General features: G+C 59.5%; 54 protein-coding genes, 1 other RNA gene and 1 other annotated feature (1 of these 56 cut by a window edge). Of the genes, 22 read left to right on the top strand and 33 right to left on the bottom strand.

The features are described from left to right. Positions 1-41, top strand: an RNA gene (gene rprA, locus REA38_RS11125) — antisense sRNA RprA; it begins 71 nt to the left of the window's first position. Between the two features lie 109 nt (positions 42-150). On the opposite strand, the gene ppsA is transcribed toward rprA, so the two are convergent. Further along, a complete protein-coding gene (ppsA, locus tag REA38_RS11120) occupies positions 151-2,529 on the bottom strand; it encodes a phosphoenolpyruvate synthase (protein ID WP_041034881.1) in 2,379 nt (792 codons plus the stop codon). A gap of 459 nt (positions 2,530-2,988) precedes the next feature. On the opposite strand from ppsA, the gene REA38_RS11115 reads away from it, so the two are divergent. The 9 genes from REA38_RS11115 to REA38_RS11075 all read left to right on the top strand — a co-directional run bounded on the left by REA38_RS11115 (position 2,989) and on the right by REA38_RS11075 (position 11,888). Continuing rightward, positions 2,989-3,849: a pyruvate, water dikinase regulatory protein gene (locus REA38_RS11115; protein WP_049234269.1), complete on the top strand. Its 861-nt coding sequence runs from the start codon at positions 2,989-2,991 to the stop codon at positions 3,847-3,849. Positions 3,850-4,046: 197 nt separating this feature from the next. Beyond that, positions 4,047-5,093, top strand: coding sequence for a 3-deoxy-7-phosphoheptulonate synthase (locus REA38_RS11110; RefSeq protein WP_004931381.1), 1,047 nt, complete (start codon positions 4,047-4,049; stop codon positions 5,091-5,093). A 105-nt stretch (positions 5,094-5,198) separates the two neighbouring features. After that, complete coding sequence (locus REA38_RS11105; RefSeq protein ID WP_033646302.1) at positions 5,199-5,684, top strand: glutathione peroxidase; 486 nt, start codon at positions 5,199-5,201, stop codon at positions 5,682-5,684. Positions 5,685-5,855: 171 nt separating this feature from the next. After that, entirely contained in the window at positions 5,856-6,038 is a 183-nt protein-coding gene (gene hemP / locus REA38_RS11100) for a hemin uptake protein HemP (protein WP_016927944.1), read from the top strand. 94 nt (positions 6,039-6,132) lie between these two features. Further along, entirely contained in the window at positions 6,133-8,175 is a 2,043-nt protein-coding gene (locus tag REA38_RS11095) for a TonB-dependent hemoglobin/transferrin/lactoferrin family receptor (RefSeq protein ID WP_060427740.1), read from the top strand. A gap of 66 nt (positions 8,176-8,241) precedes the next feature. After that, positions 8,242-9,279, top strand: coding sequence for a hemin-degrading factor (locus REA38_RS11090; protein ID WP_049196148.1), 1,038 nt, complete (start codon positions 8,242-8,244; stop codon positions 9,277-9,279). Further along, positions 9,276-10,106, top strand: a complete 831-nt coding sequence (locus REA38_RS11085) for a hemin ABC transporter substrate-binding protein (RefSeq protein ID WP_033638352.1) — start codon at positions 9,276-9,278, stop codon at positions 10,104-10,106. The genes REA38_RS11090 and REA38_RS11085 overlap by 4 nt, the downstream gene beginning before the upstream one ends. After that, positions 10,106-11,110, top strand: coding sequence for an iron ABC transporter permease (locus tag REA38_RS11080; protein WP_033638351.1), 1,005 nt, complete (start codon positions 10,106-10,108; stop codon positions 11,108-11,110). The genes REA38_RS11085 and REA38_RS11080 overlap by 1 nt, the downstream gene beginning before the upstream one ends. Next, positions 11,103-11,888: a heme ABC transporter ATP-binding protein gene (locus REA38_RS11075; RefSeq protein WP_033646306.1), complete on the top strand. Its 786-nt coding sequence runs from the start codon at positions 11,103-11,105 to the stop codon at positions 11,886-11,888. The genes REA38_RS11080 and REA38_RS11075 overlap by 8 nt, the downstream gene beginning before the upstream one ends. A gap of 37 nt (positions 11,889-11,925) precedes the next feature. Here the strand turns inward: REA38_RS11075 and REA38_RS11070 are convergent, their stop codons facing one another. The 15 genes from REA38_RS11070 to REA38_RS11000 form a co-directional block, all read right to left on the bottom strand. Further along, a complete protein-coding gene (locus tag REA38_RS11070; RefSeq protein WP_308885862.1) occupies positions 11,926-13,368 on the bottom strand; it encodes a protein adenylyltransferase SelO family protein in 1,443 nt (480 codons plus the stop codon). 257 nt (positions 13,369-13,625) lie between these two features. Further along, positions 13,626-14,357 (bottom strand): EAL domain-containing protein, encoded by a 732-nt coding sequence (locus tag REA38_RS11065; RefSeq protein WP_033646308.1) that lies wholly within the window; start codon positions 14,355-14,357, stop codon positions 13,626-13,628. Between the two features lie 510 nt (positions 14,358-14,867). Next, positions 14,868-15,881, bottom strand: a complete 1,014-nt coding sequence (locus tag REA38_RS11060; protein ID WP_164134290.1) for a lipoate--protein ligase A — start codon at positions 15,879-15,881, stop codon at positions 14,868-14,870. A gap of 59 nt (positions 15,882-15,940) precedes the next feature. After that, positions 15,941-16,405, bottom strand: coding sequence for an NlpC/P60 family protein (locus REA38_RS11055; protein ID WP_016927954.1), 465 nt, complete (start codon positions 16,403-16,405; stop codon positions 15,941-15,943). Positions 16,406-16,581: 176 nt separating this feature from the next. Further along, complete coding sequence (gene arnF / locus REA38_RS11050) at positions 16,582-16,974, bottom strand: 4-amino-4-deoxy-L-arabinose-phosphoundecaprenol flippase subunit ArnF (RefSeq protein WP_049234262.1); 393 nt, start codon at positions 16,972-16,974, stop codon at positions 16,582-16,584. After that, positions 16,971-17,315: a 4-amino-4-deoxy-L-arabinose-phosphoundecaprenol flippase subunit ArnE gene (arnE, locus tag REA38_RS11045; RefSeq protein WP_033653923.1), complete on the bottom strand. Its 345-nt coding sequence runs from the start codon at positions 17,313-17,315 to the stop codon at positions 16,971-16,973. The genes arnF and arnE overlap by 4 nt, the downstream gene beginning before the upstream one ends. Next, positions 17,312-18,976 (bottom strand): lipid IV(A) 4-amino-4-deoxy-L-arabinosyltransferase, encoded by a 1,665-nt coding sequence (arnT, locus tag REA38_RS11040; RefSeq protein WP_086579722.1) that lies wholly within the window; start codon positions 18,974-18,976, stop codon positions 17,312-17,314. Before arnT ends, arnE begins: the two co-directional genes overlap by 4 nt. Then, positions 18,973-19,878: a 4-deoxy-4-formamido-L-arabinose-phosphoundecaprenol deformylase gene (arnD, locus tag REA38_RS11035; protein WP_033646311.1), complete on the bottom strand. Its 906-nt coding sequence runs from the start codon at positions 19,876-19,878 to the stop codon at positions 18,973-18,975. Before arnD ends, arnT begins: the two co-directional genes overlap by 4 nt. Further along, positions 19,875-21,857, bottom strand: coding sequence for a bifunctional UDP-4-amino-4-deoxy-L-arabinose formyltransferase/UDP-glucuronic acid oxidase ArnA (arnA, locus tag REA38_RS11030; protein WP_308885883.1), 1,983 nt, complete (start codon positions 21,855-21,857; stop codon positions 19,875-19,877). The genes arnD and arnA overlap by 4 nt, the downstream gene beginning before the upstream one ends. Then, positions 21,857-22,867, bottom strand: coding sequence for an undecaprenyl-phosphate 4-deoxy-4-formamido-L-arabinose transferase (gene arnC / locus REA38_RS11025; protein ID WP_374213785.1), 1,011 nt, complete (start codon positions 22,865-22,867; stop codon positions 21,857-21,859). Before arnC ends, arnA begins: the two co-directional genes overlap by 1 nt. After that, the gene (arnB, locus tag REA38_RS11020; protein ID WP_308885860.1) at positions 22,824-23,978 is read right to left on the bottom strand and encodes a UDP-4-amino-4-deoxy-L-arabinose aminotransferase; all 1,155 of its coding nucleotides are present in this window, start codon (positions 23,976-23,978) and stop codon (positions 22,824-22,826) included. Before arnB ends, arnC begins: the two co-directional genes overlap by 44 nt. 396 nt (positions 23,979-24,374) lie before the next feature. Then, a complete protein-coding gene (gene btuD / locus REA38_RS11015; RefSeq protein WP_039566410.1) occupies positions 24,375-25,130 on the bottom strand; it encodes a vitamin B12 ABC transporter ATP-binding protein BtuD in 756 nt (251 codons plus the stop codon). A 5-nt stretch (positions 25,131-25,135) separates the two neighbouring features. Then, the gene (locus REA38_RS11010) at positions 25,136-25,687 is read right to left on the bottom strand and encodes a glutathione peroxidase (protein WP_308885859.1); all 552 of its coding nucleotides are present in this window, start codon (positions 25,685-25,687) and stop codon (positions 25,136-25,138) included. Positions 25,688-25,732: 45 nt separating this feature from the next. Beyond that, the gene (gene btuC / locus REA38_RS11005; RefSeq protein ID WP_049196143.1) at positions 25,733-26,740 is read right to left on the bottom strand and encodes a vitamin B12 ABC transporter permease BtuC; all 1,008 of its coding nucleotides are present in this window, start codon (positions 26,738-26,740) and stop codon (positions 25,733-25,735) included. Positions 26,741-26,918: 178 nt separating this feature from the next. Further along, positions 26,919-27,335, bottom strand: a complete 417-nt coding sequence (locus REA38_RS11000; RefSeq protein ID WP_039566415.1) for a DUF2502 domain-containing protein — start codon at positions 27,333-27,335, stop codon at positions 26,919-26,921. A gap of 232 nt (positions 27,336-27,567) precedes the next feature. On the opposite strand from REA38_RS11000, the gene REA38_RS10995 reads away from it, so the two are divergent. Continuing rightward, positions 27,568-27,699 carry a hypothetical protein gene (locus REA38_RS10995; RefSeq protein ID WP_033653919.1) on the top strand — a complete coding sequence of 44 codons (132 nt, stop codon included), beginning with the start codon at positions 27,568-27,570 and terminating at the stop codon, positions 27,697-27,699. Positions 27,700-27,882: 183 nt separating this feature from the next. On the opposite strand, the gene ihfA is transcribed toward REA38_RS10995, so the two are convergent. The 10 genes from ihfA to REA38_RS10945 form a co-directional block, all read right to left on the bottom strand. Then, positions 27,883-28,179, bottom strand: coding sequence for an integration host factor subunit alpha (gene ihfA, locus REA38_RS10990; protein ID WP_004931414.1), 297 nt, complete (start codon positions 28,177-28,179; stop codon positions 27,883-27,885). A gap of 4 nt (positions 28,180-28,183) precedes the next feature. Next, the gene (gene pheT / locus REA38_RS10985; protein WP_033653918.1) at positions 28,184-30,571 is read right to left on the bottom strand and encodes a phenylalanine--tRNA ligase subunit beta; all 2,388 of its coding nucleotides are present in this window, start codon (positions 30,569-30,571) and stop codon (positions 28,184-28,186) included. Positions 30,572-30,585: 14 nt separating this feature from the next. Next, a complete protein-coding gene (gene pheS, locus REA38_RS10980) occupies positions 30,586-31,569 on the bottom strand; it encodes a phenylalanine--tRNA ligase subunit alpha (protein ID WP_004931416.1) in 984 nt (327 codons plus the stop codon). 172 nt (positions 31,570-31,741) lie between these two features. Further along, positions 31,742-31,864 (bottom strand) — a sequence feature (Phe leader region). Then, positions 31,816-31,860 carry a pheST operon leader peptide PheM gene (pheM, locus tag REA38_RS10975; RefSeq protein WP_121626058.1) on the bottom strand — a complete coding sequence of 15 codons (45 nt, stop codon included), beginning with the start codon at positions 31,858-31,860 and terminating at the stop codon, positions 31,816-31,818. (Overlaps the previous feature by 45 nt.) 113 nt (positions 31,865-31,977) lie before the next feature. Further along, a complete protein-coding gene (gene rplT, locus REA38_RS10970; RefSeq protein ID WP_004931417.1) occupies positions 31,978-32,334 on the bottom strand; it encodes a 50S ribosomal protein L20 in 357 nt (118 codons plus the stop codon). A 43-nt stretch (positions 32,335-32,377) separates the two neighbouring features. Then, a complete protein-coding gene (gene rpmI / locus REA38_RS10965) occupies positions 32,378-32,575 on the bottom strand; it encodes a 50S ribosomal protein L35 (protein ID WP_004931418.1) in 198 nt (65 codons plus the stop codon). Between the two features lie 98 nt (positions 32,576-32,673). Then, entirely contained in the window at positions 32,674-33,225 is a 552-nt protein-coding gene (infC, locus tag REA38_RS10960; protein WP_048233542.1) for a translation initiation factor IF-3, read from the bottom strand. Between the two features lie 3 nt (positions 33,226-33,228). Then, a complete protein-coding gene (thrS, locus tag REA38_RS10955; protein WP_025159696.1) occupies positions 33,229-35,157 on the bottom strand; it encodes a threonine--tRNA ligase in 1,929 nt (642 codons plus the stop codon). A 215-nt stretch (positions 35,158-35,372) separates the two neighbouring features. Continuing rightward, entirely contained in the window at positions 35,373-35,996 is a 624-nt protein-coding gene (locus tag REA38_RS10950; protein ID WP_041034849.1) for a hypothetical protein, read from the bottom strand. Between the two features lie 238 nt (positions 35,997-36,234). After that, positions 36,235-37,284 (bottom strand): hypothetical protein, encoded by a 1,050-nt coding sequence (locus REA38_RS10945; RefSeq protein ID WP_039566428.1) that lies wholly within the window; start codon positions 37,282-37,284, stop codon positions 36,235-36,237. Positions 37,285-37,668: 384 nt separating this feature from the next. On the opposite strand from REA38_RS10945, the gene REA38_RS10940 reads away from it, so the two are divergent. After that, positions 37,669-38,358 carry a MarC family NAAT transporter gene (locus REA38_RS10940; protein ID WP_033653915.1) on the top strand — a complete coding sequence of 230 codons (690 nt, stop codon included), beginning with the start codon at positions 37,669-37,671 and terminating at the stop codon, positions 38,356-38,358. A gap of 36 nt (positions 38,359-38,394) precedes the next feature. Here REA38_RS10940 and REA38_RS10935 read toward each other — a convergent pair whose 3' ends face one another. From REA38_RS10935 to REA38_RS10910, 6 genes are all read right to left on the bottom strand, one after another. Continuing rightward, positions 38,395-39,528 carry an ABC transporter substrate-binding protein gene (locus tag REA38_RS10935; RefSeq protein WP_049196140.1) on the bottom strand — a complete coding sequence of 378 codons (1,134 nt, stop codon included), beginning with the start codon at positions 39,526-39,528 and terminating at the stop codon, positions 38,395-38,397. A 150-nt stretch (positions 39,529-39,678) separates the two neighbouring features. Beyond that, complete coding sequence (locus REA38_RS10930; RefSeq protein ID WP_033638320.1) at positions 39,679-40,962, bottom strand: serine/threonine protein kinase; 1,284 nt, start codon at positions 40,960-40,962, stop codon at positions 39,679-39,681. 257 nt (positions 40,963-41,219) lie between these two features. Then, the gene (locus REA38_RS10925) at positions 41,220-42,557 is read right to left on the bottom strand and encodes a cytochrome c (protein WP_308885858.1); all 1,338 of its coding nucleotides are present in this window, start codon (positions 42,555-42,557) and stop codon (positions 41,220-41,222) included. Positions 42,558-42,569: 12 nt separating this feature from the next. Then, positions 42,570-44,351 carry a GMC family oxidoreductase gene (locus tag REA38_RS10920; RefSeq protein ID WP_004931432.1) on the bottom strand — a complete coding sequence of 594 codons (1,782 nt, stop codon included), beginning with the start codon at positions 44,349-44,351 and terminating at the stop codon, positions 42,570-42,572. 2 nt (positions 44,352-44,353) lie between these two features. After that, the gene (locus tag REA38_RS10915; protein WP_033638317.1) at positions 44,354-45,079 is read right to left on the bottom strand and encodes a gluconate 2-dehydrogenase subunit 3 family protein; all 726 of its coding nucleotides are present in this window, start codon (positions 45,077-45,079) and stop codon (positions 44,354-44,356) included. 307 nt (positions 45,080-45,386) lie between these two features. After that, on the bottom strand, positions 45,387-46,052 hold the full coding sequence (locus tag REA38_RS10910; RefSeq protein ID WP_004931439.1) for a transglycosylase SLT domain-containing protein: 666 nt from the start codon (positions 46,050-46,052) through the stop codon (positions 45,387-45,389). A 109-nt stretch (positions 46,053-46,161) separates the two neighbouring features. On the opposite strand from REA38_RS10910, the gene ghoS reads away from it, so the two are divergent. From ghoS to REA38_RS10880, 6 genes are all read left to right on the top strand, one after another. Then, positions 46,162-46,461, top strand: coding sequence for a type V toxin-antitoxin system endoribonuclease antitoxin GhoS (gene ghoS / locus REA38_RS10905; RefSeq protein WP_033646321.1), 300 nt, complete (start codon positions 46,162-46,164; stop codon positions 46,459-46,461). Between the two features lie 131 nt (positions 46,462-46,592). Then, positions 46,593-47,537 carry a metal ABC transporter substrate-binding protein gene (locus REA38_RS10900; RefSeq protein ID WP_308885857.1) on the top strand — a complete coding sequence of 315 codons (945 nt, stop codon included), beginning with the start codon at positions 46,593-46,595 and terminating at the stop codon, positions 47,535-47,537. Further along, positions 47,534-48,424 (top strand): manganese/iron ABC transporter ATP-binding protein, encoded by an 891-nt coding sequence (locus tag REA38_RS10895; RefSeq protein ID WP_033638312.1) that lies wholly within the window; start codon positions 47,534-47,536, stop codon positions 48,422-48,424. The genes REA38_RS10900 and REA38_RS10895 overlap by 4 nt, the downstream gene beginning before the upstream one ends. Continuing rightward, positions 48,424-49,284 carry an iron/manganese ABC transporter permease subunit YfeC gene (gene yfeC / locus REA38_RS10890; protein WP_033638311.1) on the top strand — a complete coding sequence of 287 codons (861 nt, stop codon included), beginning with the start codon at positions 48,424-48,426 and terminating at the stop codon, positions 49,282-49,284. Before REA38_RS10895 ends, yfeC begins: the two co-directional genes overlap by 1 nt. Continuing rightward, entirely contained in the window at positions 49,284-50,138 is an 855-nt protein-coding gene (locus REA38_RS10885) for a metal ABC transporter permease (protein WP_033646322.1), read from the top strand. Before yfeC ends, REA38_RS10885 begins: the two co-directional genes overlap by 1 nt. A 240-nt stretch (positions 50,139-50,378) precedes the next feature. Beyond that, positions 50,379-51,248 carry a fructosamine kinase family protein gene (locus tag REA38_RS10880; protein WP_033642864.1) on the top strand — a complete coding sequence of 290 codons (870 nt, stop codon included), beginning with the start codon at positions 50,379-50,381 and terminating at the stop codon, positions 51,246-51,248. A gap of 35 nt (positions 51,249-51,283) precedes the next feature. On the opposite strand, the gene REA38_RS10875 is transcribed toward REA38_RS10880, so the two are convergent. Next, positions 51,284-51,844 (bottom strand): YniB family protein, encoded by a 561-nt coding sequence (locus REA38_RS10875; RefSeq protein WP_033638308.1) that lies wholly within the window; start codon positions 51,842-51,844, stop codon positions 51,284-51,286. 185 nt (positions 51,845-52,029) lie between these two features. Between REA38_RS10875 and REA38_RS10870 the strand changes: the two genes are divergently transcribed. From REA38_RS10870 to REA38_RS10855, 4 genes are all read left to right on the top strand, one after another. Next, on the top strand, positions 52,030-53,310 hold the full coding sequence (locus REA38_RS10870) for a protease (RefSeq protein WP_308885856.1): 1,281 nt from the start codon (positions 52,030-52,032) through the stop codon (positions 53,308-53,310). Between the two features lie 64 nt (positions 53,311-53,374). Next, positions 53,375-54,040 carry a hexitol phosphatase HxpB gene (gene hxpB, locus REA38_RS10865; RefSeq protein WP_033638306.1) on the top strand — a complete coding sequence of 222 codons (666 nt, stop codon included), beginning with the start codon at positions 53,375-53,377 and terminating at the stop codon, positions 54,038-54,040. A gap of 424 nt (positions 54,041-54,464) precedes the next feature. After that, a complete protein-coding gene (locus REA38_RS10860) occupies positions 54,465-55,013 on the top strand; it encodes a metal-dependent hydrolase (RefSeq protein ID WP_049212644.1) in 549 nt (182 codons plus the stop codon). Between the two features lie 181 nt (positions 55,014-55,194). Continuing rightward, positions 55,195-56,586 (top strand): L-cystine transporter, encoded by a 1,392-nt coding sequence (locus tag REA38_RS10855; RefSeq protein ID WP_308885855.1) that lies wholly within the window; start codon positions 55,195-55,197, stop codon positions 56,584-56,586. Positions 56,587-56,761: the final 175 nt, after the last annotated feature.

Genomic DNA, 56,761 nt, shown 5'->3' with positions numbered 1-56,761 from the left:
GTGTAGTCTTTGCCCATCTCCTACGGTGGGCTTTTTTTTATTCTTTTTTCGTCGAATTGATTATTTTACGCACCGTTATTTACATTCAGAAATAAAAAGGCCGCAGCGTTAACTGCGGCCCGGCGTTAATGCCTCAGCGATGCCGAGACATTATTTCTTTTTCGACAAATTGATCCAGGTCTGCACCACGGTGTCCGGATTAAGCGACAGGCTGTCGATGCCCTGCTCCATCAGCCACTCGGCGAAGTCTTCGTGGTCGGACGGGCCCTGGCCGCAGATGCCGACGTATTTGCCGTGGCGCTTGGCCGCCTGAATCGCCATCGACAGCAGCGCTTTCACCGCGTCGTTGCGTTCGTCGAACAGCTCCGACACCACGCCGGAGTCGCGATCCAGCCCCAGCGCCAACTGGGTCATGTCGTTGGAGCCGATGGAGAAGCCGTCGAAGTGTTCGAGGAACTGATCCGCCAACAGCGCATTGGACGGGATCTCGCACATCATGATCACTTTCAGCCCGTTTTCGCCGCGCTTCAGCCCCTGACGCGCCAGCTCGGCCACCACCGCTTCCGCCTGCGCCACGGTGCGCACGAACGGCACCATGATTTCGACGTTGGTCAGCCCCATTTCGTTACGCACGCGTTTCACCGCCTCGCACTCCAGCGCGAAGCAATCGCGGAAGCTGTCGGCCACGTAGCGGCCGGCGCCGCGGAAGCCCAGCATCGGGTTCTCTTCGTGCGGTTCATACTTGTCGCCACCCACCAGGTTGGCGTACTCGTTGGATTTGAAGTCGGACAGGCGCACGATCACGCGCTTCGGCCAGAAGGCGGCGCCCAGCGTCGCGATGCCCTCGGTCAGGCGGCCGACGTAGAACTCGACCGGATGATCGTAACCCTGCATCAGCGCGCGAATCTCGTTTTGCAGCGCCGGCGTCTGCTGATCGAACTCCAGCAGCGCACGCGGGTGCACGCCGATCATGCGGTTGATGATAAATTCCAGCCGCGCCAGGCCCACGCCTTCGTTCGGCAAACGCGCAAAGTCGAAGGCGCGATCCGGGTTACCGACGTTCATCATGATCTTCAGCGGCAGATCCGGCAGCTCGGTCACTTCGGAGCTCTGCACGCTGAAATCCAGCATATCGCTGTAAACGAAGCCGGTGTCGCCTTCCGCGCAGGACACGGTGACTTTCTGGCCGTCTTTCAGCACGTCGGTGGCGTGACCGCAGCCCACCACCGCCGGGATCCCCAGCTCACGGGCGATGATCGCCGCGTGACAGGTACGCCCGCCGCGGTTGGTGACGATCGCGGCGGCCTTCTTCATGATCGGTTCCCAGTCCGGGTCGGTCATGTCGGTGACCAGCACGTCGCCCGGCTGGATGCGATCCATTTCGCTGATGTCGTGGATCACTTTCACCGGACCGGCGCCGATGCGGTGGCCGATGGCGCGGCCTTCCACCAGCACCGGGCTGGAGCCGTTCAGCTGGTAGCGCTCCATGGTCTGTTCGTTGGAGCGCACGGTTTCCGGGCGCGCCTGCACGATCAGCAGCTTGCCGGTATGGCCGTCTTTCGCCCACTCGATATCCATCGGGCGGCCGTAATGTTTTTCGATCAGGATCGCCTGCTGCGCCAGCGCCTGCACTTCGTCATCCGTCAGCGAGAAACGGCTGCGCTGCGCTTCCGGCACGTCTTCGATGCGCACCTGCTTGCCGTGATCCTGCGACGGCGCGTACACCATGCGGATCTTTTTCGAACCCAGGTTGCGGCGCACGATCGCCGGCTTGCCGTTTTGCAGCGTCGGTTTGTGCACATAGAACTCATCCGGGTTCACTGCGCCCTGCACCACCATTTCACCCAGGCCGAAGGCGGAGGTGATAAACACCACCTGATCAAAGCCGGACTCGGTATCGATGGTGAACATCACGCCCGAAGAGGCCAAATCCGAGCGCACCATGCGCTGTACGCCCGCCGACAGCGCCACGCCGCGGTGGTCATAGCCCTGATGCACGCGATAAGAGATGGCGCGGTCGTTGAACAGCGATGCGAACACGTGCTTGATCGCCACCATTACGGCGTCGATGCCCTGCACGTTGAGGAAGGTTTCCTGCTGGCCGGCGAAGGACGCGTCCGGCATGTCTTCCGCCGTGGCGGAGGAGCGCACCGCGAAGGAAGCTTCCGGTTCGCCGTCGGCGAGCTGTTGGTAAGCCTGATGAATTTCGCGTTCGAACTCGGCGTGGAACGGCGTGTCGATCACCCATTGGCGGATCTGGGCGCCGGCCTTGGCCAGTTGTGCAACGTCGTCAACGTCGGTCTGATCCAGTAGCTGATAGATGCGCTGGTTAACACCGCTTTGTTCGAGGAAATCGTTAAACGCCTGTGCGGTGGTGGCAAAACCGTTCGGCACGGCCACGCCCAAATCGGAAAGATTGGTGATCATTTCACCGAGGGAGGCGTTTTTACCGCCGACACGGTCAACGTCGTGCATGCCAAGCTGGTTGTACCAAAGCACATTACGCAAGTCTGGGCCATTGTTGGACATCGAGACAATCCTTATTGCTATCAGTAGGGTAAAGACGGATTTAATTCGCTTGCTTTACGGCGCCGCTAACACGGAGCCGAATCAGACTAGCACACTGATCCGGGGAAAATGGAAAGGTGAATCGATCAACCCACTGAAGAAAGTGGTTTTTAAGAGAATGTCCTAACCGGCTGATTTGCCTGGGAACCGTTCCCAATCGCACGAAAAGCTTAGTTCTCAACAAATTACGCTCTTTTTAAACTTCTGTTTTAATGACCACGCAAACGCTACCGTTTTAGGTGAAAATAGCGGCAAATTTACGTTTCGGATCGAAAAGCGTCGCCGCGCCGCGATTTTTACCGCCGGCAAAACGCGCTTTTCTTCACGCGCCGCCGCAAGGCGCTTTACCGCCCCGCCGTCACAATTTTTCCCCTCGCCCCTTTACCGGTGGATCGTCTGCGGCTCATGATATTGACAGTGATGACAGCAGTAACACCGTTTTCAGGTAAGGAGCCTCGGGTGGAAAGAAGCGTTTTTTATATTTCGGATGGTACGGCGATCACCGCCGAAGTGCTGGGACACGCGGTGCTGTCGCAGTTCCCGGTCACGGCGACCACCTATACCCTGCCGTTTGTCGAAACCGAGGCGCGCGCTCGCGCAGTTCGCCAACAAATCGATGATATCTATAATGAAACCGGCGTGCGGCCGCTGGTGTTTTACTCCATCATCTCGCCGGAAGTGCGCGATGTGATCGTGCAGAGCCAGGGCTTCTGCCAGGATATCGTGCAGGCGCTGGTCGGCCCGCTGCAGGGCGAGCTGGAAGTGGAGCCGACGCCGGTGCCGAACCGCACCCACGGTCTGACCGCCAGCAACCTCGGCAAGTACGACGCGCGCATTGCCGCCATCGACTATACGCTGGCGCACGACGACGGCATTTCGCTGCGCAACCTCGATCAGGCGCAGGTGATCCTGCTCGGCGTGTCGCGCTGCGGCAAAACCCCCACCAGCCTTTATCTGGCGATGCAGTTCGGCATCCGCGCCGCCAACTACCCGTTTATCGCCGACGATATGGACAATTTGCACCTGCCGGCCTCGCTGAAACCGTTTCAGCATAAATTATTCGGCCTGACCATCGATCCGGAACGCCTGGCGGCGATCCGCGAGGAACGGCGTGAAAACAGCCGTTACGCTTCATTGCGCCAGTGCCGTATGGAGATCGCCGAAGTCGAGGCGCTGTTCCGCAAAAATCAGATCCGCTACCTCAATACCACCAACTATTCGGTCGAAGAGATCTCCACCAAAATCCTCGACATCCTCGGCATGAGCCGCCGCATGTTCTGACCTTTTCCTCGCGGGGCCGCCGCGCCCCGCCACCTGCCGTTTATTTCAGCAGCCGCTGATTTTTTTGTGCTTTTTTTCGCGGCTTTGATCAACAGAACACAATCTCTACGGTTGAATTCAGCGCTTTTTGCGTTATTGTGATCGCCATCACTTCCCGGCACTCCTGCCGCAGAGAAGAACAGTTTCCAGGGAACAACATGCACAAAACAGATGAACTGCGGACCGCGCGCATCGACAGCCTCGTCACGCCGCAAGCGTTGGCGGACAAGCTGCCGATCTCGGCGGCCGTCGCCGACAACGTGACCGCGTCACGAAAACGCATTGAAAAAATCCTCACCGGTGAAGACCGCCGCCTGCTGGTGGTGATCGGCCCCTGCTCCATCCACGATCTCGACGCCGCCGTCGATTACGCCGGCCGGTTGAACGCCCTGCGCGAACGCTACCAGGATCGCCTGGAGATCGTGATGCGCACCTATTTCGAAAAACCGCGCACCGTCGTCGGCTGGAAAGGCCTGATCTCCGATCCGGCGCTGGACGGCACCTTCCAGGTCAACCGTGGCATCGAAATGGCGCGCCGCCTGCTGCTGGAAGTGAACCAGCTCGGCCTGCCGACCGCCACCGAATTCCTGGACATGGTGGTCGGCCAATACATCGCCGATCTGATCAGCTGGGGCGCCATCGGCGCGCGCACCACCGAAAGCCAGATCCACCGTGAAATGGCCTCGGCGCTCTCCTGCCCGGTCGGCTTCAAAAACGGCACCGACGGCAACACCCGCATCGCCATCGACGCCATTCGCGCGGCGCGCGCCGGGCACATGTTCCTGTCGCCGGACAAACATGGCCAAATGACCATCTACCAGACCAGCGGCAACCCGTACGGCCACATCATCATGCGCGGCGGCAAAACGCCGAACTATCACGCCAGCGACATCGCCGCCGCCTGCGACAGCCTGCGCGAGTTCGATCTGCCGGAACACCTGGTGATCGACTTCAGCCACGGCAACTGCCAGAAAATGCACCGCCGCCAGCTGGAAGTGGCCGACAACGTCTGCCAACAGATCCGCGCCGGCTCCGCCGCCATCACCGGCGTGATGGCGGAAAGCTTCCTGGTGGAAGGCACGCAGAAGATCGTCGCCGGCCAGCCGCTGACCTATGGCCAGTCAATCACCGATCCTTGCCTGAGCTGGTCCGACAGCGAACAGTTGCTGGCGATGCTGGCGGATGCGGTCGATAGCCGTTTCTGACGCAACGCAGGCCGGGGCCTCGCCCCGGCTTTATCCCTTCTGTCCCGCTCATCTATACTGATTGCAACGCTTTATCACCCGCCGAAACGCACCTGGAGCCACGGCATGATTCACTCTCTGTTATCCATCCCCTGCGTCACGCTGCAGGGCGAGCAAAAAACGCTGGGCGATTACCCGGCGCGCGCTTATCTGGTGGTCAACACCGCCAGCAAGTGCGGCTTCACCCCGCAATACCGCGGGCTGGAAAATTTGTGGCAATACTATCGCGAACGCGGCCTGGTGGTGCTCGGCTTCCCCTGCAACCAGTTTGGTTCTCAGGAGCCGGGCAGCCCGCTGGAGATCGCCAACTTTTGCAGCCTCAACTACGGCGTCAGTTTCCCGCTGTTCAGCAAGATAGACGTTAACGGCCCCGGCGCGCACCCGCTGTTCAATGAGTTGAAACGCCTGGCGCCCGGCATTCTGGGCAGCCGCCGCATCAAATGGAATTTCACCAAGTTCCTGCTCACCGCCGACGGCCAGCGCGTCACGCGCTTTGCGCCGATCACCAAACCCGAACGCCTGTTTGACCGCATCGAAACCCTGCTGAAATAACGCCCCTTTTTTACGGGCCGGGTACGCTCGGCCCGCCGCCGGATGTCCATTCGACAAAAAGGTTCCATCGGTAAGAAAATTTTCCTTGATGTAACCTTTCCTTCACATGATAATGATTCTCAGTTTGATATTAATTACCATTTAATGGTCTGTTTTATAAGCACAATGATAATGGATACTGCCAACACGCCTACCCCCGCCGCCGCGGCCCCGACCGAGCACAGCGCAAACGCGCCGCCCAGCTACGACAGCGCACAGCTGCTCGGCGCCGACGGCATCGCGTTCATTACCCATCAGGGCCAGCGCTATCAGCTGCGGCAGACCAAAGCCGGGAAATTGATCCTGACCAAATAACCACAGAACCCTCAAACGCCAGCCACCCCGATCTTTTGATCCAGGCAGCCAGCAAATCTATTGATATGTTTTATTACATACGGAGAGTTGCACCATGCCTCTGACATTTTCCACCCGGCTGCGTTTTTCCGCTTTGAGTCTGGCGATTGCCTGCGCTCTGCCTACGGTGGCCTTGGCACAAAACACCAGCACAACATCCTCTTCCAACGCGGCGCCGGCCAAAAAAGCCAAAGCCGCCGACGAGACCATGACCGTGGTCGCCACCGGCAACCAGCGCAGCAGCTTTGAAGCGCCGATGATGGTCACGGTCATCGAAGGCAACTCGCCGGAAAGCCAGACCGCCACCTCGGCCGCCGATATGCTGCGCCGCGTGCCGGGCATCACCGTCAACGGCACCGGGCGCAGCAACGGCCAGGACGTGACGATGCGTGGCTACGGCAAAAACGGTGTGCTGACGCTGGTCGACGGCATCCGCCAGGGGACCGATACCGGCCATATCGGCGGCACCTTCCTCGATCCGGCGCTGGTGAAACGCATTGAAATCGTGCGCGGTCCCTCCGCGTTGCTGTACGGCAGCGGCGCGCTGGGCGGCGTTATCGCCTATGAGACCGTTGATGCCGCCGATCTGCTGCTGCCGGGCCACGATAGCGGGTTCCGCGTCTACGGCACCGCCGGCACCGGCGATCACAGCCTGGGCATGGGCGCCAGCGCCTACGGCAAGACCGATAACCTCGACGGTTTGCTGTCGTTTGGCACCCGCGACGTCGGCGATCTGCGTCAGGGCAACGGCTTCGATGCGCCTAACGACGAAACCATCAGCAACGTGTTGGCCAAAGGCACCTGGAAGATCGACGACAATCAGTCGCTGAGCGGCGATCTGCGCTACTACAACAACAGCGCTCAAGAGCCGAAAAATCCGCAGACGCCGGGCAGCTCGAGCGGCAACCCGATGACCAACCGCTCGACCATCCAGCGCGATGCGGCATTGAGCTATAAACTCAAGCCAGTCGGCCAGGATTGGCTGGACGCCACCGCCAAGTTGTACACCTCGGAAGTCAAAATCAATGCACACAACGCCGGCGCGACCGACGAATTCCGCAAGCAGACCACCAACGGCGGCAAGCTGGAAAACCGCACGCGCCTGTTCGCCGACAGCTTTGCGTCACACCTGCTGACCTACGGCTCCGAGGTCTATGAACAGAAACAGCAGCCGGGCGGCGCCACCACCAGCTTCCCGCAGGCCAAGATCAACTTCGCCTCCGGCTGGCTACAGGATGAAATTACGCTGCGCGACATTCCGATCACCGTGCTGGCAGGCACGCGCTACGACGATTACAAAGGCAGCAGCCAGGGCCACGAAGACGTCAAGGCCGACAAATGGTCGTCCCGCGGAGCCCTGAGCTACTCGCCGACCGACTGGTTGATGCTGTTCGGCTCCTATTCCCAGGCCTTCCGCGCCCCGACCATGGGCGAGATGTACAACGATTCGCGCCACTTCCCCGGCAACTATTGGGTGCCCAATCCTAATCTGCGGCCGGAAACCACCAGCACCACCGAAGCCGGTTTCGGCCTGCGCTTCGACGATCTGCTGCTGACGGATGACAGCCTGCAATTCAAGGCCAGTTACTTCGATACCGACGCCAAAGACTACATCTTCATGTATGTCACTCGCACGCAGACCGCCTCAGCGAATATCTCTCGCGCCAAAATTTGGGGTTGGGACACCTCGCTGAACTATCAGACCAAGTGGTTTAACTGGGATCTGGCTTACAACCGTACACGCGGCAAGGACAAGTCTCGCAATGGCGAGCTGAACGCGAAAAGCGGCGATTGGCTGGCCGACATCAGCCCGGATACCGTTACCAGCTCGCTGGACGTGCCGCTGGGCGAAACCGGTCTGTCCGCCGGCTGGGTCGCCACCTTCGCCGAACGCGCCAAGCGAGTGCCCGCCACCTACTCGGAACAAGGCGGCTATGGCGTCAACGACTTCTATCTGAGCTACAAGGGCCGCGATCGGCTGCAGGGCATGACCACCACCGTGGTGCTGGGCAACGCCTTCGACAAGGAATATTACTCGCCGCAGGGCGTCCCGCAGGATGGCCGCAACGCCAAACTGCTGGTCAGCTACCAGTGGTAATCATTTGACTATCTGGCGGACAACCCGGTTGTCCGCCGTTCGCATTACAGCGCAGGAGAATCCCGCATGAGCAACACCCTATACGAACGCTACCAACAGGCTAAAATCGATCACCCCGGTAAATACGCCCGCGATCTGGCGGCGATCCTCGGCGTCAGCGAAGCGGAGCTGACGCACGCCCGCGTCGGCCACGACACCCGCCGCCTGCAGGCCGACGCGCGCACCCTGCTGACCGAGCTTGAGCAGGTCGGCGTCACCAAGTCCATTACCCGCAACAGCTATGCGGTGCATGAGCAGATGGGCCGTTACCGCAACCAGCACCTCAACGGCCACGCCGGGCTGATCCTCAACCCACGCGAGCTGGATCTGCGCCTGTTCCTCAACCACTGGACCAGCGTCTTCGCCATGAGCGAAACCAACAAGCGCGGCGTGCGCCACAGCATTCAGTTCTTCGACCAACAGGGCGATGCGCTGCACAAGGTCTACACCACTGAAGAGACCGATCTGCCGGCCTGGATGGCGCTGGTGGAGCGCCACCTGAGCGAAGAAAACCCGGCGCTGGCGCTGCAGCCCGCCGAGGCGGCTACCACCGATGAAACGACGCAGGATCATGCCAAAATCGACGGTGAGTGGCGCGCGATGACCGACGTTCACCAGTTCTTCCAGCTGCTGAGCCGCAACAAGCTGACGCGCCAACAGGCCTTCCGCGCCGTCGGCAACGATCTGGCCTACCAGGTGGACAATAGCGCGCTGTCGCAGTTGCTCGAAGCGGCGCAGCAACAGCAAAACGAGATCATGATCTTCGTCGGCAACCGCGGCTGCGTGCAGATCTTCACCGGCCAGATCGAACGTTTGATGCCGCAGGAAGGCTGGATCAACGTGTTCAACCGCCGCTTCACGCTGCACCTGATTGAAGACGCCATCGCCGAAAGCTGGATCACCCGCAAACCGACCAAGGACGGCATCGTCACCAGCCTGGAGCTGTTCGCCGCCGACGGCACGCAGATCGCGCAGCTGTATGGCCAGCGCACCGAAGGCCAGCCGGAACAAACCCAGTGGCGCGAGCAGGTTGCCGCGCTCGCCGCCAAGGACATCGCCGCATGAAATCTTCCTTGATCCGCCGCCTGGCGTTGATGATGTCGCTGGCGCTGCCGCTCACCGCCGCGGCGGCGCAGCGCATCGTCTCGATCGGCGGCGACGTGACGGAAATCGCCTTCGCGCTCGGCGCCGGCGACGAGGTGATCGCCCGCGACAGCACCAGTCTGCATCCGGAAGCGGTGAAAAAGCTGCCGGACGTCGGCTACATGCGCCAGCTGAACGCCGAAGGCATTTTGGCGCTGAAGCCGACGCTGGTGCTGACGACCGAGCTGGCACAGCCGGCGCTGGTGCTCAAACAGCTGGCGGACAGCGGTGTCAACGTGGTCAGCGTACCGGGTGACACCACCCTGCAGGCGGTGCCGCAGAAAATCGCTACGATCGCCGCCGCGCTGCAGCGCGTTGAGCAAGGCAAACAGCTGAGCGAGCGCTATCGACAACAGCTGGCGGCGGTGGATACCTCCCCGCTGCCGGTCAAGGTGCTGTTCGTAATGAGCCACGGCGGCATTACGCCGATGGCCGCCGGGCAACACACCGCTGCCGACGCGGTGATCGCCGCCGCCGGGCTGAAAAACGCCATGCAGGGCTTTGACCGCTACCGGCCGCTGTCGCAGGAAGGCGTCATCGCCAGCGCGCCGGATCTGTTGCTGGTCACTACCGACGGCGTGCGCACCCTCGGCGGCGAACAGCAGCTGTGGACGCTGCCGGGCCTGGCGTTGACGCCGGCAGGCAAGCAGCGCCGCGTGCTGATCGTCGATGACATGGCGCTGCTGGGCTTCGGTCTGGAAACGCCGGCGGCGCTGGCCAAGCTGCGCCACGCGGCGGAGCAAAAGTAATGCGCTGTCGCACCTCGCCTCAGCTGGCCATCATCGGTCTGCTGGTGCTGCTGACGCTGCTGGCGCTGGTCGCCGCCAACCTGGGCGCGCTGACGCTGTCGTTTCGCACCCTATGGCGCGAGCCCTTCAGCGACGCAGCCTGGCACATCTGGTTGAACATTCGCCTGCCGCGCGTGCTGCTGGCGGTGGTGATCGGCTGCGCGCTGGCGGTGTCCGGCGCCGTGATGCAAGGGCTGTTCCGCAACCCGCTGGCGGATCCGAGCCTGCTGGGCATCAGCAGCGGCGGCGCGCTGTTTGTCGCGCTGTTCATCGTGATGCCGCTGGCGTTGCCGGTGACGATCGCGCTGTACGGTCATATGCTGGCGGCGTTCCTCGGCAGCCTGCTGGTGTCATTGTTGATCTACGGCATCAGCCGCAGCGGGCACGGCAATCTGTCGCGGCTGCTGCTGGCGGGCATCGCCATCAACGCCCTGTGCATGGCGGCCATCGGCGTGCTCTCTTACGTCAGCAGCGATCAACAGCTGCGCCAGTTCTCGCTGTGGATGATGGGCAGCCTCAGCCAGTCGCAGTGGCCGACCCTGGCGGTTTCCGCCTCGCTGATCCTGCCTGCGGCGCTGCTGACGCTGCTGCAGGCGCGCCGGCTGAACCTGTTGCAGCTGGGGGACGAAGAGGCCCACTACCTCGGGGTGAACGTCCAGCGCGCCAAGCTGCAGCTGCTGTTGCTGAGCGCCCTGCTGATCGGCGCGGCGGTAGCGATGAGCGGTGTGATCGGCTTCGTCGGCCTGGTGGTGCCGCATCTGGTGCGCATGCGCCTCGGCGGCGATCACCGCTGGCTGCTGCCCTGCTCCGCGCTGGGCGGCGCCTGCCTGTTGCTGGTCAGCGATACGCTGGCGCGCACGCTGGTGGCGCCGGCCGAAATGCCGGTGGGGCTGATGACCAGCCTGATCGGCGGTCCCTATTTCTTGTGGCTGGTGATGCGCCAGCGGGAGCGAGCCGGTGGATAACGCCGCCTGCCTGACAGCCCGGGAGCTGCGTTACAGCCTCGGTACGCGCCGGTTGATCAACGACGTTTCGCTCAGCCTTGCCGGCGGTGAAATGGTGGCGATTATCGGCCCTAACGGCGCCGGCAAATCGACGCTGCTGCGCTTGCTGACCGGCTATTTGACGCCGGACTGCGGCGAATGTCGGCTGCTTGACCGCCCGCTGGAACACTGGGCGCCGCAACAGTTGGCCAAAGTCCGGGCCGTGATGCGCCAGTACAGCGATTTGGCGTTTCCGTTCAGCGTGGAAGAAGTGGTCAGCATGGGGCGTTCGCCGCACGGCAAACGCGACGAGCATCAGGCGATCCAACAGGTGATGGCGCAAACCGACTGCCTGGCGCTGGCGCAGCGCGACTACCGCCAGCTGTCCGGCGGCGAACAACAGCGGGTGCAGCTGGCGCGGGTGTTGGCGCAGCTGTGGCAACCGCAGCCGTCCCCCGCCTGGCTGTTCCTCGACGAACCGACCTCGGCGCTGGATCTGTATCACCAGCAGCACACCCTGCGCCTGCTGCGCTCGCTGACGCGCCAACAGCCGCTGGGCGTCTGCTGCGTGCTGCACGATCTCAATCTGGCCGCGCTGTACGCCGATCGGATCCTGCTGTTGCATCAGGGGCGGCTGGTGGCGAGCGGCACGCCGCAGGAAGTGTTGCAAACGGAGATCCTCACCCGCTGGTATCAGGCCGATCTCGGCGTGGTGCATCATCCCGAAGTGTCGCTGCCGCAGGTCTACCTGCGCCAATAAAAAATTTAAGGGCGCTATCAAGCGCCCTTTCTTCATCTCAGCTGGAGCAGGAAATCTCCAGGTGCTTGCCCCAGTCCGGCGGCAGCGCGGCGAGATCGTCATACTCCGGCACATCGTCGAACGGCCGCAGCAGGGCCTGATGCAATCGCTGCAAACGGCCCACGTCGTCGTTCTCCGCGTCCTCAATCGCCTGCTGCGCCAGATAGTTGCGCAGGATCAGCCGCGGATTCACCGCCTTCATCGCCCGTTGCCGCTCCGCATCGCTCACCTGCTCCTGTTGCAAACGCTGACGATACTGCTGATACCAGGCGTCGAACGCCGCGCGATCGATAAACTCGTCGCGCAGCGGCGACTGCGCCTGCAGCTGTTCGGTCTCGCTCAACAGGCGGAACGTGCGGGTATAGTCCCGCCCTTCCTGCGCCATCAGGCTCAACAGACCGGTGAGCACGTCGTTGTCCTGCGCCGTCGGCGTGAAGAAGCCGAGTTTGGCGCGCATCTGTTCGCCGTAGGCGCGCATCAGCGCCGGCTCATACGCCGCCAGCGCCTGCTGCAGCTGTTCGGTGGTCATCAGCCCCGATAGGGTCTGCGCCAGACGATGCAGGTTCCACAACGCCACCGCCGGCTGATTGTCGAAGGCGTAACGCCCCTGGTGATCGGAATGGTTGCAGATATAGCCGGGCTGGTAGTCGTCAAGGAAGCCGTAAGGGCCGTAATCGATGGTGATACCGAGAATCGACATGTTGTCGGTGTTCATCACGCCGTGCGCGAAACCGACGGTTTGCCAATGGGCGATCAGGCGCGCCGTGCGTTCGACCACGTCGGTAAACCACAACAGGTAGCGCTCGGCCTGATCCTGCAGCTGCGGCCAGTGACGGGCAATGACGAAATCCGCCAGCTGCCGTACCTGCTCCGGCTGTTTACGGTAGTAAAAGTGTTCGAAGTGGCCGAAGCGCACGTGGCTTTCCGCCACCCGCATCAGCATGGCACCGCGTTCCGGCTGCTCGCGGAATACCGGCTGCCTGCTGGTGACGATGGTCAACGCTCGGGTGGTGGGGATCCCCAAATGGTGCAGCGCCTCAGAGGCCAGAAACTCGCGGATAACCGAACGCAGCACCGCGCGGCCGTCCCCCATGCGCGAATACGGCGTCAGCCCGGCGCCCTTCAGGTGCCAGTCGCGGTGGCTGCCGTCCGCCAGAACCTGTTCGCCAAGCAAAATGCCGCGACCATCGCCCAACTGCCCGGCCCACACGCCGAACTGGTGGCCACTGTACACCTGCGCCAGCGGCTGCATGCCCGGCAGCAGCGTTTCTCCCGCCCAAATCGGGGTTTTATCCTGAGTAAACCAGCTTTCATCCAGCCCCAGCTCGCGCGCCAGCGGCTCGCTGTGGTACAGCAGGCGCGCATCCTTGAGCGGCGTCGGGTTCAGAGCGGTGTAGAAGCCGGGTAACTGTTGGTAGTAAGCGTTATCGAACTGCGGCATAGGCCCTCCGTTTCAGCGTAGTGTAGAGCCTGAACGAGCGGATTAACACCGAAGGAATGCAGGGAGAACGCATCCGCCTGGCGTCAGGACGGATGCGGGGAGTTTGGCGTTCCGCCTGGCTGAGGAAGCGCGGTTTAATGCCGGCTGATAAACGGTGTTATCAGCCCAACAACGAGGATCAATTACGGTAGCGGAATCACGGTAACCTCACTCCGCGCATGATTTACCTCATTGTGTGTAATTTTTTATATCACTTCTTAATTATTGAACTCGCTGGGCGTCGCCAGCAAAGCTTGCAGATTATCCACACCAACGCTGGGCCATAAAAAACCTTGCAGACCTAAAACACCGGCGTACCTGAGTTTATTAAAATACTCTTTTTTCTCTATTCCTCCGACGATCACGCCTTTACATAACAGATTGATATTCTTTAACAACGAGTCGATGACCACGTCATATCCCTGATGGGTAAACAGCTGCCAGTAAAAACGCTTGTCTATCTTTACGTAGTCAAACAAACCATCGTACAACGCGGTCAGCGTGGCTTTACCGGAACCGAAATCATCGAGCCACAGCGTAAACATTTCGCTTAATCGCCGCACGCTCGGGTTGTTCTTCCCGGCCGAAAGATTCGGAAAACTCTCACTCACTTCAAATGCAATAAAAGGATATTGCCCGATCCGTTGGCACAACGCCGAATCGGAAAGAATAAGCTCAACGATGGTTTCTTCGATATTGATGGTCAACTGCACGTTGTTACCGGTAAACCAAGCCGCATGTTGCTCCGCAAGTTTCAGTTGCTCATTAAATAACTCAATCCTTTGTTCAGGCGCCAATAAATTAATCCCAATTTCGGCCGGCATGGCTAAATCACCGTCGAGACTGTTGAATCTGCTCAACATTTCCACCGCCAACAGCCCGCCCTCCATTGAGTAAACAGGTTGAAAAACATAGCTACTAATAAAGTCAGCTTCGAGTTGGATGTTCATTTTAATGCCACAGGATGAATGGCTAGCGTATCATCGTATATCAATATATTTTATCGATCAATCCCTCTGGGATTAATCGGAAATATCAATGTAAATACCCATGAAATATCATTTAATTGATAGATTAAAGCTATACGACAATCGTGAAAGGCGCAAAGAAAAGCAGCCGAACTTATGCCATGGCGCCCGCCAAACGCGTTATGTGAAAAGGTATTTGGCTTAAGTAGAATGGATTGACGGCCAAATTTGACTTATCTCCTTTGTTTTATTTAAGAAAAATCTTAAATAAAGTAAAATAATCTTCCCGCCTTAACGCCGATTTTTCCTGCCGTTAACGATGACTGATTAAATTTAATAACGCATCAATTCCGCCCGTTATTCTCGGCATTGAAAACGCAAAAAAATGCCCACCTTGATTTTCAGAAAATCTGCGCTACCGCCGTGCAAAACGTCGATTTCAGCGATAAAAAAAGGGATGAGCACGCTCATCCCTTCATCACCAGGCCTTCGCTAACGGATCGTTTCACTCAGCCATTGCCGCAGTTCGGCTAATTCGGCCGCCTGCTGAGGATAGTCCGCCATCAGTCGATCACAGCAGGCGGCAACGGGCTCGCTTCGATACGGGCAGCCCACCAGCATATCCGCCAGCCGCTGCAGCGGGGCGGGATTAAGGCTGTCGGTGAACGCCTGCGCGCGAACGATAGCCCCCTTCTCCACATCGAAGAACAGGTCTACGCCGCCCCAGACAAAGCGCTCGTTAAGCAAGTGGCTGAACGCCGGCGCCTTGCCGAAATTCCATTCCCAGCTGCTTTGTTTGGCGAACTGCGCGGCAAAATCGGGCAGATCGGGGAACACGTCCGGCGAAATGATCTCCGGCTCGGCCGTTTCGCCATAATGGGCGAAGAAAGCCTGCACGATGGCGTCGCATACCTGCTCATGGCTGATGCCCGGCAAAAACTCCGCCAGATTGGCGACGCGTGAACGCACCGAGGTGATGCCCTTGGCCTGCAGCTTTTTGGGATCCGGATTGAGGTAGTTCGCCAGCCGTTCCAGGTCGGCGTTCAGCAGCAGCGTGCCGTGGTGGAAACCGCGATCCTGGGTTTCTCGATAGGCCGAGCCGGATATTTTACGCGGCCCGTCGGCGGTTTCCATCACCAGATCGTTGCGCCCCGACGCGCTAGCCGCGACGCCCAGCTGCCGCAGCGCTTGCAGAATGATGTCGGTCGAGACGCTCTTGTCGTAGCCCGGCTTGCCGGCCATAAAGGTGAAGCAGGTATTGCCCAGATCGTGAAATACCGCCCCGCCGCCGCTGCTGCGCCGCGCCAGCCGAATGCCGTCCTGCTCCATGCGCCGGGTGTTGCACTCTTTCCAGGGGTTCTGCGACTGGCCAATCACCACCGTTTCGGCATTGCGCCACAGGAAGAGAATTTTTTGCGTGGTCATTTCGCGGAAAATGCACTCTTCCACCGCCAGGTTGAACCAGGGATCGTAGGAGTCGGAGATCAGTAAACGCAGGCTGTTCATGGCAGGCACCGTCCAAAACATGAGATGCCGCCATGATACACCAAATCAATGGGTTAAGGCTAAATGCGTCGCGCCTGCCAGTACACCCGCTTCCAGTAGACGTTATCGAGCGAGGAGCGGATCACTCCACGGCTGGTCGACGCGTGGATAAATTGGTCGTTGGTATCGTAAATGCCGACGTGCAGGCCGTTCTCACCGCCGCCGGTTTTGAAAAACACCAGATCGCCCGGCATCAGCTCATCGCGTGAGACCTTGGTGCCCAGCGAGGTCTGTTCTTCGGTCGAACGCGGCAGTTGCATGTCGAAGCGATCGCGGAACGTGCGGTAAACAAAGCCGGAACAATCTACCCCGCCCCGATCCAGGCCGCCGTAACGGTATGGCGTGCCGTACCACTGGCGCAGCTGCTCATTGAGCTGGGCCACCACCACGATAGAGTCCGCCAGGCGGCCGCTGGGCGGCGGCGCATGGCTGCTGCACCCGGCGAGGATCAAACTGGCTAATAAAAACCACACACGCATCCGCATAATATCCCTTCATTGAACACGTTGCCGCATTATGCCATCCGGTACACCACCACACCGCCTGCGAGGCAAAGCCGGCACCACGTAAGGAGAGCGCTATTTGGCGTTAATTTATCTCCCGCACGGGGAAAAAGGCAAGCGCCATAAGGGAGATAATGACAGGATCGCCGGTTTTGGCCCTATTCCGGCGATTGAGTCTCGGACTTGCTGTTAATCAGCCAGACGCCGAACAGAATAAACAGCGTGCCCAACGTTTTCAGCAGCGTAGCGGACTCGTTGAACCACGGCAGGATCACCGCCGCCAGATAGACCAGCGCGTAACTGACGCTCAACAGTGGATAAGCGCGGTTTAACGGCAGGTGCCGCAGCGCAAAGAACCAACACAGCATCGACAGCGCATAACCGCAGATGCCGCCGCCCACCGCCAACAGCGGCAGCCAGTAGCCGCCGATCAGCGCCAACGAGACGTCGGCGAACGACATCAGCGGGATTTGCACCATGCCCCACTTCATCAGCAACTGCGCCAACGTCACCAGCAACACGCTGGCGGCGCCCCAGGCATAGCCCCTCATGAATGCACGCTCATCAGCAGGATCCCCAACATAATCGACGCTACGCCGCACCAGTGGCGGGCGGTCGTCGGCTCATGAAACAGCCAGCGCGCCGCCAGCGTCACCATCACGAAGTTCAGGCTGAGCATCGGGTAAGCCAGGCTGAGCGGCAGGCGTTGCAGCACATTGAGCCATACCGCCATGCCCAGCCCCAGCAGCAGCACCGCCAGCGCCAACCAGCGCAGCGTCAGCTTCAGCCGCGCCTCGTCCGCCCGTTCCCAACAGTGCGCCGCCTGTTTCTGGCACAGCTGCCCACCACAGGTGAGCAGGCTGACCACAATCACCAACAGAAAACCCATCATGGTTGCTGTTTATACCACATCAGCACCAGGCGGTTCATGCGATCCACCTTGTCTGCGGCGGGCAGTTCCTGCGGCAGCGCTTCGCCACGGGACAGCTGCAGCACCAGCGACACGTTCCCCTGCTTGCGCGCCTGCGCCAGCCACTGCGGGAAGTCGGCATCGCTGATCAGATGCCCCTTGGCGTCCGGGTACTCCAGACCATAGGCCACCTCACCTTTCTGGCTGTACATCAGCACGTCGCTGCGCTTCAGCTCCCAGGCCAGGCCGGCCGCCAGCCCGACGCTGTCGCTCAACACATAGCGGCTATCGCTCAGTTCGGCCATCGTGGCGCGGGCAAAGTTTTGCGGCAGTTTGGAATCGGTCACCTGTTGCGGGATGGCGTAACCGATCACCAGGCACAGCAGCACCGGGCAAGCCGCCGCCCAGCGCCATTGGCGGCCGTTGTCGCGTACGGAAACCAGCGCGAACAGCAGCCAGCCGCCGAAGGCGATCAGGCCGAGCACCAGTTTCGGCCACTCCTGCGGAGTAAACAGATGTGCCTTCGGCAGCAGACCGGCGCTCAACACCACCAGCGCCACGATGCCGATCAGGCCGAACAGGCCGTTCAGCCAGGCGTTGGCCTTGAACAGCCTGGCGCGCAGCGTGGCGGCGTAGTCTTCCGCATAGGCGGTCATCAGCAGCGCCAGCGGAGCCATGCACGGCAGAATGTAGGTCGGCAGCTTGCCTTTGGCGATGCTGAAGAAGATCAGCGGCATCAGCGCCCAGCTCAGCAGGAAGAACAGCTCCGGACGCTGTACGCGCTCGCGCCACCCCTTGAGCAGCGCACCGGGCAGCAGCGCCAGCCACGGTAGCACCGCCGCCAGCAGGACCGGCAGGTAATACCAGAACGGCGCCTTGTGCTGGGCGTTATCTTCGGCGAAACGCTGAATATGCTCGACCCAGAAGAAGTAATTCCAGAAATCGGGTTCACGTTGCGCGATCGCCAGCGCCCACGGCAGGCTGAGCAGCGTAGCGGTCACGATCGCCACCGGGCCATAGCACAGCAGATCCTTGATGCGCCGTTGCTGAATGACGATCGGGATCACCGCGATCACCGGCACCGCCAGCGCCAGGAAGCCCTTGGTCATAAAGCCCATGCCGCAGGCCAGGCCCAGCAACGCGTAAGCGCCCAGCTTGCCTTTGACCGAGGTGGCTTTTAGCGTCAGGTAATAACTGACCATCGCCGCCGCCAGCCACAGCGAGATCATCGGATCCAGCACGCTGTAGGTGCCGATGCTGAACACCAGCACCATTGACAGGAACATCAGCGCCGCCAGGCTGGCGCGGCGCGCATTGCGCCACATCAGCATCGCCAGCGCGAACACCAGCAGCGCGGTCATGCCGGTGCTGAACACCGAGCCGAAACGCACCGCAAAGTTGTTTTCGCCAAACAGCCACTGGCTGATGTTATTGAACCAGTAACCCGCCACCGGCTTTTCGAAATAGCGCAGCCCCAGCAGGTGCGGCACGACCCAATCGCCGCGCTGCAGCATTTCACGGCTGATCTCGGCATAACGCGTCTCATCCGGCTGCCACAGCAGGCGGCCGTTAAGCGGGATCAGGTAAACCAGAGCAAAAAAAACGGCCAGCACAATGGCCCAGGTTCCTTTTAGCGCCTTCATGTAACGTCCTTCACATCGGTTTGACAGCCCAGCCAACCTTCGCGGCCGGGGAAAGGAGCGCGCTTGATGCGGCCCAACGGCAGTGACGCCAAATCTTGCGGTAACAGCGCGCTCAGCGGACAGAATTCGATGCCCTGCCGCTGTGCGCGTTGCAATAACTGTTCGAACATCGCCGCCTGCGACATGCCTTCCACTTCGGTGTGAATGGTGTACACCGGCACGCCGCGATCGTTCTCGATGGCGCGCAGAATATAGTCGTTGAAGTCGGCCATGCTGACTTCGCTGCCAATCACTTCATCGAAGGTCGGCAGCGTCACCGGGATCTGCACCGTACCGTGGCGCCCGTCGCTCAGCACCGGACGGAACGGATGGGTGCCGCGGCAATCGCTGTTGTAATGGAAGCCGAAGCGTTGTTTGACCTCCAGCACGCGCGTATCGGCGCGCCAGCCCGCCACGGCGGAGCATTTCACCGGCTGGCCGGTGCTGGCGCTCAGGGCGTCGACGCCCAGCTGCACCTGTTCGGTTAGCTGCGCCTCGCTCCACTTGCCGACCCTGGCCTGCCACCCCTGGTGATCCCAGGCGTGCAGCCCGACCTCATGGCCGGCTTCGGCGGTGCGCTTCATCAGCGGCCCCAGCGCGCGTGAAATGTTGCGCCCCGGCCAGGCGGTGCCGGCCAGCAGAATGTCCAGACCGTACAGCGAGGCGGCGTTCGAACGCAGCATTTTCCACAAAAATTTCGGACGCAAAAGGCGCCAAAGATGGCGCCCCATGTTGTCCGGTCCCACGCTGAAGAAGAAGCTGGCCTGAATGTCGTACTTTTCGAACAGGTCCAGCAACTGCGGCACCCCTTCACGGGTGCCGCTGAAGGTATCTACATCAACCCGCAGACCGACTTTCTTCATGCACCGTTCCCTTCCTGAACGGTAGTGCGCAGGAAGTAGTCCAGCGTATCGGCGATGGTTTGCTTCATCTCGATGGTCGGCTGCCAGCCCAGCAGGCGGTGAGCGTTTTTGATGCTCGGCGTGCGGTGCTCGACGTCCTGGTAACCTTTACCGTAGTAGCTGCTGCTCTCCACGTCCTTGAAGCCGGCAAACGGCGGGAAGCGGTCGCGCAACGGGTGGTTGTTGAAGCTTTCCAGCAGCATTTCCGCCAGCTCGCGAATGCTCGCTTCGTTGGTCGGGTTGCCGATGTTGACGATCTGGCCGTCACACAGGCCGTCGCGGTTCTCGATGATGCGGAACAGCGCTTCGATGCCGTCGTTGATGTCGGTGAAGCAACGTTTCTGCGCGCCGCCGTCCATCAGTTTGATCGGCGAACCTTCCACCAGGTTGAGGATCAGCTGGGTGATGGCGCGGGAAGAACCGATGCGCGCCGCGTCCAGGTTATCCAGGCGCGGCCCCATCCAGTTGAACGGACGGAACAGCGTGAACTTCAGGCCTTCTTTGGCGCCGTAAGCCCAGATCACCCGATCCAGCAGCTGTTTGGAGACCGAGTAGATCCAGCGCTGCTTGTTGATCGGCCCAACGATCAGGCGCGAATGGTCTTCGTCGAACTCTTTGTCGTCGCACATGCCGTACACTTCAGAGGTGGACGGGAAGATGATGCGCTTGTTGTATTTCACGCAGTCGCGAACGATCTTCAGGTTCTCTTCGAAGTCCAGCTCGAACACGCGCAGCGGGTTACGGGTGTATTCGATCGGCGTCGCGATCGCCACCAGCGGCAGCACCACGTCGCATTTCTTGATGTGATACTCGATCCACTCGGAGTGGATGCTGATGTCGCCTTCCACGAAGTGGAAGCGCGGGTTGTCGAGGAAGCGGCTGATGGCGTCAGAGCCGATATCCAGACCGTAGATGTCGTAGCGATCGTCGCGCAGCAGGCGCTCGGTCAGGTGGTTGCCGATGAAGCCGTTGACCCCGAGGATCAGTACGCGAGTGCGGCGTTTCATCGCGGCGTTCGGCTTGGCGGCCAGAAGCACGTCGGTGACGATGCCCATTTCCTGCGCCAGGCGGCTGCCCTGCACGTACAGACCGCTGTCGTTTTGACCGGCGACGATCTCCAGCGCGCCTTCGCCACAGGCGATGACCAGCGGCGAGGTGCTCAGCACGGTGCCCGGCTGCTTATCGTGTTGGGTATCCAGCACGCGAGAGCGCCAGACGATCAGCTGGCGCTGGCCGAGGTAGCTGAACGCCCCCGGGTACGGCTCGGTGACGGCGCGCACCAGGTTGTTGATCTCTTTGGCGGATTTGTGCCACAGGATCTCGCCGTCCGCCGCGCTGCGGCGGCCGAAGTAGCTGGCCTGGGACTCATCCTGCCTGGTGAAGGTGGCGGTGCCGTTCTTCAGCTTCGGCAGTTGCTCTTTCAACACGATCTGCGCGGCTTCCAGCACTTTTTTGTGCAGCGTCAGCGCGGTATCGCTGTCGGCGATGGCCACTTTTTGCTGCCCGACGATGTCGCCGGCGTCCGGGCGTTTCACCATCTTGTGCAGCGTGGCGCCGGTTTCGGTTTCGCCGTTCACCAGCGCCCAGTTCACCGGCGCACGGCCACGGTAACGCGGCAGCAGCGAACCGTGCAGATTGAAACCGCCCTGCGGTGCCAGCGACAGGATCTCGTCGCTCAGCATGTGGCGGTAATAGAACGAGAAGATCACGTCCGGCTGCAGTGCGCGAATGCGGTCAACCCACAGCGGGTGGTTTACGTCCTCTGGCGCATAGACCGGCAGATCCAATTCGGCGCCCAAACGGGCCACGGAGGAGAAGAAGTTGTTCTCGCCAGGGTCGTCGGTGTGCGTGAACACGGCCTGCACGTCATAACCCGCCTCAGTCAGCGCTTTCAGACCGGCGCAGCCAATATCATGGTAAGCAAATACAATAGCTTTCATCATTCTTCTTCCTGAGTATTGTGGTCCTGCTGTGCACCGACCACTTTCTGAACAAAATAGCGAGGACGCGCGCGCACGTCGGTATAGATGCGGCCGATGTATTCACCCAGTAGCCCCATGCCGACAAACTGGGCGCCGATAAAGGTGAACAGGACGGCGAAAAGGGTGAACACGCCGCCGGCGGCCCATTCAGGGCCGAGCAGCAGACGCAGCGCTATCAGCACCAGCGCCAGCACAAACCCGGACAGCGCCACGATGCTGCCGACCACGCTGAGCAAACGCAGCGGCGTGGTGGTCAGGCAGGTGATCAAGTCATACATCAGGTTGATCAGCTTCATCAGGCTGTACTTGGAGTCACCAAACTCGCGTTCGGCGTGACGCACGTCGATCTCGGTCGTGCGACGGGCGAAGGTATTCGCCAGGATCGGGATAAAGGTGCTGCGCTCATGGCAGTGCAGCATCGCCTCAACGATATGACGACGGTAGGCGCGCAGCATGCAGCCGTAGTCCCCCATCGACTTGCCGGTGGCGCGTTGAATCATCATGTTGATCACGCGCGAGGCGCTTTTGCGGAACCAGGAGTCCTGACGGTTGGCGCGCACGGTGCCCACCACGTCATAGCCCTCTTCCGCCACGCTGACCAGCCGTGGGATCTCCTCCGGCGGGTTCTGCAGATCGGCGTCCAGCGTAATCACCAGATCGCCGGTCACCTGATTGAAACCGGCCATAATGGCCGAGTGCTGGCCATAGTTGCGGTTCAGCAAGACGGCGATCACGTGGCTATCCGGCTTTTCCGCCGCCGCAGTCAGCATGTCAGCGGAGTTGTCGCTGCTGCCATCGTCGACGAGGATGATTTCATAAGGTTGAGATAACTGCTTACAGGCGGCAGCAGTCCGCTCCAGCAACGCCGGCAGGCTTTCCTGCTCGTTGTATACCGGGATGACTACCGAGACTTTTTTAATCGGTTCAACGCGAGGCACGTAAAGACTCCACAACAGAAGACAAGGCATTGACCACGCGATCCACGTCGGCGTCGGTCATATCAGGGAATAGCGGTAAGGTGCACAGCCGCGCCGAGTTCCATTCGGTATTCGGCAAAGAAAGCTGCGGATAACGCTCACGGTAGAATTTCTGAGTATGCGCGGCGCGGAAATGCAGCCCGGTGCCGACGCCAACCTCTTTCAGGCGCTCCATCAGCTGGTCGCGATCGATGCCGCAACGCGCGGGATCGACGCGGACCATAAACAGGTGCCAGGCGTGGTCATGCGGATATTCCGGCACGCCCAACGGTTGGAACGGCGAGCCTTCCAGCGCTCTCAGGTAGCGCTGTGCCAGCGCCTTACGGCGCGCGTTCAGCTCAGCAAAGCGCGACAGTTGCACCACGGCGATCGCCGCATGAATGTCGGACAGGTTGTATTTGTAACCCGGCTCCACCACTTCGGCCTGCGGTTTGCGGCCAAGCTGCTGGCGATCGAAGGCATCGACGGCCAGACCGTGGAACTTCAGGCAACGCAGGCGATCCGCCAGCGCATCGTCGTCGGTGGCGATCAGGCCGCCTTCGGCGCAGGTCACGTTTTTAATCGCGTGGAAAGAGAAAATCGCCGTGCCGCGTGCGCCGACCCATTCGCCGTTGTAGCGCGTGCCGACCGCGTGGGCGGCGTCTTCGATCAGCGGCAAGCGATGGCGTGCGGCTACGGCGCGCAGCGCATCCATTTGCAGGGGAGCACCGGCGTAATGCACCGGAACAATCGCTTTGGTGTTCGGGGTGATGGCAGCCTCGACATCGGCGGCGCTGACCATCAACGTATCACGGTCAACGTCGATCATCACCGGCGTGGCGCCCAGCAGCTCGATCATGTTGAGGGTGGAGACCCAGGTTTGCGAAGGGGTGATGACTTCGTCGCCGGGGCCGATACCCAGCGCCATCAGCGTGATGTGCATACCCGCCGTGGCGGAACTGACGGCGATGGCGTGCTTACAGCCGAAAGTGGAGCAGAAGTCGCTTTCCAGTTGCTGGTTTTGCGGCCCGGTGGTGATCCAACCGGAACGCAGCACTTTCTCTACCGCGGCGATTTCTTCATCGCCGATGGCCGGACGAGAGAAAGGCAAAAATTGATCCATAGTTAACCCCAAACGTATCGAGCTGCTTTTGATGACACTGTAAATCCCTTTCGTTTAACGAATATTAAACGCCAGAGAAGAATCGTTTCCGTGGATTAACTGACAATGTAAGGCCGCAAGCTTAACTAAACCTTAAGACGAGACGTGTCATCAGTGGGAGAACTGATGGATAGATGTCGTTACCGTTAATTTAATTTACCAAAAAAATCAATTGTTTATTCTTTTTAATAATTATTTACTTATTTTATTTTCGCCGAATCAAGCCTAGCACGTCATTGACGCTTTTCAATAAAACCCACGATAAAATGAGCGGTGGAACAATAATAGCCGATGATTACCCGGCTATTTATATTCACTACGTTTAGTTTTCGTTTACATTTATGCTGCCGGGACGAATTAAGCCGTGCGCGTCATGATCCAACGCTGGTTCCCCACCCATTGCAGGTGAAAATCCACTTCATAGATCTGCGACAACAGGTCGGGCGCCATCACCTCACGGGTGATGCCCTGCGCCACCAGCTGCCCAGCGTGCAGCAACCAAACCCGATCGGCCTGCTGCAGGGTATGATTCAGATCGTGCGCGCACACCAGCGCGCTGCGCCCACTTTGGCAGAATTCGCGCAGCAGGCGATCCAGCGCGACCTTTTGCGCCACATCCAGGCTATTGGTCGGTTCATCCAGCAACAACAATCGGCTGTGCGGATTGACGCTGGGCCACACCTGCAGCAACACCGCCGCCAGCCGCACCCGCTGCCATTCGCCACCGGAAAGCTGCGTCAACGTGCGTGACAGCTTATCCACCAGCTTCAACCGCTGGCATAGATAGAGGATGGCGTGCTCCACCTCGGTTTGCGCCGCGCCGGCAGGCCGGTGCAACGCCAAATACTGAAACACCGGCATCAGCGACACCGGCGGCTGTTGCTGGCTGAGATAACCGCGTCGGCGCGCCAGCTCGCTCCCCGGATAATCGGCTAACGCGCATCCGTCCAGGCAGACTTCGCCCAGCCCCGGCAGCATGCCCGCCACCCGCGCCAACAGGGTGCTCTTCCCTGCGCCATTGGGGCCGATCAGGTGAACCTGCAACCCGCCGTCAATCTGTGCCGAAAAAGGCGCCAGGCGCCCCGCCACCCCAACCTCAACGAGTTGCAGCATCTGTCTTATCCTGCCAGCGCTTGTTTCACCGCCGCCACCAGCGCCGGATCTTCCGGCGTAGTGTCAGGCGAGAAGCGCTGGATCACCGTGCCGTCGCGCGCGATCAGGAATTTCTCGAAGTTCCACAGAATATCGCCGGGGTGCTTCGGCGCACGCCCTTTGCTGGTCATCCGCGCCAGAAACTCGCTGCCCTGCGGTGCGACAGCCTCCGGCTGTGCGGCAATCAGCGCCTGGTACAGCGGATGACGGCGTTCGCCGTTCACCTCAATCTTGGCGAACATCGGGAATTGCACGCCGAAGGTGCCACGGCAAAACGCCAGGATCTCTTCGTTGCTGCCCGGCTCCTGGCCCAGGAATTCATTGGACGGGAACCCGAGGACTTCCAGCCCTTGATCGCGGTAGGCTTCGTACAGCGCTTCCAGCCCTTCGTACTGTTTGGTCAGGCCGCACTCCGAGGCCACGTTGACCACCAGCAACACCTTATCCCGGTAGGCGCCCAGCGTGGTCGGCTGATTTTCAATGGTTTGTAACGGCAGGTTGTCGATTGGCTTGCTCATCGGTTGTCATCCTTTGGTTTTTTAATGGCAGGTGAATGAAGAGAACTACCTTACGCCTTTTGCCCGGGTCAGTAACCAGATAAATAGCGGCGCCCCCAGCGTGGCGGTCACCACGCCGATCGGCAGCTCGGCCGCCAGCAGCGTAATGCGGGCAACCACATCGGCCACCAGCAACACCCCGGCCCCGGCCAGCGCGCAGGCCGGCAACAGATAGCGTTGGTCGGTCAGGCCGATAAGCCGCAAAATATGCGGGATCACCAACCCAACGAAGCCAATCACCCCGGCGAGCGCCACGCTGACGCCGACCAGCCAGCCGATCGCCAGCACCAGCAGGTTACGCCACAGATGCAGCGACAGCCCTAGTTGCCGCGCCTGTACCTCGCCCAGCGCCATCAGGTTGAGCGCTTTGCCCTGGCCACACAACCACAGCAGCACCGGCAGCAGCGCCAGCACCAGCCACTTTTGGCGCCAGTCGACCCCGCCGAAACCGCCCATCATCCAGTACATCAGCTGCCGCAGATCGAGGCTGGTGCTGAAATAGACCGCCCAGGTCATCAGCGCGCTGCACACGATGCCCAGCGCCACGCCGACCAGCAACAGCCGCGCATTGGTCAGACGTCGGCGGCGAGCGAAGCCCAGCAACAGGAAGGTCATCGCCAGCGCACCGGCTATCGCGGCGGCGCTCATCAGCGCCACCGGCAACAACCCCTGCCCCAACAACACCGTCAGCACCAGCGCTACGCCGGCGCCGTTAGCGACGCCCAGCAGACCGGGCTCCGCCAGCGGGTTTTCAAACAGCGCCTGCATTACCGCGCCCGCCACCGCCAGGGCGGCGCCGACCAGCATCACCGCCAGCGCGCGCGGCAAACGCAGTTGCCAGACGAACAGTTGCGCCCGATCGCTGAACCACTCTGACGGCCATATCCATTGGTCGCCGGCGCAAAGGCTGAACAGCAACGCCACCGCCACGCCCAGCGCCAACAGACCGATCTGGCGTTTATCGCGGTAGCGTTGATGTTGCAACAATAAGGTGAAGGTACGGCTGGTTGGCATGGCGCGGCGGTTCCCTGCCGGCCGCTGTCGTGGCCGGATAATTGACGTTTGAGTCGAATATTAGGGGATTAACGCCGCAAGGGGAAGCCTTGCGTGGATGATGGCGCAGGAAAGCAGCGGCTGGCCTTGCCCGTCATCGCAACGATGATGGCAAAACCAGCCGCCGATAAACTCAGGGTTAACGATGCGGGCCGGCGTTGCCCGGTGGATAAGGCTGGCCGCGGCCGTCATCGCGGCGGTCGGAAGCACCGCGATCGTCATGATTGCGCTCGTGGTCGCGATTATCGCGATCGCCGCGGAACGGATTGCCGCTGCGTGCCGGCTCACGGTGATCATAGCCACGCGGCGGCGATGGCTGCCAGCGGCCGCCGTCCCAGTACATGCCGCGCGCATTGCGCTCACCCAGACCGCGGCCCTGATGCGCATGCCACCACTGCGGTGGACGCCAGTCGTAACCATCCCAGTAGTAGCCGCGACGGTCCTGATCCCCCAGATGCAGAGAAACGCCCGGCACATTGATATCGACAGAGACATCGGCCTGCGCCGCCAGCGGCAGCAACAGCGGGAAACACATCAGCAACAGGATCTTTTTCATTTTGCCTTCTCACTCTATTTTTCTTGCTGCAGTGGTTATATCAGCGCGTTTATTTAACCACTATCTCACCGATGCCTATTTTCAGATTGTTTTCGACGGCCTTACACAATCCCTACACTGTTTGCCCTCGCCTTTAATTATCATAACCGCTGACAAGGCTTAACGAATAACTGACGGCTCTCAAGCGGCGTGGCAATTATAATTAAGCGAATTTCCATCGGAGGAGAATAAGATGATTAAACGTATAGGCAGCCTGCTGGCCGTTGTGGCCCTGACAGCAAGCCTCAGCGCCTGCTGCTGGGGCCCGCACTGGGGCGGCGGCCACCGTGGCGATGGCCCTGGCCATTATCACGGCCGTTATTGAAGCGGAAAAACGCCACTCACCAAATAAGATATGAGAATATTCCGCAATTGAGATTAAATAAGTTTTTCCGTAGCGTTTGAACGCAGAATTTTAATTCTTACATTGCCCATTAGGAATAAACTGAATTTTATGCCAAAAAAGAAAAAGGCCGCGCAAGCGGCCTTTTTTGATATCACACGTCACTCACCCTTTCGGGCTGGCGTTTTCTACCCGGCTTTTCAGCTTCTGCCCCGGACGGAAGGTCACCACGCGGCGCGCCGTAATCGGAATGTCTTCGCCGGTCTTCGGGTTACGCCCCGGACGTTGGTTCTTGTCACGCAGATCAAAGTTGCCAAAACCCGACAGTTTTACCTGTTCGCCATTCTCAAGGGCCCGACGGACCTCTTCAAAGAACAGTTCCACCAGGTCTTTGGCGTCCCGTTTGCTAAGCCCAAGCTTCTCAAACAGGTGTTCTGACATTTCAGCTTTAGTAAGCGCCATAGGTTCAATCCCTCAAGGATGCTTGGAATCGCTGTTTTAGAGCCTCTACGCATTTTGCAACGGTAGCGGCTATCTCCTCTTCTTCCAGTGTACGAGCGGTATCCTGCAATACCAGACTGATAGCCAGGCTCTTGTCACCTTCTGCCACGCCCTTGCCACGGTACACGTCAAACAAGTTTACGCCAACTACCTGATTTGCGCCAACTTTCTTACACTCGGCCAAAATATCTTCTGCGGGGACGTTTTCAGCCACCACAACGGCGATATCACGGCGGTTTGCCGGGAAGCGCGAAATCTCCCGCGCCTGAGGCACGGCGCGGCTCGCAAGCTTGTTCCACTCCAGTTCAAACACCACGGTGCGGCCGTTAAGATCCAGTTTACGTTCAAGTTCCGGGTGAATCACACCGATGAAACCTACGCGTTCGCCGTGTAAATAAATCGCCGCACTCTGCCCTGGATGCAGGGCCGGATTGGCTTCCGCCCGGAACTGAATTTCGGATAATTTACCGGTCAGTTCGAGGACAGACTCCAGATCCCCTTTTAAATCATAGAAGTCGACGGGCTTGCGCGCCAGATCCCAATGCTCATCGTGCGTATGGCCGGCGATCACGCCTGCCAGCATGACGTCCTGACGAATACCCAGATCTGCCGCACTATCAGGCACAAAGCGCAGGCCGCTTTCGAACAGGCGCAGACGCGTCTGCTGACGGTTCTGGTTATACACCACCGCGGACAGCAAACCGGTCCACAGCGACAGGCGCATCGCCGACATTTCGACCGAAATCGGGCTCGGCAGGATCAGCGCTTCTTCATTCGGGTGCAGCAGCGCCTGCACTTTCGGATCGACGAAGCTGTAGGTGATCGCTTCCTGGTAGCCGTGATCGACCAGCATGGTCTTCACGCGCTTGAGCGTCAGATCGGCTTCGCGATGCTGGGTCATCACCAGATCGGCGCGCACCGGCACATCCGGGATGTTGTCGTAGCCGTAAACGCGCGCCACTTCTTCCACCAGATCCTCTTCGATTTCCATATCGAAACGCCAGCTCGGCGCGACCGCTTGCCAGCTGTCGCCCTGCTCGGTCACCTGGCAGCCCAGGCGGCGCAGAATGTCGCTGACCTGCTCGCTCGGCACCACGTGGCCGATCAGACGATCCAGCTTCTCGCGGCGCAGCGTGATGGTGGCGCGCTTCGGCAGTTCGTTTTCGTGGGTTACGTCGATAACCGGGCCGGCCTGGCCGCCGCAGATGTCGAGCAGCAGGCGCGTGGCGCGCTCCATCGCTTTGTACTGCAGCGCCGGATCGACGCCGCGCTCATAGCGGTGAGACGCATCGGTGTGCAGGCCGTGACGGCGTGCACGGCCGGTGATCGACAGCGGGCTGAAGAAGGCGCATTCCAGCAGCACGTCCTGAGTTTCCCCGTTGACGCCGGAATGCTCGCCGCCGAAGATGCCGCCCATCGCCAACGCTTTTTGATGATCGGCGATCACTAAGGTGTCGGCGCTCAGTTTGGCTTCGTTGCCGTCCAGCAGCGTCAGGGTTTCCCCTTCTTCCGCCATGCGCACCACGATACCGCCGTCGATGCGGCCCAGATCGAAAGCGTGCATCGGCTGGCCAAGCTCCAGCAGCACATAGTTGGTGACGTCTACCACGGCATCGATAGAACGGATGCCGCAACGACGCAGTTTTTCGCGCATCCACAGCGGGCTTGGCGCCTTGACGTCGATACCTTTCACCACGCGCCCCAGATAGCGTGGGCACGCCTGCGGCGCGTCAACGCGGATCGGCAGCGTGGCGTCGATGGTGGCGGCCACCGGGCTCATGTCCGGCTCGGTCAGCGCAACCTGGTTCAGTACGCCCACGTCGCGCGCGACGCCGATGATGCCCAGGCAGTCGGCGCGGTTCGGCGTGACGCTGATCTCGATGGTGTTGTCGTTCAGTTTCAGGTAGTCACGGATGTCGGTGCCGATCGGCGCATCCAGCGGCAGCTCGATGATGCCGTCATGATCGTCGGAAATGCCCAGCTCGGAGAACGAGCACAGCATGCCTTCCGAAGGTTCGCCGCGCAGTTTGGCGGCCTTGATTTTGAAGTCGCCCGGCAGCACCGCGCCCACGGTGGCGACCGCCACTTTCAGGCCGGTACGGCAGTTCGGCGCGCCGCAGACGATGTCGAGCAGGCGTTCGCCGCCTACGTTAACCTTGGTGACGCGCAGTTTGTCGGCGTTCGGGTGCTGGCCGCACTCGACCACCTCGCCCACGACGACGCCGTTAAACGCGCCGGCAACCGGATCCACGCCGTCCACTTCCAGGCCGGCCATGGTGATTTGATCGGATAATGCTTCGCTGCTGATGGCCGGGTTTACCCACTCGCGCAACCAGAGTTCACTGAATTTCATGTGATATTCCCGCCTTACTTAAACTGTTTGAGGAAACGCAGATCGTTTTCGAAGAATGCGCGCAGATCGGTGACGCCGTAACGCAGCATCGTCAGGCGCTCCATGCCCATACCGAAGGCGAAACCGGAGTAAACTTCCGGATCGATGCCCACGTTGCGCAGCACGTTCGGATGCACCATGCCGCAGCCCAGCACTTCCAGCCATTTGCCATTCTTGCCCATCACGTCCACTTCAGCGGACGGCTCGGTGAACGGGAAGTAGGACGGACGGAAACGAACCTGCAGGTCTTCTTCAAAGAAGTTGTTCAGGAAATCGTGCAGCGTGCCCTTCAGATTGGTGAAACTGATGTCTTTATCGACGATCAGCCCTTCCATCTGATGGAACATCGGGGTGTGCGTCTGATCGTAGTCGTTACGATAAACGCGGCCCGGCGCAATGATGCGGATCGGCGGCTGCTGGTTCTTCATGGTGCGGATCTGCACGCCGGAAGTCTGGGTGCGCAGCAGGCGCGTGGCGTCGAACCAGAAAGTATCGTGGTCGGCGCGCGCCGGGTGATGCCCCGGAATGTTCAGCGCGTCGAAGTTGTGGTAATCGTCTTCAATCTCCGGGCCGGTGGCAACGGAGAAGCCCAGCTCGCCGAAGAAGGTTTCGATACGGTCGATGGTGCGGGTCACCGGATGCAGACCGCCGTTTTCCATGCGACGGCCCGGCAGGGAGACGTCGATGGTTTCAGCCGCCAGGCGCGCGTTCAGCGCAGCGCTTTCCAGCGCGTTCTTACGCGCGTTCAGGGCGTCTTGCACCTCCTGCTTGGCCTGGTTGATCACCGCGCCGGCCGCCGGACGATCTTCCGCCGGGACGTCGCGCAGAGACTGCATCTGCAAGGTGAAATGACCTTTCTTGCCAAAATATTCGACGCGCACCAAATCTAACGCGGCAACATCCTGGGCATCTTCTACGGCTGCCTTGGCATTGGCAACCAGCTCTGCGAGATGTGGCATTGCTTTCCTCTTCCTCTGGCCGGGATGGCCCTAAGTAATTGTTATCTATATTCGAACACGCCTTTGAGCAATCTTCAAAGACTTTTCAATGCGTTGCCGGCCGGGCGGCTCACCTGAGCTGAACGCCAGCCGTACTCACCGCAACGCGTTGCAAGGCGGGACGATGGCCAAAAACAAAAAAGCCTCCACGAGGGAGGCTTAGGCGCTACTTTTCGTTTCTTTTCTTACGCGCAAAGCCTCCTGAAATCAGGCGCTAAAGTAAAAAAAGAAACGAAAAATAGCTGCGTGCATGATTGCGGTACCTTGTCGATGATTGCCCACCAGTGATATAGCTGCGGACAATGAAAGTCAATATTTGTCGCTGAAAACAAAGATTAAAAGAGGGAGCAAGCTCCCTCTTCTACTGACTTACGCCAGAGCTGCTTTCGCTTTCTCAACCAGTGCGCCGAAGGCCACTTTGTCGAAGACTGCGATGTCAGCCAGGATCTTACGGTCAATTTCGATCGACGCCTTTTTCAAGCCGTTGATGAACTTGCTGTAAGACAGACCGTTCTGACGAGCAGCTGCGTTGATACGTGCAATCCACAGCTGACGGAACTGACGCTTACGTTGACGACGGTCACGGTAAGCATACTGGCCTGCTTTGATTACTGCCTGGAAGGCAACACGATATACGCGCGAACGGGCACCGTAGTAACCTTTCGCCTGCTTCATAATTTTCTTGTGACGTGCGCGTGCAATTACACCACGTTTTACGCGAGCCATATGCTCTCTCCTAAAGTCTTATTCTAAATTCAAAAAAAATGGCTTATGCGTACGGCAGGCACGCGGTAACCAGGACCAGATCGTTTTTAGACACCATGCCTTTCGGACGCAGGTGACGTTTACGCTTGGTTGCTTTTTTGGTCAGAATATGACGCAGGTTGGCATGTTTACGCTTAAAACCACCGCTGCCGGTTTTTTTGAAGCGCTTGGCTGCACCACGTACAGTTTTAATCTTTGGCATTTTAATTAAATCCACTTCGCATTGTTAAACAACGAATCAGTTGGGCGAATAAAACCCACACAGCGCAAGCGCCGCGCGGGTTCCATTACTTGTAAGCCTTACTGTTTCTTCTTAGGAGCGAGCACCATAATCATCTGGCGGCCTTCGATCTTCGTAGGGAAGGATTCGACCACTGCCAGATCCATATCTTCACACAGGTCTTTACGGACGCGGTTAAGCACTTCCATACCGATCTGCTGGTGCGCCATCTCACGCCCGCGGAAACGCAGGGTGATTTTGGCTTTATCGCCATCTTCCAGAAAGCGAATCAGGTTGCGTAGTTTGACCTGATAGTCGCCATCATCGGTGCCAGGACGGAATTTGATTTCCTTGACCTGAATAACTTTTTGCTTCTTCTTCTGTTCTTTCGTCGACTTGCTCTTCTCGTAGAGGAATTTGCCGTAATCCATGATTCGGCAAACTGGCGGTTCGGCATTTGGGCTGATTTCTACTAAATCAACGCCCGCTTCCTCAGCTTTTTCAAGAGCTTCATTCAGACTGACAATACCAATCTGCTCGCCATCGACGCCGGTTAGGCGAACTTCTTGCGCGCGAATTTCTCTGTTAATGCGATTAGGACGCGCCGGTTGAACTCGTTTTCCGCCTTTAATACTTTATTCCTCCAGTTGATGAAGACTACGGCTGCGAATCTCTTTCAGCAGCTTGTCTACGACTTCGTTTACGTCCAGGCTTCCCAGGTCTTTGCCACGGCGGGTACGAACGGCAACTTTGCCTGCTTCGACCTCTTTGTCGCCGCACACCAACATGTAAGGGACTCGACGTAAAGTATGTTCGCGAATTTTAAAGCCAATCTTCTCATTTCTCAAGTCCGCTTTCACGCGAATGCCTGCATCCTGCAGTTTTTTGGTCAATTGCTGGACGTAATCAGACTGACTGTCGGTGATATTCATCACCACCACCTGCACCGGAGCGATCCAGGTCGGGTAGAACCCGGCGTATTCTTCGGTCAGGATACCGATGAAACGTTCCATGGAGCCCAAAATGGCGCGGTGAATCATTACCGGCACGACGCGATCGTTGTTTTCGCCAACATACGAAGCGCCCAAACGGCCCGGCAAGAAGAAATCGAGCTGCACGGTACCACATTGCCATGCGCGATCCAAACAATCATGCAGGGTAAATTCAATTTTCGGTCCGTAGAAGGCGCCCTCACCCGGCTGATATTCAAACGGAATGCCGTTCTCGGTCAGCGCGGCGGCCAGGTCTTCTTCCGCACGGGTCCACATGTCGTCGGTGCCGATGCGTTTTTCCGGGCGAGTGGACAGCTTGACGGCGATCTTGTCGAAGCCGAAAGTGCCGTACACGTCATACACCATGCGGATGCATTCGTTCACTTCAGCGCGCACCTGCTCTTCCGTACAGAAGATGTGGGCGTCATCCTGCGTGAAGCCGCGCACGCGCATCAGGCCGTGCAGGGAACCCGATGGCTCATTGCGGTGGCAGCTGCCGAACTCGCCCATGCGCAGCGGTAAATCGCGGTACGACTTCAGGCCCTGGTTGAAGATCTGCACGTGGCCCGGGCAGTTCATCGGCTTGATGCAATATTCGCGGTTTTCCGACGCGGTGGTGAACATTGCGTCTTTGTAGTTTTCCCAGTGGCCGGTTTTTTCCCACAGCACGCGGTCCATCATGAACGGACCTTTCACTTCCTGGTACTGGTACTCTTTGAGCTTCATGCGCACGAAGGCTTCCAGCTCGCGGAAGATGGTCCAACCGTCGTTGTGCCAGAACACCATGCCCGGCGCTTCTTCCTGCATATGATACAGGTCGAGCTGTTTGCCGATCTTGCGGTGATCGCGCTTGGCCGCTTCTTCCAGACGTTGCAGGTAGGCGTTCAACTGCTTCTTGTCTGCCCAGGCGGTGCCGTAGATACGCTGCAGCATTTTGTTTTTGCTGTCGCCGCGCCAGTAAGCGCCGGAGGTTTTCTGCAGCTTGAAATGGTGGCAGAAACGCATGTTCGGCACGTGCGGGCCGCGGCACATGTCGACGTATTCTTCGTGGTGGTACAGGCCAGGACGATCGTCATGGCTGATGTTCTCATCCAGGATCGCCACTTTGTAGATTTCGCCGCGCTCAGCGAAGGTGTCGCGGGCTTCTTGCCAGCTGACCTTCTTCTTGATGACGTCGTAATCCTTATCGGCCAACTCGTGCATCCGCTTTTCCAGCAGATCCAGGTCTTCCTGCGTCAGGGTGCGGTCGATATCCACGTCATAATAGAAACCGTTGTCGATCACCGGACCGATCGCCATTTTGGTATCCGGCCACAGCTGCTTGATCGCATGACCCAGCAGGTGAGCACAGGAGTGGCGCATGATTTCCAGGCCGTCCTCATCTTTGATGGTGATGATGGCCAGCTGCGCATCCGATTCGATCAGATCGCCGGCGTCGACCAGCTCGCCGTTGACGCGGCCGGCGATACAGGCTTTCGCCAGGCCAGGGCCGATATCGCGCGCGACATCCATCGGGGAAACGGGGTGATCGAAATGACGCTGACTACCGTCAGGAAGGGTAATAACAGGCATTAATAATTCCTTATCTACAGTGGTGACCCACACGACAGATCACATGCAGTACGAAAATTGGATTTTGGGTTTGGTCAGCCAGGTTTCAGATCTCGCCCACAATTGCCAGATTGAAACCTCACTGGGTATACAGAATGGAACGCATACCTTCTCAGCCACATTCGGCTAAGCGAATAGTATCACTAAAATTGTTCCGGATAAATAAAGCGCCGCCCTCACGCTTTCGCGTCAGCCGGCGCAAAAACGGTTTTCATGTAGCTGAGGGTGGCCAGCAGGCACAGGCCGTAGCCCAGCAGTTCGCAACCCTCTTCCACCATGTTTTTCACCACCCGGTTGTAGCCGTCCAGCATCAGCGTTTGCCACAGCGCGCTCATGCCGAACAGGCGTGAAAACACCAGAATGCACAGCAGGCCGGCGCACATCATGCCGTAGGCGGGATGCGTCACGAAATAGGCCAGGCCGCGCACCGTCGCCGCGATGTGCCGCGCTGCATGCACCAGGCAGGCCAAAGCGACCGCCAGCGCGAACCACACCCAGGCGCCGTGCCACAGCGCATCGAAGGCGAAATCCATCTCGCGGATCAGCATGCAGAGAAAGAAACCGCCGACCAGCATCCAGGCGGAGCGGCGTTCAGCCTGCCGCCGGGCCGCGGCGAAGAAACCGCCGGAGATGGCGAGCAGCAACAGCTCTTGCGCCGCTTCGGTCAGCGAGGTTTCATGCACGAAATTATGCAGCCAGTGTACGTCGATAAATACCAGGCCGACCAAGGCCGCCAAAAAAGCGCAGTAGAGCAGAAAGGCAACGGCTTTCCCCAGCAAAATATGCAGTTCTTGTTTCATAATCACACTCATTATTATTTACAGCGCATCTATGTTATCCACCTGTCCCCAGGGATCGTGGCAATTGATGCCTAATACCCTACACAGCGATTAAGGTGGTCATTAATCACGCCGCAAACAATAAAAACCCCGGCACATGGCCGGGGTAAGCGCCAGTCTTTCCTGGCTGTCATTTCATCGTCGTCGGTATTTCAGGCTCTCATCCTATATCATCGAGACGCGCAAACGAGCCTGGAGATTACGCCTGCGGAGATGATACGGTTACACGTCGGGCATTGGTGTTAACGCCCCACAAGCCTGCCAATGCACTGACCACTGCGCCAATCAACAACGCAAAGAATGACCACAGGGCAGCCCGAGACAATTCGTCCGCAGCCGCGGCAGCCTGTTCGCGCGCCTTCTGTTTCAGCTCAGCATACTCCTGTTTTGCCTGATTGATTTTTGCTTCGGCTTCATCCAAGCGCTGATTAACCAGCTGCGCAGTTTTATTTTTGGCGTCGACCAAATTCTTCACCGTCTGGTCCACTTCCTGCGGCGTCATATTGGTGTTTTCAACCAGAGCTTTTTTCAGTGTGTCTTGATCCACATCTTGCGAGATGGCCTCACCATGTTTTTTAAGCTTGTCGACCAGTTGCTTAATAATCGCATCGCTATTGTCAGGCTGAAGTGCCAGGGCTTTTACTGCGTCTGCCAAATCAGTCTTGGCCGCATTCAACTGTTGCTGCATGAATTCAGGCTGCAATGACGGAATACCACTTTTTTTGAGCGCCGTAACCACATCACCATGCAGCTGTTCAGGTTCCAACGTGGTGTCGATACCCAACTTGTCAAACACCTTACCGCCCACGTCTGCCAACCCGGTTGCCCCTTTGCCAATCGCGGAACCGGCGCCGGAAAGCAAACTGCCAGAGGTCGAAGCGATAGCACCCAGCGCATTACCGGTGGCCTTCACTGCAGACCCGACCAGCATTCCACCCAACACCGCCGCCACAATCAGTGACGTAGCCCATACCAGGAAGCCATGAATAAGGCCGTCATTAGCAGCCAAACGTCCGGCAATAAAAGCGCCGGCAGCCAAGCTAATGATGATTGAAACAGCGGACCAAATCACTACGGTGGTACCGGCTCCGTTGATCGGATCGTCTGATGTCGGATCCACGATGGAAAATCCCAAACTGGTGCCCAACGTCGACAGCAACAGTGAAACAGCCAATACGGTGATCACACCACCGATGACGCTGCCCCAGGAGATTTTTTTCGCCGCTACCCATTCTTTTGCCACTTCCATAGTAAAACTCCTTTTAAGCTTTTCGATTATGAAGAAATGCCACAAAGCCTTACCAGTATAGAAGTGTTTAATCTCTTAAGCGGTTAAACGGTAAAAACAGTTAAAAATAATTAATAATATGTACCCAGTATTAACGACGCTGTATGGGCGGGTGCATTTTGGCTAGCGTTCGGTGCCGCGGGCGATTGCGGTCAATGAAGCGCCACTGGGGTGCGAGGATGGACCGAAGCTCGCCGGCGAGTGCAACGGCAGTGATGAAACGCCGGCCGACGGTTAATGAACGTTACGAGCTGTCCCCATTGCCGCCAGGCGCACGGCAGGCTAGGCTGTTCAGCTCATGGGCCGCCGCGTGGCGGCTTGAACGTTGCACAGGGAGTCTCTTTTATGACGGGTATTTTGCAGTTATTCCAGGCCATCGGACTGGGTTTGGTGCTGCTGTTGCCGCTGGCCAACCCGCTGACCACGGTGGCGTTGCTGCTCGGGTTGTCCGGCAATATGACGCGCGAAGAGCGTAATCAGCAGTCGCTGATGGCCTCGGTTTATGTGTTCTGCATCATGACGGTGGCGTTTTACGCCGGCCAGGTGGTGATGAACACCTTCGGCATTTCGATCCCCGGCCTGCGCATCGCCGGCGGCCTGATCGTCGCCTTCATCGGTTTCCGCATGTTGTTCCCGCAACAAAGCGCCGATGAGGCGCCGGAGGTGGAGAGCAAGTCGCACGAGCTGCGCCATAAGACCTCGGCTAACATCGCCTTCGTGCCGCTCGCCATGCCGAGCACCGCCGGGCCGGGCACCATCGCGATGATCATCAGCTCAGCGTCGAGCGTCAAAGATAACACGCTGGGTTTTGAACCCTGGGTGCTGGCGGTGGCGCCGGTCGCTATCTTCCTGACGGTCGCGGTGATCCTGTGGGGCTGCCTGCTCAGTTCCGGCGCCATCATGCGCTTGGTGGGGAAAAGCGGCATCGAGGCGATCTCGCGCCTGATGGGCTTCCTGCTGGTGTGCATGGGCGTGCAGTTCATCATCAACGGCGTGCTGGAGATCATCTCCACCTATACGCCGGCCGCCGCTTAAAGATCAAAAACGGGCGCGTCGTCGCGCCCGTTGCCGTTATTTCCCCTTCGGCGCCTGCGCGCCCAAAATGCCTTTGCCTTCCGGCACTTCGGTAAAGCGGCTGAGGATCTCGCTGTAGGTCTTGGCCGGATCCAGATCCGGGAACTGCGCCGGATAGATAAACTTCGCCAGATACTCCAACCCGACAATGTTGTACGGATGGTTGTAGAAGTTATGGTAGATGCCGTAGAACCGCCCTTCTTTCACCGCCGACACCTGCGCGAAGCCCGGGCGCTGTTTCATGCGATTGAAAGCCTCATCCACCTGCTGTTGCGTGACGCCATAGCCGAACGGCACCGCGGCGTTGGTCTTGCTGGCCCACTGCGAGCCGGAAACGATGTAGGCATCCGGTTTCATGGCGATCACCTTTTCCAGCGCCACGTCGCCGGTCGCGCCCGGCAACAGCGCAGAGCCGATGTTGCGCGCGCCGACCGCTTCCACCAACGCGCCCCAGCCGACGTGCGCATGGGTGAAGCAGCAGGACTCCAGCCCGTTCAAGCCGGCCTTGGCTTCAAAGAACACCAGCGGCTTGGGTTCCACCGCCTGCGTCTTGGCCAGAATGGCCTGATAATGCTGCTGATAATAATCGGTATATTGCTTGGCTTCACTTTCCCGGTTGAGGGTTTCCCCCAGCAGCGTCACGCTTTTCGGCGTGTTTTCCACCGGCTTGAGCATGGTGTCGATAAACAGCACCGGCACGTTCAGCGCCTTGAGCTTATCCAGCACGCCGGTTTGGCTCAGCGAAGGTTTGGAACGCAGCTGGGCGATCATCAGATCGGGCCGCTTGGCGATCACGCTCTCCAGATTCACTTCACCTTTGTCGCTGAATCCCATATCGATGATGTTTTTCGCCGCCGGCCATTTGCTCTGCAAGATATCCCAGGTCGCCGCGTCGCTTTTCTTCAGCAGGTTATTCCAGGCCACCAGCCGGCCGAACGGGTTGGCGCGATCGAGCAGCGCCAGCGTGAGAATGTCGCGCCCGTCCTGCACCACGATACGTTTCGGTTCTTGCTGGAGGGTGAGCGTCTGGCCGGAGGTGTCGGTCAGGGTCAGCGGATAGGTGGTGGCCATCGCCGGAGAGGCGAGTAAGGCGGCGCAAATCAGCGCCGGCAAAGTGATTCGACGGTGCACGAAAGACTCCTTAGTCATGAACGCAATCAGGAAATACTAATGAGAATGGCTTGCATTATCAAAGATAACGCCCGGCAACCCGACGATTAATTGCAAAGGGATGTGTAACGCAGGATTGAGAGGCGCGCCGAAGACGGCGCGCCCAGGGGATCACACCAGGCCGTAAATCAACGCCGACAGCGCGATCAGGCCCATCACCAGCACGAAGACGTTGCTCGCCGCGCGGTATTTGCGCATCGCCGGCACCGCGCGCACCGCGTACATCGGCAGGATAAACAGGATAGCCGCAATCAGCGGGCCGCTGATGGTTTCGATGATGTGCAGCGCGCTGGGGTTCCACACCGTCGCCGCCCAGGTGAGCAGGAACAGCGAAACCGCCGAGATGCGGTGCGTCATGCGCGAGCTGAGCGGTTTGCCGACCGCGCGCGTGACGCCGTCGATCAGGCTGGTCGCCCCCTCCGTGACCCCCAGCGAGGTGCCGAGATAGGATTTCGCCATTGCCAGCATCGCCATCACCGGGCCGAGATAGGCGATCAGCGGGTTGGAAAACTTGTTGGCCAGGGTGGTCAGCACCGTGATGTTCTGATCTTTCGCCTGCTGCATGTCTTCATGGGACAAACTCAGCACGCAGCTGAACACGAAGAACAGCACGGTGACGCAGATCAGCACATAGCTGTAGCGCATGATGCGCGCGCAGCGGCGTTCCGCCTTATCGCCATACAGGCTCTTCTGGGTCGAGGCGAAGGAAGAGATGATCGGCGCATGGCTGAAGGAAAACACCATCACCGGCACCGCCAGCCACAGCGAATGCCACAGCCCCGGCGTGTCGAAGCGGGTGGCGGCCAGGCCGTGAACGAAATTGGCGGTATTCCAGCTCGGCATCAGGTACAGCGAAATGCCCATCAGGAACACCAACAGCGGGAACACCAGCATGCCCATCGCCGCCACGATGCTGTCTTTGCCGCGCAGCAGCACCAGATTGAGCACCACCACCACCGCCAGGCTCAGCCAGATGCGCGGCAGCGGCGCCACGTGGAACTGGTGGATCAGGAAGCTGTCCAGCGCATTGGTGATCGAAATGCTGTACACCAGCACGATCGGGAAAAACGCCATCAGATACAGCATCATGATGATTTTGCCGGCCAGTACGCCGAAGTGTTCGACCACCACATCGTGAATATTGCCGTCGCGGCTGGAGCCGGAAAGCACGAAGCGGCTGAGCGCGCGGTGCGGCAGATAGGTCAGCGGGAAAGCGAACAGCGCCATCAACAGCAGCACCAGCGGGCCGTTCAGGCCGGCGTTGATCGGCAAGAACAGCGTGCCGGCGCCCACCGCGGTGGCATAGAGACCGAACATCCAGACGGTGTCGGTTTTGTTCCATTTGGCGGGCTGAGCGGCCGTCAGCGTGCCTGAATCGGGAGAAATCGTACTCATGAGACAGTCTACCTTAATCTGCGGCGCCAACGATTGCGCCTAACGGGATATCCTTCTCCGCGAATTTTTTAATAATAATCAGTGAATTAAAGCGATATTTCATACTTTCGCCTGATGAAAGGACGGCAAAGGATAATGAAAAATCCGTTGCGGGTCTATGTTTTATCGGCCGAACGAACGATTTGCGAACAGGAAATGCTGAAAAAACCGGCGCACCCAGTAAAAACTAAGGGCCCCTTGCGGAGCCCTTAAACGGTTTACTTCTTCGCGTCCGGATGGTCCGGCACCTCGGCGCTGCCCATCTCCTTCTCATCGCGGATCATCGAGCGGTCTTTACGCACGTCGGCCACGTCGGAGGCGCTCACCGGTTTGGCGCTGTTGCCCCAGCTGGTGCGGATGAAGTTCACCACGTCCGCCACCTGCTGATCGTTCAGACGCCAGCCGAACGGCGGCATGGTGATGTTGGACACCGCCCCCTGCACCGCCGGCGTGGTGTTGCCGGTCAGCACGATGTGGATCAGCGAGGTCGCGTCCTCGGTCTGCACCACCGGATTGCCCTTCAGCGATGGGAAGGCGCGCTTGTAGCCCACCCCGTCGGTGCGGTGGCAGGCCGCGCAGTTATCGACATACAGCGCCGCGCCGGGCTTGCTGTCGTCGCCGCGCCACAGATCCTTGGCCACGCTGTCTTCGACCGGCGCCGCCTGCTGCTTGCCGTCTTTCGGCGGCAGCGATTTCAGGTAGCGTGCGATAGCGGTCAGATCGTCATCGCTCAGGTATTGCAGGCTGTGCTCCACCACGTCGCTCATGCCGCCGAATACGATCGCCTTGTCGTTACGGCCGGTTTTCAGGAACTCGGTCAGCTCGGCTTCGCTCCAGTTGCCCAGGCCGTCCTTGTTATCACCGCGCAGGCTGGAAGCCACCCAGCCGTCGATCGGCGCGTTGCTGCCGGACAGGTAATCGTCGCTTTCGCTGTTGCTCAGCGCTTTTTCCTGCATGGTGATGCTGCGCGGGGTATGGCAGGCGCCGCAGTGGCCCAGACCTTCCACCAGGTAGCGGCCGCGCTCGATGATCGGATCGGCCTTGGCGTCGGCGACGAAGTCCGCCGGCGACGGCGCGAACATGCCGCGCCAGATGCTCAGCGGCCAGCGCATCGACAGCGGCCACGGGATGTCGGAATCCTTGTTGGCCTGCTCCACCGGCTGCACGCCGTGCATGAAATAGGCATACATGGCGCGCATGTCGTCTTCTTTCACCAGCGCGAACGACGGGTACGGCATCGCCGGATACAGGGTGCTGCCGTTTTTGGCTACGCCCTTACGCACCGCGTTGTCGAAATCCTCGAAGCTGTAATCGCCGATGCCGGTTTTTTTGTCCGGCGTGATGTTGGTGGAGTAGATGGTGCCAATCGGCGTCTCCATCGCCAGGCCGCCGGCGAAGGTTTTGCCGCTCTTGCCGTCGGTGTGGCAGGCCACGCAGTCGCCGGCGCGCGCCAGGTATTCACCGCGCTTGATCAGCTCGCTGCTGACGGTGGCGTCCTGCGCCCAAACGGAAAAACTCACTGCACTGAGAACCAGTGCCGGTACAAATGCTTTCATCGTTCGCCGTCCTTATGCCTGCACCAATGGGCCTGGGTTTTTCAGATACTGCTCGCGAATGGCGCGGGCAGACCAGTAAGCCAGCGCCGCCACGGTGCCGGTCGGGTTGTAGCCCAGCCCCTGCGGGAAGGCCGATGCGCCGATCGAGAACACGTTGTGCACGTCCCAGCTCTGCAGATAGCGGTTGACCGCGCTGGTCTTCGGATCTTCCCCCATCACCGCGCCACCGTTCATGTGGGTGGTCTGGTAGCTGGTGGTGTCGAAGTGGCTGTTGGCGTTTTTCGGGCTGCCGGCGATCAGTTTCGGGTTCATCGCCTTGGCGATCGGCGCCATCTTGTCGTACATGAACTGCGCCATCTTGATGTCGTTCTCCTGCCAGTCGAACGTCATGCGCAGCAGCGGCTGGCCAAAGACGTTCTTGTAGTTGGGATCGAGATCCAGATAGTTGTTGCGGTACGACTGGTGCGCGCCGTGGGCGTCCATCGAAACGTGGTGAGTGTAAGCATCCGCCACCGCCGCTTTCCATTTGCTGCCCCAGGCCGGGGTGCCCGGAGGCGTCGGCAGACCGGAGATCGGCTTGGTGCCCGCCTGGTTGACCCAGAACGGCGAACCGCCGACGAAGCCTTCTTTGGCGTGGTCGAAGTTGTCGGCGTTGAAGTCGTCCACGCCCACGCCGTTGCCGCCGGCGCCGATAAACGGGTTGGTGAACACGTCTTTATCGAAGAACGCCTTGATGGTGGTCATGTTCTGGTAGGCGAAGTTACGCCCGACCACACCCTCGCCGGTCACCGGATCGTAAGGCTTGCCGATGCCGGACAGCAGCATCAGGTGCACGTTGTGGAACTGGAACGCGCCCAGGATCACCAGATCGGCCGGCTGTTCAATCTCGCGCCCCTGCGCATCGACGTAGTTCACGCCGGTGGCGCGGGACTTGTCGTCGGTCAGGTTGACCTTCAGCACGTTGGCGTTGGTGCGCAGCTCGAAGCGTTTCTCCATGCGCAGCGCCGGTAAGATGTTGACGTTCGGCGAGGCCTTGGAATACATGTAGCAGGCGTAGCCGCTGCAGAAACCGCAGAAGTTGCACGGGCCCATCTGCGCGCCGTACGGGTTGGTGTAAGAATCCGAGGTGTTGGCGGACGGCAGGTTGTAAGGGTGGTAACCCACCTCCAGCGCCGCCTTCTCGAACAGTTGGGCGGAGTAGGTATTTTTCTGCGCCGGCAGCGGGAAATCGTCGGAGCGATCCGGCGCAAAGCGGTTGCCGCCCTTCTGCGCCACTTTCTGCCCTTTGATGGTCCAGGCGGTGCCGGAGGTGCCGAACACTTTCTCCGCCTTGTCGAAGAACGGTTCCAGCTCGTCGTAGGTCACGCCGAAGTCCTGGATGGTCATGTCCTTCGGAATGAAGTTTTTGCCGTAGCGCTCTTCATAGTGGCTGCGCATGCGCAGTTCGATCGGATCGACGCGGAAATGCACGCCCGACCAGTGCAAACCGGCGCCGCCGACGCCGGTGCCCGGCAGGAACGCCGCCAGCTGGCGGTAAGGCACCGCGGTCTGGCTGCTGTTATGGCGAATGGTGACGGTGCTTTTCGACAGATCCTGGAACAGTTTGCGGCGGATGTTATAGGTCAGCTCGTCGATCACCTGCGGATAAGACCCGTCCGGATAGGTATCGCGCATCGGGCCGCGCTCCAGCGCCACCACGTTGAGGCCGGCCTCGGTCAGCTCTTTGGCCATGATCGCGCCCACCCAGCCGAAGCCGACGATCACCGCGTCTACTTTTTTCATTACCGTTGCCATGCTTAGCCCCTCTCCCCACGAATCGAGACCGGCGGGAAGGGATAACGCTCCCCTCGCTCAACCCAGTCCATAAAATCGGCGCGCGCGCCCGGAAAATTAATCAGCTTCCAGCCCACCATGTCTTTGTTGCCGCCATGGATGGGATCGCTGAAGAAACCTTCGCGGGTGTTTTGCAGCAGATAGGAGAAGAACAGTTTCGACGGCAGCTGCGGGAACTCCGCCTCGCCGGACTCGAACTTTTGCAGCATGGCGTCTTGCTGCGCGCCATCCAGTTCGGCGAAGGGCTTGCCGGCGGTTTTCTTGCTGTAGGCGTCGGCGTCACTGATGCCGAGGTTGTAGATTTGCTTGGGCACCAGCGGCAGCTGATAGCCCATCTCCTTCGGCACATCGGGGTTGAACGGCCCCTGCATGTACCAGATGGCGCCGGTGGCGTACGGGGTATTCATCTGGCGATCGATAAACTCCGGCACGCCGGCTTCCAGTGCGCCGGGGCCGCGCTCGTCGGCCGGGATCAGGCGCGCCACGGCGGCCTTGATGAAGGCCCACTCTTCCGGGGTGAAAAAGGTCGGTTGGTAATCGTTCTGCGTTGAGGTGTTCGAGGCCGCGACCGCCGGTGTCGGTGCCGTCAGCGCGCCAACGCCGCTGCCACCAATTACCGCCGCAGGAATTAAGGTCATCGATTTCAACAAGAAATCGCGCCGCGAATTGTTGGTTTTATGATTCGACATGTCACATTCCATCCAAAGATAGTCACAACTATTTAACCGCAACCTTGCGATCGATACGGGTTTTTAAAATAATTTGTTACTTATTTGTATATTTATTGAAGGTCAGAATGCATCCAAGCGCAAAAATGTTACCGGTAACTTATTGAATGAACGTAAAGATTTATCTGCTAACGTAAATTTAACTTTTCGTGCGGTTTTTCCGATAAGCGGTGAGGAAATAACGAAAAATGAGAAGCAGCTCGCGCGCTGGAACGGTGCTGGAAACAAAATCGGCCGCGTTCAGCGGCCGATTCGACAAAAGAGAGGGTTACTGCGACATCGCCTGATAGGCGGTGGTCACCTTCCACAAATAGCGCGGTGCCTGTGGCGCCGGATGCTTTTTCTGGATGTGCTGATAAAACTCATCCGGGCTCATCTGATTGATGCGATTGACCGCCACGCGCTTGTCCGATGAGAAGGTGCGCAACATGGCGCCCGCCCCGTTCACGTACGAAACGATGGTGGCATAACGCAAAGTCTGTGGGTTGTTGATCCCGGCTAGCTGCTGGCTTTGAAGAATATTGATATAGGCCGTTCCCAGATCAATATTGACCGCCGGATCCTTCAGCTCACGCGAGCTGGGTTGCCCGCTTCTTCCTTTCATGCGATAGGCGTCACGGCCGGCGGTAGAAGCCTTAAGCTGCATCAATCCCACTGCGTTCGAGGTGCTGACCACGTTCGGGTTAAACCCGGACTCCACCTGAATAATCGCTTTAATCAGCGTTTCGTCAACGCCGTAGTTGCTGGCGGCCTGACGAATGTAATCGTTATAGGCAACCGGCGTGCCTGTGCGGTTTACCGGTGCCTGCGGAGGGGGTTTTAACCAACCGCCGCGCGTTGTGCCACTGCCTGAAATATTGCTTGCCGTTTGCGGATCTTTGGCGCACCCCGACAAAAGCAAAATTGCCGTAAGGCAACCTATTTTTGTTTTCACAGAATCCCTCACTCCTTTCAATGAGTTGCGTAGCATATACAACTTGTAAGGACACCTGCAGTAATTTTTTGGGCTAATCTCAAGCTATCCATATACCAAGAGGTGATTTATGAGTCAATCTGCAACAAACTGCTTTGTGGTGACTTTTCGCTATCAGGAAGAGGGATTAACCGACCTGGCGAAGCTGACCGGGCAATTGACGCGCGAAGGTTTTGTCACGTCGGTGACAGACGAAAATGGCGTGCACCATGAGCTCGGCAGCAACAGTTTTGCGTTCATAACCGTGCTGGATCAAGAGGATGTACAGCGCCTGGCGCAGGGGTTCGGCCAGTTGGCATTGGGAAAACAGCCGGAGGTGGCGATATGCGCCTGTAAGGACTACCTTCAGCGGTTACATACTGATACATAAAATGCTATAACTTCCCGGAGGGTATTATTTTTTCAGTTGGAGATGTACCCCGCCGGCGGTGGGCAAGTGACGCTTGACTTCGCTTCAATTGATATTGATAATCATTTTCATTTGAACCAGGAGACGTCATCATGCCATTGATAAGTTGCGCTTTTCGTCGCAGTCGCCCTTTCCGCGCTGCCACACTGTTACGCCCTTTCACGCTCGCCTGCCTGCTGCTCGGCGCCGCCTTGGTCAGCCAAAACGCGCTGGCGGAAAAAAAGCTGCGCGTGGTGACGACCTTTACCATCATTCAGGACATCGCCCAGAACGTGGCGGGTGATGCCGCCGTGGTAGAGTCCATCACCAAGCCGGGCGCCGAGATCCACGACTATCAACCGACCCCGCGCGATATCGTCAAAGCGCAGCACGCCGACCTGATCCTGTGGAACGGCATGAACCTGGAACGCTGGTTCCAGCGTTTCTTCGAAAACATCAAGCAGGTGCCTGCGGCGGTAGTCACCGAAGGCATTACCCCGCTGCCGATCCGCGAAGGGCCGTATAACGGCAACCCTAATCCGCACGCCTGGATGTCGCCGAGCAACGCGCTGGTATACATCGAGAACATCCGCAAAGCGCTGGTGGAGCACGATCCGGACAACGCGACAACCTATAACCGCAATGCCAAAGCCTACGCAGAGAAAATCGGCGCGCTGGACGCCCCGCTGCGCGAACGCCTGGCGCGCATTCCGGCCGCACAGCGCTGGCTGGTGACCAGCGAAGGCGCCTTCAGCTACCTGGCGCAGGACTATCAGCTGAAAGAAGTCTATCTGTGGCCGATCAACGCCGATGAGCAAGGCTCGCCGCAGCAGGTGCGCCGGGTGATCGACGCAGTGCGCGCCCACCATATTCCGGTAGTGTTCAGCGAGAGCACCATTTCGGACAAGCCGGCCAAACAGGTGGCGAAAGAAACCGGCGCCAAATACGGCGGCGTGCTGTACGTAGACTCGCTGTCCACCCGCGACGGTCCGGTGCCGACCTACATCGACCTGCTTAACACCACCGTGCAAACCATCGCCAAAGGATTCGATCAATGACCCATGAACCGTTTGTCCGCCCTGAGTTGAACGTGGACGACGTCACAGTGACCTACAACAACGGACACACCGCCATTCACAACGCCAGCTTTACCCTGAGCGGCGGTTCGATCTGCGCGCTGGTCGGTGTCAACGGCAGCGGCAAGTCGACGTTGTTCAAAAGCATCATGGGCCTGGTCAGGCCCACCGCCGGCCGGGTGTCGCTGAGCGACAAACCGGTGGCGGAGGCGCTGAAAAAGAATCTGATCGCCTACGTGCCGCAGACCGAAGACGTCGACTGGAACTTCCCGGTGCTGGTGGAAGACGTGGTGATGATGGGCCGCTACGGCAAGATGAACTTCCTGCGTATTCCGTCGCGCGAGGATCGGCTGCGGGTCGACAAGGCGCTGGAGCGCGTCGGCCTGAGCGAGCTGCGCGGCCGGCAGATCGGCGAGCTGTCGGGCGGCCAGAAGAAGCGCGTGTTTCTGGCGCGCGCACTGGCGCAACAGGGCACCGTGCTGCTGCTGGATGAACCGTTCACCGGCGTGGATGTGAAAACCGAGAATGCCATTATCGATCTGCTGCGCGCATTGCGCGACGAGGGGCACCTGATACTGGTCTCCACCCACAACCTCGGCAGCGTGCCGGAGTTTTGCGATCGGGTGATCCTCATCAACCGCACGGTGCTGGCCGCCGGCCCGACCGAAACCACCTTCACCCAGAGCAATCTGGAGCAGGCGTTCGGCGGCGTGCTGCGCCATATCAACCTCTCCGGCCCGGATCTGCACGACGACAACGATCCGCGCACCGTTACGGTGTTGACCGACGATGAGCGCCCGGCGGTGTTCTACGGCCACACCAAGAGCGATCCGCCGGCCAACAGCCAGGCCAGGGAGAAACAATCCTGATGCTGGACCTTCTGCTGCAACCTTTCAGTTATAACTACATGGTGAAGGCCATCTGGGTCAGCGCCATCGTCGGCGCCGCCTGCGCGTTCCTCTCCGCCTACCTGATGTTGAAAGGGTGGTCGCTGATGGGCGACGCGCTGTCGCACTCGGTGGTGCCCGGCGTGGCCGGCGCCTACGCCCTCGGCCTGCCCTACGCCGCCGGCGCCTTCTTCACCGGCATGCTGGCGGCGCTGGCGATGACGCTGGTGCGCCACATCACCCGGCTGCGCGAAGACGCCATCATCGGCTTTATCTTCTCCACCTTCTTCGCCGTCGGCCTGCTGATCGTGTCGCTCAACCCCACCTCGGTCAACGTGCAGTCGATCATCTTCGGCAACATCCTCGGCATCGCCGATGAAGACGTGCTGCAGGTGGAAATCATTATCGGCGTTTCGCTGCTGATCCTGTGCCTGGTGTGGAAAGACCTGCTGGCGGTGTTCTTCGACGAAAGCCACGCGGTGTCGATCGGCCTGTCGCCGCTGCGGCTGAAGATCCTGTTCTTCACCCTGCTCAGCGCCTGCACCGTCGCCGCGCTGCAAACCGTCGGCGCCATTTTGGTGATCGCCATGGTGATCACGCCGGGCGCTACCGCCTATCTGTTGACCGATCGCTTCAGCCGGCTGGTGATCATCGCCATCATCATCGGCGCATTGACCAGCGGCATCGGCGCCTACCTGAGCTTCTTCCTCGACGGCGCCACCGGAGGCGTGATCGTCACCCTGCAAACGCTGGTGTTCCTGGCGGCGTTCTTCTTCGCGCCGAAACACGGCCTGCTGGCGTCTCGGCGCCGCGTGGCGCATTCGCAAACCGGAGGCCGCTGATGGACACCCTGTATCAACTGCTCAGCGAACCCTTCGCCTACCCGTTCATGCAGCGGGCGATCGTCGCCGCCATCGTCACCGGCGTAGTGTGCGCCGTGCTCTCCTGTTATCTGGTGCTCAAAGGCTGGTCGCTGATGGGCGACGCCATCTCGCACGCGGTGCTGCCCGGCATCGTGGTGGCGTTCGTGGTCGGCATTCCGCTGGCGATCGGCGCCTTCCTTTCCGGCATCTTCTGTGCGGTAGCCACCGGCTACCTGAAAGAGAACAGCCGGGTGAAAGAAGACACGGTGATGGGCATCGTCTTCTCCGGCATGTTCGCCTTCGGCCTGGTGCTGTTCTCACGCATCGATACCGACCAGCACCTGAGCCACATTTTGTTCGGCAACATGCTGGGCATTACCGACGGCGAGCTGAAGCAAACACTGCTGATCGCCGGCATCACCCTAGCGGTGGTGCTGCTCAAGCGCAAAGACTTCATGCTGTACTGCTTCGATCCGCATCATGCGCGGGTGATTGGCCTGCCGGTCAAGCTGCTGCACTACGGGCTGCTGTGCCTGCTGGCGATGACCATCGTCGCCTCGCTGCAGGCCGTGGGGGTGATCCTGGTGATCGCCATGCTGATCGCCCCGGGCATCATCGCCTTTATGCTGTGCCGCCGCTTCGAACGCATGCTGGTGGTGGCGACGGTAGTGTCGGTGTTCTCCTGCGTGCTTGGCACCCTGATCAGCTTCCACATCGACGGCGCCACCGGGCCCTGCATCGTCATCGTACAGGCCGTGCTGTTCGTTATCGCCTTGTTGTACAGCAAGCTGCGTCCGTTACAGCGTAACCAAAACGCCCTCACCGGCGGTTAATCCCCTCCGATGCGGCGATGCCCTCTGCTCGCCGCATCGCCTGCCCCCGCTCATTGCGTTGTTGTCATCAAGTTGCAACCGGTATTGCGCTTAAATTAATCAATAGGGTATATACTTTGAGCTGGCGAGACGCTGAAAAAATCGCCGCCTTTGACGCCGGCTGTGCGCCGCGTCGTGTTTTCACCACGGGAAAGACGCTAACCTAATGAATTATCAGGCAGCACAGAGGGGGGAGATACCATGTGGCAAGCCGTTAGCCGTCTGTTAAGTGAACATCTTGGCAGCGCAGAGATACGCGAAAGGATTGAACTGCCCGGGGGCGACATTCACCCGGCGTGGCGCGTGAGTTACGGTGACAACGAGGTGTTCGTGAAATGCGACGCCCGGGAACAACTGCCGATATTCACCGCCGAGGCCGATCAGCTGGCGTTGCTGGCACGCAGCAAAAGCGTGCGGGTGCCGGAAGTGTACGGCGTCGGCAGCGATCGCGACTACAGCTTCCTGCTGCTGGAGTATCAGCAGTTGAAACCCCTCGACGCCCACGGCGCCTACTGCCTGGGCCAGCAGCTGGCGCATCTGCACCAGTGGAGCGAGCAACCGCAGTTCGGTCTCGACTTCGACAGCGATCTGACCACCACCCCGCAACCCAACGCCTGGCAGCGCCGCTGGTCGGAATTCTTCGCCGAGCAGCGCATCGGCTGGCAGCTGCAGCTGGCGGCGGAGAAAGGCATGACCTTCGGCGATATCGACGACATCGTCGATCGGGTGTATCTGCGCTTGCAGCACCACCAGCCGCAACCTTCCCTGCTGCACGGCAACCTGTGGCCGGGCAACTGCGCGATGACCGCCAACGGGCCGATTCTGTTCGACCCGGCCAGTTACTGGGGCGACCGAGAGTGCGATTTGGCGATGCTGCCGCTGTATCCGGAGCTGCCGCCGCAGATCTACGACGGCTATCAGAGCGTGTGGCCGCTGGGTGCCGGGTTTATCGAGCGCCAGCCGCTGTATCAGCTGTACTACCTGCTCAACCGCAGCAACCTGTTCGGCGGCCAGCATCTGGTGGCTGCGCAACGCGCGGTGGAGGCGCTGTTGCAGCCCGAGGCGTCGTAACGTTCCGGGGCGCCGCTCGGCGCCCCGTTCATGCCTCAGGCCGCGCCGGCCAACTGCCCCAACAGGCGGATCACGAACCAGGCGATCACCGCAATCACAATCGGCAGGATGTACAGCGGGAAGTATTGCAGGAAGATGGTGTGGTGCGGCAGCGTAATGCGCTCCTCCAGCTGCTGGCGCGTGTGCCCTTCGCTGCCCTTGGCCTGCTCCAGGATCATCTGGTCTTCCAACCCTTCGCGGATGAACTTGACCTGGCGCGACATGCGCGCGCCGGAAGCCTGCAGCGCCAGCCCGACGAAGATCAGTATGTAGATGATGATGAACATCAGATTGGCGCCGCTGAACAGGCTTTTATCCACGTCAGGCACCGGGGAGTTGTACCAGAAAAGGTTCAGGAACGGCGTATTGAAACGCACCATGTCCACCATCACGTGGACAAAATCCAGCATCACCGCGTTGATGCCCTTAGTTTTTTCACTGTGCTGGTAGACAAAGCCCAGCACGGAAATCAGCGTAGACAGCAACGCCGGGATAAAAACCACCCATCCGAGAATGCGTTTCAAAATGGCGATACGCCCGGCCTGTTGATACGTCATGTGTTCCCCTTGTTAGCGACGTAACCGAATCGGCTAAGTCTACCTGCAGTTGGCAAAGCTCGCCCACCGTTTTCTTCATTCCCGCTGTGCTACAAGCTTAGCCGAATTCGCCGAAATCAACTGCTTAACGCCGTCCGGGCACTATCATTGAAGAGATAAAGTTATCCATTCGGGCAGAGGCCGCCATGATTCGACTGATTATCTTATTGCTGGGCGCGCAGGCGCTGCACGGCCAGCGCCGCCTGCTGGTGCTGTTCGGTTGGCTGTGGATAGCCGCAGGGGCGCTGGTGCTGTTCGACATACTGCAGGATGGCCGATCCGTGCTGGCGCTGGATGCGCTGGCGGTCATCCTGGCGCTGGAGGGGCTGGTGGCGATATCCGCCGCGCTGGTGATCGGCTCTTCTGCCAGCAGACCGGTGCTGCTGAAGGGGCTGGGCTTCGTGTTTATGGCCTTTTTAATGTTGGACGTGCCCGCAGACGATAACATCGTCGCCACCGTGGTGTTTGGCAGCGCGCTGCTGCTTGACGGCGCCGTGCGCATCGCCTCCTCCACGGTGATTCAACACAGTCGATGGAAAACCGTGGCGCTGGCGGGCGGCGGCGAGATCCTGCTTTCGTTGATGATTTTTGTCGGCTGGCCGGCGCCGCACCGGATGACGGTGCCCTTTTGCCTCGGCGTGATGATGGTGCTTTCCGGCTGGGCTTTATTGCGTATCGCCCGGAGGCTGGCAAGCTTCTCTCTGAATCAGTACCCCGCGCGGCAGCCACCGCCCCCGGCGGACGAGGCTACGCCGCTCACGGTGTATGTCTGGACACCGATTGGTGCGGCTAAAGATCCACGCCGGCGTTACATCGTCGACCGATACATCGCGGCGGTCGACGGCGGCGGCAATATCTCCACCGGTCATGCCGCCCTGGCGCTCGCGCCGGATGTGTATATCAGTCACTACCCGCTCAACGACATCAGCCATTCCGTTCAGGATTTCCGCCAGTTGCTGCATGCCGGCGAACAGAACAACGTCGACGGGCGTTTCCTGCCCGACCTGCCGGGCGAGATCGCCGCCTGGTGCCCGCCGGACAAGAAAATTCAGTTCTATCGCTATAACCCGGCGGCGCTGCGCGCATTCTGGCGGCGGTATCGGCAGGACGCGACTTACAACCTGACTCGGCGCAACTGCTCCACCACGGTCATCGGCGCACTCGACAGCGCGCTGGAGGGCGTGCTGGGCGATAAACATCTGTGGCGCCGTTTTCTGTTATTGGTGCTGGATCCCAATCTGTGGATGCTGGCGGTGCTGCGCAGCCGTGGCGAAAGCATGACCTGGACGCCGGGACTGGTGCTGGACTATGCCCGCATGTTGCAACAGGTCACCGAGCGCCAACACCAACGCTGGTGGTTAAAATTACGCGAGGTGTGGAATATCCTTCGCTTTGGCAAAAGCCAAACGCGCAGGCAAAGATTTTAGTCTCGCCACCGGCGATGATAGAGTATCGGGCACATTCACCCGCGCCGGCAGGAGTTAACCGTTAATGGCTTATTCGCAACGCATTGAAACCGCAATTTTTGATATGGACGGCTTGTTGATCGACTCGGAACCGCTGTGGCTGCAGGCCGAGCTGGATATCTTCGGCGCGCTGGGTCTGGATCTGTCCGATCGCCACAAGCTGCCGGACACCCTGGGGCTGCGCATCGATCTGGTGGTGAAAATGTGGTACCAGGCGATGCCGTGGCAAGGCGTATCGCTCGATGAGGTGTCGGCGCGGATTATCGAACGCGCCATCGAGCTGGTGCACGAGACGCGCCCGCTGCTGCCTGGCGTCCGGCAGGCGCTGGAGCTGTGCCGCGAGCAGGGGCTGAACATCGGCCTCGCCTCCGCCTCGCCGCTGCACATGCAACGGCAGGTGCTGAAGATGTTCGATCTTGAGGGCTACTTCGATCAGCTGGTTTCCGCCGAATACCTGCCGTACAGCAAACCGCATCCGGAGGTCTACCTGATCGCCGCCGAGCGCCTGGGCAGCGATCCGCTGCGCTGCATCACGCTGGAAGACTCCTTTAACGGCATGATCGCCACCAAGGCCGCGCGCATGCGTTCCATCGTCATCCCGGCCGCCGAATACCGCCACGATCCGCGCTGGGCGCTGGCGGACCACCAGCTGGAGACCCTGGAACAGCTCACCCCCGCCCACTTTGCCTGACCTGCGGCGCCGGCCACCGGCGCCCTGGCTTTGCCGCTCTGCGCATAAAGGGGATCCGCGCCGCAAAACAAACGAAACAGTGTTTCATTATTATTGAATTGGCATGTTGTTATTATTATGCTGGGCGGCAGGGAAAGCGACGGCCCGCGGAGCGTTGTCACTGCCACGCAGCGCTGTTCAAGGCCGCCGCTTCCTCCCGCCGCTGCGTACTGAAAACCACCCTTGTTTCTCTCCGTTCCGCACCGCCCATTGCCCGCTTTTTGTTCACGCCCGTCAAAAGCGATGATTTGTTACGCATTGCCGTAACAACCCGTTGTAAAACAGGGGAAAATAAACAATTGGTTACAGGGTAACTGCTTCCACTACTGGGAATTTTCCCATATACTGGATAAATTAACAGTTTACCAGCCGGAATCGCAACAGCATGACCGCGGAAGGACACCTTATATTCTCTGTCGCTTGCGCGATCTTCGCCAAGAAGGCGGAAGTGACGCCAGAGCTGGCTACCGGCGACTGGTGGCACATCATACCCGCCGCGCTGCTGACCTCGCTGCTGCCGGATATCGATCACCCCAAGTCGGTGCTGGGCCAGCGTCTGCGCTGGCTCGCCATTCCCATCGCCCGCGCATTCGGCCACCGCGGTTTCACCCACAGCCTGCTGGCGATCGCCGGCGGCATGGCGCTGTTCCAGCTGGACGTGCCGCGCAGCTGGCCGATCCCGGCCGACGCGCTGCACGCCATGATCATCGGCTACTTCAGCCATTTGCTGGCCGATATGCTCACCCCCGCCGGCGTGCCGCTGCTGTGGCCGTGCCGCTGGCGTTTTCGCCTGCCGCTGCTCAACTCGCAAAAAGGCAACCAGCTCGAGCGTGTGCTGTGTCTATGCCTGGTGGCGTTTGCCATCTGCTGGCAAGGTGATTTCACCCTGCCGGTGCAATCCTATGTCGAGCAAATCAGAAATATTAGACTCTGATCACAAAAATCCGCTCAACCAATCACCTTCATGTATATAAAACGAACAAAAACACACAAAAAGCTATATCAAATTCCATTTGGATATAAGTGGGCCACTCGGCAAACTGTTACGATATTTACATCGCGACATACGTGATGCGTAGTCGTTTTTATAAGAAAGATGATTGGAGACATTGGGGATGAATTTTCCGCTCGTGATTAACGTGCTGGTGTTTGTCGCGCTCCTGTTGCTGCTGGCGCAAACCCGCCACAAGCAATGGAGCCTGGCGAAAAAAGTGCTGGTCGGCCTGGTGGTCGGCGTGGTGTTCGGCCTGGGCTTGCAGCTGGTGTACGGCTCCGACAACCCGGTACTGAAAGAATCCATCAGCTGGTTCAACATCGTCGGCAACGGCTATGTGCAGCTGCTGCAAATGATCGTCATGCCGCTGGTGTTCGCCTCGATCCTGAGCGCGGTGGCCAAGCTGCATAACGCCTCTTCTCTGGGCAAAATCAGCGTCCTGACTATCGGCACGCTGCTGTTCACCACGCTGATCTCGGCGCTGGTGGGCGTACTGGTCACCAACCTGTTCGGCCTGACCGCCGAAGGCCTGGTGCAGGGCGCGCAGGAAAGCGCGCGCCTGACGGCAATCCAGACCAACTACGTGGGTAAACTGGCCGACCTGACCGTGCCGCAGATGGTGCTGTCGTTCATCCCGAAAAACCCGTTCGCCGATCTGACCGGCGCCAGCCCGACGTCGATCATCAGCGTGGTGATTTTCGCCACCTTCCTCGGCGTGGCGTCGCTGCAGCTGCTGAAAGACGACAAGCCGAAAGGCGAGCGCGTGCTGGTGGCTATCGACACCCTGCAAGCCTGGGTGATGAAGCTGGTGCGTCTGGTCATGAAACTGACGCCGTACGGCGTGCTGGCGCTGATGACCAAAGTGGTTGCCGGTTCCAACATTCACGACATCGTCAAGCTCGGCAGCTTCGTGGTGGCCTCGTACATCGGCCTGGCCATCATGTTCGTGGTTCACGCCGCCCTGCTGGCCTTCACCGGCGTTAATCCGCTGAAATTCTTCCGCAAGGTGTGGCCGGTGATCACCTTCGCCTTCACCAGCCGCTCCAGCGCCGCCAGCATTCCATTGAACGTGGAAGCGCAGACCCGTCACCTGGGCGTGCCGGAATCCATCGCCAGCTTCTCGGCGTCGTTCGGCGCCACCATCGGCCAGAACGGCTGTGCAGGCCTCTACCCGGCAATGCTGGCGGTGATGGTTGCGCCGACCGTCGGCATCAACCCGCTGGATCCGGTGTGGATCGCCACCCTGGTCGGCATCGTCACCATCAGCTCCGCCGGTGTGGCGGGCGTGGGCGGCGGCGCCACCTTCGCCGCGCTGATCGTGCTGCCGGCGATGGGCCTGCCGGTGACGCTGGTCGCGCTGCTGATCTCGGTCGAACCGCTGATCGACATGGGCCGTACCGCGCTGAACGTCAACGGCTCCATGGCGGCGGGCACCATCACCAGCCAGCTGATGAAGCAAACCGACAAAACCGTGATGGACAGCGAAGACGAAGTCGAATTGGCTCACCGTTAACGCCGTCTCAAAACGAAAAAACCGGGGATTCTCCCCGGTTAATGAGATGGTCACCCCCACCCTGTGAGCGGTACGCTGGCAGGGTGTTTTTCTTTCTGAAGGGGATCATCATGCAAAACGTTACGCTCATCGGTATTGACCTCGGCAAGCAGTCGTTTCATGTTCACGCTCAGGA

It is taken from the genome of Serratia sp. MF1(2023), assembly GCF_030954545.1.
Classification (GTDB): domain Bacteria; phylum Pseudomonadota; class Gammaproteobacteria; order Enterobacterales; family Enterobacteriaceae; genus Serratia; species Serratia sarumanii.
Note: the sequence above shows the minus strand (reverse complement) of the source record. Positions and strands in the feature narration are given on the sequence as shown.

What these genes read in the sequence shown, in the direction of transcription:
- REA38_RS11085 (WP_033638352.1), top strand. Translation starts at nt 9,276, where the DNA reads ATGAAATCTTCCTTGATCCGCCGCCTGGCGTTGATGATGTCGCTGGCG.
- REA38_RS10925 (WP_308885858.1), bottom strand. Translation starts at nt 42,557, where the DNA reads ATGAAAGCATTTGTACCGGCACTGGTTCTCAGTGCAGTGAGTTTTTCC.
- REA38_RS11065 (WP_033646308.1), bottom strand. Translation starts at nt 14,357, where the DNA reads ATGAACATCCAACTCGAAGCTGACTTTATTAGTAGCTATGTTTTTCAA.
- ihfA (WP_004931414.1), bottom strand. Translation starts at nt 28,179, where the DNA reads ATGGCGCTTACTAAAGCTGAAATGTCAGAACACCTGTTTGAGAAGCTT.
- REA38_RS11110 (WP_004931381.1), top strand. Translation starts at nt 4,047, where the DNA reads ATGCACAAAACAGATGAACTGCGGACCGCGCGCATCGACAGCCTCGTC.
- thrS (WP_025159696.1), bottom strand. Translation starts at nt 35,157, where the DNA reads ATGCCTGTTATTACCCTTCCTGACGGTAGTCAGCGTCATTTCGATCAC.
- REA38_RS10920 (WP_004931432.1), bottom strand. Translation starts at nt 44,351, where the DNA reads ATGGCAACGGTAATGAAAAAAGTAGACGCGGTGATCGTCGGCTTCGGC.
- pheT (WP_033653918.1), bottom strand. Translation starts at nt 30,571, where the DNA reads ATGAAATTCAGTGAACTCTGGTTGCGCGAGTGGGTAAACCCGGCCATC.
- REA38_RS11115 (WP_049234269.1), top strand. Translation starts at nt 2,989, where the DNA reads ATGACAGCAGTAACACCGTTTTCAGGTAAGGAGCCTCGGGTGGAAAGA.
- arnE (WP_033653923.1), bottom strand. Translation starts at nt 17,315, where the DNA reads ATGATGGGTTTTCTGTTGGTGATTGTGGTCAGCCTGCTCACCTGTGGT.
- rpmI (WP_004931418.1), bottom strand. Translation starts at nt 32,575, where the DNA reads ATGCCAAAGATTAAAACTGTACGTGGTGCAGCCAAGCGCTTCAAAAAA.
- REA38_RS10930 (WP_033638320.1), bottom strand. Translation starts at nt 40,962, where the DNA reads ATGAGTACGATTTCTCCCGATTCAGGCACGCTGACGGCCGCTCAGCCC.
- REA38_RS10940 (WP_033653915.1), top strand. Translation starts at nt 37,669, where the DNA reads ATGACGGGTATTTTGCAGTTATTCCAGGCCATCGGACTGGGTTTGGTG.
- REA38_RS11060 (WP_164134290.1), bottom strand. Translation starts at nt 15,881, where the DNA reads ATGAACAGCCTGCGTTTACTGATCTCCGACTCCTACGATCCCTGGTTC.
- REA38_RS11055 (WP_016927954.1), bottom strand. Translation starts at nt 16,405, where the DNA reads ATGCGGATGCGTGTGTGGTTTTTATTAGCCAGTTTGATCCTCGCCGGG.
- REA38_RS10945 (WP_039566428.1), bottom strand. Translation starts at nt 37,284, where the DNA reads ATGGAAGTGGCAAAAGAATGGGTAGCGGCGAAAAAAATCTCCTGGGGC.
- REA38_RS10860 (WP_049212644.1), top strand. Translation starts at nt 54,465, where the DNA reads ATGACCGCGGAAGGACACCTTATATTCTCTGTCGCTTGCGCGATCTTC.
- arnD (WP_033646311.1), bottom strand. Translation starts at nt 19,878, where the DNA reads ATGAAGAAAGTCGGTCTGCGGGTTGATGTAGATACCTTCAGCGGCACC.
- arnC (WP_374213785.1), bottom strand. Translation starts at nt 22,867, where the DNA reads ATGCCTTGTCTTCTGTTGTGGAGTCTTTACGTGCCTCGCGTTGAACCG.
- arnA (WP_308885883.1), bottom strand. Translation starts at nt 21,857, where the DNA reads ATGAAAGCTATTGTATTTGCTTACCATGATATTGGCTGCGCCGGTCTG.
- REA38_RS11000 (WP_039566415.1), bottom strand. Translation starts at nt 27,335, where the DNA reads ATGAAAAAGATCCTGTTGCTGATGTGTTTCCCGCTGTTGCTGCCGCTG.
- REA38_RS11095 (WP_060427740.1), top strand. Translation starts at nt 6,133, where the DNA reads ATGCCTCTGACATTTTCCACCCGGCTGCGTTTTTCCGCTTTGAGTCTG.
- ghoS (WP_033646321.1), top strand. Translation starts at nt 46,162, where the DNA reads ATGAGTCAATCTGCAACAAACTGCTTTGTGGTGACTTTTCGCTATCAG.
- REA38_RS10855 (WP_308885855.1), top strand. Translation starts at nt 55,195, where the DNA reads ATGAATTTTCCGCTCGTGATTAACGTGCTGGTGTTTGTCGCGCTCCTG.
- rplT (WP_004931417.1), bottom strand. Translation starts at nt 32,334, where the DNA reads ATGGCTCGCGTAAAACGTGGTGTAATTGCACGCGCACGTCACAAGAAA.
- REA38_RS11090 (WP_049196148.1), top strand. Translation starts at nt 8,242, where the DNA reads ATGAGCAACACCCTATACGAACGCTACCAACAGGCTAAAATCGATCAC.
- pheS (WP_004931416.1), bottom strand. Translation starts at nt 31,569, where the DNA reads ATGCCACATCTCGCAGAGCTGGTTGCCAATGCCAAGGCAGCCGTAGAA.
- REA38_RS10895 (WP_033638312.1), top strand. Translation starts at nt 47,534, where the DNA reads ATGACCCATGAACCGTTTGTCCGCCCTGAGTTGAACGTGGACGACGTC.
- hxpB (WP_033638306.1), top strand. Translation starts at nt 53,375, where the DNA reads ATGGCTTATTCGCAACGCATTGAAACCGCAATTTTTGATATGGACGGC.
- btuC (WP_049196143.1), bottom strand. Translation starts at nt 26,740, where the DNA reads ATGCCAACCAGCCGTACCTTCACCTTATTGTTGCAACATCAACGCTAC.
- arnB (WP_308885860.1), bottom strand. Translation starts at nt 23,978, where the DNA reads ATGGATCAATTTTTGCCTTTCTCTCGTCCGGCCATCGGCGATGAAGAA.
- REA38_RS11010 (WP_308885859.1), bottom strand. Translation starts at nt 25,687, where the DNA reads ATGAGCAAGCCAATCGACAACCTGCCGTTACAAACCATTGAAAATCAG.
- REA38_RS10875 (WP_033638308.1), bottom strand. Translation starts at nt 51,844, where the DNA reads ATGACGTATCAACAGGCCGGGCGTATCGCCATTTTGAAACGCATTCTC.
- hemP (WP_016927944.1), top strand. Translation starts at nt 5,856, where the DNA reads ATGGATACTGCCAACACGCCTACCCCCGCCGCCGCGGCCCCGACCGAG.
- REA38_RS10915 (WP_033638317.1), bottom strand. Translation starts at nt 45,079, where the DNA reads ATGTCGAATCATAAAACCAACAATTCGCGGCGCGATTTCTTGTTGAAA.
- REA38_RS10880 (WP_033642864.1), top strand. Translation starts at nt 50,379, where the DNA reads ATGTGGCAAGCCGTTAGCCGTCTGTTAAGTGAACATCTTGGCAGCGCA.
- REA38_RS10900 (WP_308885857.1), top strand. Translation starts at nt 46,593, where the DNA reads ATGCCATTGATAAGTTGCGCTTTTCGTCGCAGTCGCCCTTTCCGCGCT.
- REA38_RS10995 (WP_033653919.1), top strand. Translation starts at nt 27,568, where the DNA reads ATGATTAAACGTATAGGCAGCCTGCTGGCCGTTGTGGCCCTGACAGCA.
- REA38_RS11070 (WP_308885862.1), bottom strand. Translation starts at nt 13,368, where the DNA reads ATGCCGCAGTTCGATAACGCTTACTACCAACAGTTACCCGGCTTCTAC.
- arnF (WP_049234262.1), bottom strand. Translation starts at nt 16,974, where the DNA reads ATGAGGGGCTATGCCTGGGGCGCCGCCAGCGTGTTGCTGGTGACGTTG.
- REA38_RS10885 (WP_033646322.1), top strand. Translation starts at nt 49,284, where the DNA reads ATGGACACCCTGTATCAACTGCTCAGCGAACCCTTCGCCTACCCGTTC.
- REA38_RS11080 (WP_033638351.1), top strand. Translation starts at nt 10,106, where the DNA reads ATGCGCTGTCGCACCTCGCCTCAGCTGGCCATCATCGGTCTGCTGGTG.
- REA38_RS10950 (WP_041034849.1), bottom strand. Translation starts at nt 35,996, where the DNA reads ATGAAACAAGAACTGCATATTTTGCTGGGGAAAGCCGTTGCCTTTCTG.
- REA38_RS10870 (WP_308885856.1), top strand. Translation starts at nt 52,030, where the DNA reads ATGATTCGACTGATTATCTTATTGCTGGGCGCGCAGGCGCTGCACGGC.
- ppsA (WP_041034881.1), bottom strand. Translation starts at nt 2,529, where the DNA reads ATGTCCAACAATGGCCCAGACTTGCGTAATGTGCTTTGGTACAACCAG.
- REA38_RS11105 (WP_033646302.1), top strand. Translation starts at nt 5,199, where the DNA reads ATGATTCACTCTCTGTTATCCATCCCCTGCGTCACGCTGCAGGGCGAG.
- arnT (WP_086579722.1), bottom strand. Translation starts at nt 18,976, where the DNA reads ATGAAGGCGCTAAAAGGAACCTGGGCCATTGTGCTGGCCGTTTTTTTT.
- yfeC (WP_033638311.1), top strand. Translation starts at nt 48,424, where the DNA reads ATGCTGGACCTTCTGCTGCAACCTTTCAGTTATAACTACATGGTGAAG.
- btuD (WP_039566410.1), bottom strand. Translation starts at nt 25,130, where the DNA reads ATGCTGCAACTCGTTGAGGTTGGGGTGGCGGGGCGCCTGGCGCCTTTT.